Below are 57,671 nucleotides of genomic sequence, written 5' to 3' on the forward strand. Positions count from 1 at the left end.
TCCTTCCAGGGTCAGGGCGGCAACGACCTCATCACCGGCAACGGCAGCACGCAGCTGATGTTCGCCAACGCGACCTCTGGCGTGATCGTCAATCTCGCGAACGGCACTGTGGACGGCGACGGCTCGGTAGGCCACGACACCATTACGGGAGGCGTGACCAACGTTTCGGGCTCGAACTTCGACGACACCATCACCGGTTCCAACGGCAATGACCAACTGTTCGGCAACAGCGGCAACGACCTGCTCAGCGGCGGTGCCGGCAACGATAGCCTGAACGGCGGCACTGGCGCTGACACCTTCGTCTATGCCACCGGCGGCGGCGCCGACACCATCGTCGACTTCCTGCAGGCGGACGCCGACAAGATCGATCTCACGGGGGTTCCTGGTGTCTCGAGCCTTGCCGACATTCAGGCACTTGCGACCCAACAGGGGTCGAACACGGTCATCGACTTCGGCAATGGCGACACCCTCACGCTGCTGAACGTGACGTTGTCGAACCTCACGGCTGCCGACTTCGTCCTCGGGCAGGGCGTGCATCTCGTCGGCGACGCCAACGCAAATACGCTGGTCGGCACCGCTTACGCGGACAATCTGAGCGGCCTTGCGGGCAACGATCGCCTCAAGGGCCTCGACGGCAATGATCTGCTCGATGGCGGTCTCGGCTTCGACCGCGCCGACTATGTCGCGGCAACCGGAGGCATTACTGCAAATCTCGCGGCAGGCTCCGTGACTGGTCCGGGCGCCGGCACCGACACGCTGGTGAACATCGAAGCCATCGTCGGCAGCGACTATGCCGACACGTTCAACGCGACCGGCTTTACTGGCGATACCGGCATCGCCGGCACTAATGTGGGCTTCAACGAGTTCGAAGGCCGCGGCGGTAACGACAGCATCACGAGCGCGACCAACAGCCTGGGTGCGCTCCCGACGCGCATCTCCTACTCCAGCGCAACGGCCAGCGTGACCGTCGATCTGACGGCCCATTCGGCGGTCGGAGACGGCTCGGTCGGCACCGACACCCTGGTGGGTTCGGGCTTCGGAGGCGTTGTCGGCTCAGGGTTTGCCGACCAACTGCTCGGCAGCACCAACGGCCCCGGCACCGTGGAAATCTTCGAAGGTCGAGCCGGCGACGACTTCATCGACGGCCGAGGCGGCTTCGACCGGGCGGACTATGCGCTCGATCCGGCCGCGGTCGGCGGCATCAACGTTCAGCTGGCCGTGGGTACCGTAACGGGCGATGCCACGACGGTCGGCACAGACACGCTGAAATCGGTCGAATCCGTGCGCGGCTCGAACGCCGCAGACGTCTTCAATGCCGGCGGCTTCAGCCAACTCAGCCAAAATGCAGGTTCCAACGGGACCTTCAACGAATTCATCGGCATGGGAGGCAATGACAGCATCACCGGCAACGGCAACACCCGCGTTTCCTTCACCAACGCAACTGGCGCGGTGGTCGTTGATCTGCTGGCCGGCACCGCAAGCGGCGATGCATCCACGGGCAACGATACGTTCAGCGGCGTCAACGCCGTGATGGCGTCGATGTACAACGACATCATCCGCGGCAGCAATATCACCACGGCGACTGAGACGTTCACCGGCCTTGCCGGCGACGATTTCATCGACGGCCGCGGTGGCTTCGACGTCGTCAGCTACAACAACATCTACTTCTCCACCGGCCCTGTCACCATCGACTTCACGGCAGGCACCGCGACCGGAGACGCCTCGATCGGCAACGATACGCTCCGCGGGATCGAGGGGGCCCAGGGCACCACCTTCAACGACGTCTTCACGGCCACGAATTTCGGCGCCGTCGGCTTCCAGAACGGCGCGACCAACAACGTCGGCAACAACGGCAATTTCAACCAATTCGAAGGCCTGGCCGGCAACGATACGATCTCCGGCAACGGCAACACCCGAATCATCTATTCCAGCGCGACCGATGCCGTGACCGTCAACCTGCAGGCCGGCACAGCAACCGGCGGCAGCTCGATCGGGACCGACACCTATGTGGGCGTCAACAGTGCGACGGGCAGCAATCTGGACGACACTTACAATGCCACCGGCTTCACTGGTGTCACCTCGGCCGGATCGTTCGGCACCTTCAACCTGTTCGAAGGCCTGCTCGGCAACGACACCATCACAGGTAACGGCAATACAAGGGTCTCCTATTCGCAGGCGAGCGGGGGCGGTGTGTCCGTCGACCTTTCGACTGGACATGTGAGCGGGGCGGCGGGTGCCGACGTCATCACGGGCGGCGTCAACAGCGTCCAGGGTTCGAACCAGGTCGACCTCTTGGTCGGCAGCTCGAACAATGAGTTCTTCTTCGGCGGCGGCAGTGGCGACACCATCAACGCCGGCGGCGGCAATGACGGAATCACCGGCCAGGGCGGCGATGACGCCATCGACGGCGGCGCCGGTACCGACATGGCGATCTTCTCGGGTGCGCAAGCGCAATACAACGTCACGACGTCAGGGACAATTCAGGTTCAAGACACGGTCGCGAATCGCGACGGCACCGACACGCTGAGCAACGTCGAAGTTCTGCAGTTTAGCGATGGCATCCTGTTGCAATCGTCGGGGACGCTGGGGAGCCCGATCGATCTCTCGACGCAGCAATTCTCCAACTCGGCGCCCGTGTTCGGAACGGCCGGGGACGATTATCTTCGCGTCGGATCCAACATCTTCGGGCACGCGCTCAATCTGGGTGCGGGGACGGGCGATACCGTCCTGCTCAACGGCACCTTCGGCAACGGTTACACGCTCAATCTCACGGGTGTCGAAAACCTGATCGGTACCGGCAGCGACGAATTCGTCAACCTCGTCACGACCGCGAGCGGATTGGTCGTCGACCTCGGCGGCGGCAATGATCAGCTCAATCTCGCGGGCGGGGCCAACTCGCTCAGCCTGATTGGCGTCGAGTCAATCGCCGGATCCGATTTCGGTGCGACACCCGGCGTCAACGACGTTCTCACGTTGTCGACGACGGTCACGGGTCTGAACATCAGTCTCGGCAACGGCGACAACTCGATGTACCTCGCTGCCGGCGCGAACTCGTTCGTGAATATCTATGATGTCAACCACGTGCACGGAACCGCGAGCGACGATATCTTGACGGTCACCGGTGCGATCGCGGCTGCCAACGGCGTCGCGATCGACCTCGGCGATGGCGAGGACACGATCGCCCTCAACGGAAGCTACGCTGCGTTCGCCGCGATCGGCGTCGAGCACATCAGCGGCAATTCAGGGGACAATTCGCTCAGCCTGACGAATAACGTCAATGGTATCGCCATCGACATGGGCGGCGGAAACGATTTTGTGTCTCTCGCCAATGGCGTCAATTCACTCAGCATAAGCGGCGTGGAAAATCTCAACGGCAGCGACTTTACAGGGAATCTCAATCCGTCGGACGATACGGTCACGCTTCTCAATACCGTCTCCGGAGTGACGGTTAATCTCGGTGACGGTACCGCCAACGTGTTGAACCTTGCAGCAGGTAGCAATTCATTCGACAATCTCTTTAACGTGAACCTGATCCACGGTAGCGCATCTGACGACGTTCTGACGCTGAATGCCAACCCCGCCAATGTGATCGATCTCGGTGACGGAAACGACACGTTGAACTTCAACGCGAACGTTTACGACATCACGATAACCGACGTCGAAAACGTCAATCTGGCCGCGAATTTCGACAGGATCACGATCGGCAACACGTCAGGTAGCACGACCATCACTGCGGGCGCGGGCGCGGACGAGATCTTCGCCAGCGCGGGCCATGACAACTTCCGCTTCGTCAGCACCGCAGATTCAGCCGCCGGTGCTGCCGATACCATTCACAATTTCGACGCCGGCAATGACAGCTTCACGTTCTCGGGTATCAGCGTCGCGGGCGGTCACATCGAGTACGTGGATGGGGCAGCCTTGCTAGGCGGCAACCAGGCTTCGGCCCATCTTCAGAATTTCGGACCGGGCAACGATCTACTTCAGATCGATATCAATGGCGATGGAACGAGCGATATGGATGTGAGCCTGCAGAATGCGACGGGCACTCTGCACAACGGCAACTTCCTTCTGAGCTGAGGGGGCACCGGATTCGGGGCAAGCGTCGGCGGTCCCGCCGTTTGTCTCCGGAGCCGTCGTCCTGGCAATCGCCGCTGGGCTTTAAGACGTGCACCTTGACGGCTGGATCGCGTCTGGCTGGCTTCCAATCCGCGGGAAGCCATCGAAGCAATCTGCGTGCGCGCCCAAGCAAAAACCGCCGGCACCGGCTATCCGGCAAATCGGCGGTCCGTGATCGAAGTTGCCCGGGTCGAAGGCGGCTGGCTTCTCAGGAGGCTGCTAGCGAGGCGCTCCCGCGCTCACCGAGCGTACCAATAACCCCACCAGCGCTGGGACACCGGACGCGCCTGCGCCTTCATGGCGGCGACTTCCTCGACGGAACGAAGCTGCGGGCCGTAGATTGCGGGCGGATAGACGTCATCCCAAAGCACGACCCCGGTTTGCGCGTAGGCCGCGCGCTGATGTGCCGGAGCAAGCGCCAGCTCGGCGGCCGGGGCTACGGATGCTGTCAAGGCGAGTCCGAGAGCGGGCAGGGCAATGGATCGAATAAGAGCGCGAACGGTCATAGGATTGAATCCCTCGTAATATGAGATGCGAAATAATGCGACGGGCCCCGAATGGTTGCAAGGGATGGATTGGCCGGTCGGCCCGAAATTTCCTGTTCGTTGGGAGGCGCGCCAGGTCCATCCAATGGCAGCAGGTTTGGACGGACCGTGGTCGCGAGGGAATCTCTCTATATATAGAGTGACTCTCATAGACGGATGTTGATCGCCGCGGCCGATGAGGGGAAGGCTTTGCTGCATGCACGTGAGAAGTCAGGCATGAACAATCTTTCGGCGCCCGGAGTCGACAAGAACCATGATGTCGACACACTGCTCACTCTTGATGAAGCGACGACTATCCAGGGCTATCCCCATGACTTCTGCATTCTTCTCCGCTTTCATCTTCAGCGCCGGCCTCATCTTGGGCTACGTGCTGCGTGCTTGGCGCGTCCAACGAAGCGCTGCGAATTCATCCTGCGGCTCGCGCCGAATGGACGAGCCGACCTCGCCGTTCGGCCACGCTCGACGCGCCTTTTAGGCAACGCTCGACGAACTGGCGGATCTCATTGACACGAATGGGCATGACGAGATGAGTGAACCCAAGAAGGACGCGCCGCGACGCTACATCGTCGATGGCGCCGGACAACGCGTGCTTGTCGGGCTGACGATCTCGGAGACGGTCGAGTTCGAAGCGCTGGATAATCCAGGCTCCCGCCCTGGCGCCGACTTGCTTGTCGAGGCGCGCCGTGTCCGCCAGGACGGACATCAGGACGGACATGGGAAGCGTTGGCTGGAGCTTTACGTCAAGCACGAACGAGCCTGGAACGATTGGATGGCCGAAACCCGTGCGCGGCCGGAACAGCCGCACTTGTTCAACTAGATCCTGCCGAGGTCGATGCCATCCTGGTCGCGAGACGGCTTCGACCGGCCGATGGGCAAGCCGCCGCGACCAAGTCTCCACCTCACACCGCGAGCATACGGCTGCCCTGGATGCTCATCAAGGTGAGGTTGCCGGTCGCATAGGCGCCGGTGTCGATGTTGACGCGGTTCGCCATGAATTCGGCACTGCGGACCGGCGTGTGGCCATGCACGATATACTTGCCGAACTGCTCCTCGCTGCGCAGGAACTCGTCGCGAATCCAGAGCAGATCGCGCTCCGTCTGCTGGGCCAATGGAATGCCGGGGCGAACGCCGGCGTGGGCGAAGAAGAAGTCTCCGCAACTGAAGCTCAGCCGCAGATTGTCGAGGAATTCCAGGTGCTCGGTGGGCATCGCCCGAATCAAATTGCGCATGATCGATGCCGGCTCGTCGCGCCTCAGGTCCGGCGGCGCAAGCCCGTAGGACATCAGCGTCTGGGTCCCGCCGACGGCAATCCAATCCTCGAACAGTGAAGGGTCTTCGAACACATTCACCAGAAATGCCTCGTGATTCCCTTTGAGGAAAACCGCGTTGCCCCGGCGGCTTCGTTCGATCAGGACGTCGAGGGTGGATCGCGTATCCGGGCCGCGATCGATGTAATCGCCCATGAAGACCTCGATCGCGTAGCGCGGCCGGCTGCAGGCAACGTCGGCGTCGATCACGCGCAACATCGGCTGGAGCAGATGCGCGCATCCGTGAATGTCGGAGATCGCATAGATGCGAACCCCCTCCGGCAATTGCGGTTTGGGAACAGGCGGGCGGGGTCGGGCGAGAGACATCATGGTGCTCAATCGATCGGGTGGTCGAAAAATTTCCCCAAGTCGCCGGCACCGGAGAGCTTCCATCCAACACAGACAACGTGAGGTCGGTGGAGAGCGCCCTCGTTGTCCGGCTCGATCACGCCAAAAGAAGGGCGGCAGTTTTTGCCGACCTTGTCATACGATTGCGGTGCGAACGAATGGTCCTTAGGAATTGCATCGCTCAAGGCGAGAGCGCGGCAAAGATGCATGCCGGGGCGCGATTCTGCATTTCGCGCGCAAATAGAAGATCATCGGAATGCCCGCAAATGACTGGCCGTCGGCCGCCGAAGGACTGCATCGCCTGAAAGTTGAGCGATGAGTGGCTCACACGACGGCAAAGCATCGCGACGGGCGGCGGAACTTGAGTCAAAATAGGGCAGCGCGTTCGCTCGTGTGTCGGCACTGTGACGGCATTTTCAGCGCGCCCAATTTCGCTTCGCTATTCAACACGCAGCATCATTCGTGCGTCGCAAAAGTTTTGCGTGCAGCGCCACAATGTCGCTGCGATCACGCAACACGTTCTGCGCGGGGAAGTGACGAGTCTTCAGCATCACGATGAGCGTCAGACACTCTCTCTATAGGCAGAGGTTCGAATGGCTGTTGCAACTTATGGTTCTGAAAACGCTCACGCGCTGTCGTCGACGCGAGGTGGCGCTCTTCAGAGGCCATTTCAGATCGTCGTCATGGCTGCTGACTTTCTGCTGATCTTGTTGAGCTATGCCGCCGGGGCTTCGCTGTACGGCGCGGCCGTCGCTTCGCCCGCCGACGGCGCTCCGGTGGGAGCGGGATTATTCGTCGGCGTGGTGTTCGTCGCAGTCGCCTATTTCCGGGACGTCTATGCCACGCACAGGCTGCTCAATATCGTCTGGCAGCTTCGAAAGGCGGTGTTTATCTGGCTGACGTCGTTGACGATCCTTGCCGTTGCGGCCTTTTTGCTGAAATCAACCGACAACCTGTCCCGCGGCGCCGTCATCGTGTTCGCCGTGATCGGCGGACTTGGCTTGGTCAGCCTCCGCTTCGTCTGGCAGGCGGTGTTCGGCACGAGCTTTGCGAGGAGCCGGCTGGTCGATCGCAAGGTGATCCTGCTCAGCCTCAAGCCGCTCGACTTCACCTCCAGCCGCTTCAAGGACCTGCGGAGAAACGGCTTCGACGTCATGCGCCATTTCGTGCTCGGCGACGACCGGGATGGCGGCCATTGGGAGCGGCAAATTCGCGATGTGATCCGTCAGTCGCGCTCAGCCGACGTCGATGAATATTTGCTTGCGATCGACTGGGACGAATTGCCGATGCTCCGCAAGCTCGGGCCCTATCTGCGCGCGGTCCCACAGCCGATACGCCTGCTGCCGGACGATCCGGTCGCCGATCTGGTGGCTCGTCCCTTCCTGCCGGTCAGCGGAACCGTCGCGGTCGAGATCCAGAGGCCGCCTCTCACCATCCTCGAGCGATTGCAGAAGCGCTGCCTCGATGTCGGCGTGGCTCTGTTCGCGCTGGTGATCCTGACGCCGCTGCTGCTCACCGTTGCCGTGCTGATCAAGCTTGATTCCCCGGGGGCGGTCATATTTCGCCAGTCGCGCCGCGGCTTCAATGGCAGGCCGTTCGAGATCTGGAAGTTCCGCAGCATGACTGTTTGCGAGAACGGCGAGACGATTGCCCAGGCGACCAAGCAGGATGCCCGCGTCACCAAGATCGGGCGCTTCCTTCGCATGACGAGCATCGACGAATTGCCGCAGCTCTGGAACGTGCTGCGCGGGGACATGTCGCTGGTCGGGCCGCGTCCGCACGCGCTGGCCCACGACAATTATTACGATGAACTCATCAGCAAGTACGTTTACCGGCACCACATGAAGCCGGGCCTGACGGGCTGGGCCCAGGTGAACGGCTTCAGGGGGGAAACGCCGACGATCGATCTGATGGAGAAGCGGGTCGAGTATGATGTCTGGTACGTCAGCAACTGGAGCATCTGGCTCGACCTGAAGATCATGGTCCGGACAGCGTCCGCCGTGATGTTCCAGGAAGCTTACTAGTCGTTCAGCTCACGGATCGACGGATCAGGTTCCATCTCTCGACGACCTGCTGAAGAGCCGCATGATCGCATCGCGCAAGGCGAGCAGCGGCGGCACCAGCACGAAGAAAGCCCCCATCGCAACGGAAACGATGACATGGCGGATCGAGAAGGGTTCGTCCTGCTCGATTTCCCGTTGGCTCGGGTCGATGGGCGCGGGTGAGAGCGTCGTCACCATCGCCGGCGGACGCGGTTTCCGCGGGGGAACAACGATCAACACAAACAGGATGTTGAGCAGAACCCAAATAGTCAGAATTGTCAGGACAATCAGCATTCCGAGCCCACTGGCAAAGAACTACAAATATGGGTTGAGGTTAACCTCAGGAAACCCAGAAAGAAAGATGCCAAAAGTTCCGGCATTTTGAAGCATCGAGCACCCGGATTGTCCCGTCTTGCCGATGAAGGTGCCAATTGGGGCACTGTCCTAGCCAACGTCGTCTACGTCAATCCTTGCTTTTGGCTAGGGCAATGACCGTAGTTTGTGGATTCCGGACGAATACGGGGGCCTCAGCTGTCGCGGTGGGCTCGGCGCAATCTTCGGTCTCGTGCGCGTAAGAGCCCTCGATCGCCTTCAGACGACAGTTCCGCGAAACGCAAAGAGGCCCGCTGCCAAATGGCCGCGGACCCCGAGGTCGTTCCAGATCGGCGCGACGTCACGCCTCATCAGGCGATGCGATCAGGATGGATCGTTATCGCGCTTTCCGGATCATGCTTCAGGCATGCTCGACGTAGTAACTGTTGTGGTGCTTGCCCTTGTACGCCTCGATGCGCTTGAGCATCTTCGGGTTGGCGCGGTTGAGCACGGCGCCGAGCAATTTCTTCTGCAGGACTTCCGATCCGGAAATCGATTCCTGAAGAGCGCTTCGTGTCGTCTGCCCCCATTCGATCACGTAGACCATGGCGTCGATCAGGAAGCTGACGGCCTTTGCATCCGCCACCGGCATCACCGGCGCGAGGTCGATCACGATGTACTCATAGTGCTCTTTCAGCACCTTGAGCAGCTCGGCCATCGCCTTCGATCCAATGACGTCGGCCGAATTGACCATGCGGGAGGCCACGACGGACGGCAGGAAATCAAGCCCCGTCTCCTTGCTTCGCTGCACGTGGTAGCCCAGGCCGGCCGGATCGTTGAGCGCCTCCACCAGTCCGGTCGTGGCATTCGGCGCGAGCTCGCGCGTGAGCGAGCGCGTGTGCAGGTCGCCGTCGATCAGGACCGTGCGATGCCCGGTGAGGGCGATCAACTGGGCGAAGTTGGCCGCCACCGTCGTTTTTCCCTCCTTGGGGAGCGACGATACGATGCCGATCACCTTGATCTCGCGGGTCAGGCGCGCAACATCGATCGACACCTTGATGTTGCGCAACGTCTCGGCAAACCGCGAGAACGGATGATCGACGACGTAGCGGGACAGGTTGGGCGGACCGGTCTTCGCGGACGTCGACAACAACGCGCCTGCCTTGGTCGGCGGACGAATGTCGGGCAGGACCCCGAGGCACTTCACGCCGAGCTCATCTTCGACCTCGCCGGGCGTCCGCAAGACGTCGCTCAGCATTTCACGCCCGAATGCAACGCCAAAGCCGAGGCAGAGGCCGCCCACGAGGCCGCCGACCAGCGCCAGGACGGTACGCGGCGAGCTCTTGCGATCCGGCTTGTTGGCAGTGCTGATGAGGCGCGACTCGCTGAGCGGAAAGCTCTGATTCTGCGTCGCGCTTTGCAGCTTCTCGAGGAAGTTGTTGTAGAGATTGCGATAGGTGTCGGCGGCGCTCTCGAGGTCGCGCAACTGGACCTCGGCCTGGCCGGTGTGGCCGGCCTGGGCGACGAGATCCTTTAAGCTCTTGTCGAGAGAAGCTTCCCGGCTCTTGGCGATCTCGTAGTCGCTGCGATAAGCATCTCCGATCCGATGCAGTTCGTCCGCCATGTTCTTGCGGATTTCATCCATCTTGTTGGCCAGATTGACGGCGGCAAGATGGGTCTTGCCGTAACGCTTGGACCAATCGGCATACTGGGCCGCGAGATCGAGATATTGCGCGCGCAGGCGGGTGATGACCGAGTTGTTGAGAGCGTCGGTCACGGTGGATTGTGCGACATCCTGGTCCGATATCGCGTTGATTCGGTCGAGTTTGGCCTTGGCTTCGGCCGTCGCCGCCCGCGCTTGAACGAGCTGCGTGTTGAGGTCGGACAATTGCTGTTCGGACATCAGGCCGCGGCTGGTTCCGACGATGTTGTGTTCGGCCTTGAAGGTCTGCACGGCACGGTCGCTGGCGGTTGCCTGCTCGCTCAGCTCGACGCTGCGCTGCTGAAGCCATTCGGTGGCCCGCTTGGTGGACTGATATTTGGCTTCCAGCGCGCCGACCAGATAGGCATTGGCGATGGCGTTGACGATCTTGGCGGCCTTGTCGGGGCTCCGGGAGCGATAGTTCAGCGACAGAACATAGGTCGTCAGCACGCGCTCGGTTCTCAGGTTCTTCTGGACCGCCTCGACCACGGCATGTTCGAGGTGCTCCTGGGACGCCGGCTCGCCGGAGCTGAACAGCGACATGACCTTGCCGAGGACAATGGACAGAAGGCCCGGTTTGGAGCCGTTGAACTCCGGATCGTCAGTCAGCTTCAGGCGACGAACGACCGAAAGGATCAGGTCGTCCGAATTGATCACCTCGACCTGGCTGTCGACATAGCCTGTGTCGATCAGGGCGCTGTTGGCATTGCTGTCCTTGTCCAGCACCTGGGCCTGGCGCGTATCCATCATGATGCGGGCATTGGCCGTGTACATGGGCTGCGCCGTGACCAGATAGAGGATCACCAGAGCGAGCGCAGCACCAGTACAGGCAGCGATGATCGGCCATTGCCGGCGCAGGACGTCGGTCACGCGCTCGAAGCTGAGGACGGCACCGCCGAATTCGATGCCGAATCGGTGTCCCGACTGGAAATGTTCTCTAGGCTGATACATGTGCTAATTCGCTGCCTTTTGACGATCGCTGATCAATTCGGAAGGGGGACGGGCTTGAACGGGTTGGCCAGCTTGGTCTTCCACTCGCCTTCGAGCAGCGCCCCGCCTCGAGGCGGTTGCGCCGGCCCCTTGTCTTGCGATTGCGCCTGGGCGCCGGAGGCGTCGTCTCCCGCGGCGGCATAGCCTGCCTGCACGTTGAGATCGCCGATCCGCTGCACGAAATCCCTGATCTTGCGTGCGGCGTCCGGCTTCTTCGACGTGCATCGCCCTTCGGCAATCCTCAGTGCGGCGCCGATCGACGAGCGATCGGTCGAAGCCGAAGTCGAGATGAGTGTCTGCACGGAAGGCAACACCGACGGGCTCGTGGCGATATAGCTGGAGAGCCGATATCTCAGCTTCTCCTTGTCATTGCGCAGCCGCTCCAGGAGCGAGGAGGGCGATTTCACGAATGTGTCGAGTTCGAGCTGCGAGGCACGATCGGAAGATTCGACACACTGGGCGCGGCAAGCATCGATAGTTCCGCCCATCAAGGCTGAACCTGCCAAGACGATTGGCAGCCATCGCGATCTCGCAAGACGACGTGTTAGTCCGCAACCCATTCGTGTCCCTTCCTCCCTGTTGCAATAGGAGAACACGCGAAACCTGGCAGCTAACTGTGTCAATTTTTGTGCGACGCAAAAGCTGAATGCGTGTGCTCGACGACAACGCGCGCTTTGCCTGCATTCCTGCCCGGTTGTAAAATGAAGATATGCAATGCATGCGATATGGGCATGCTTGCGCCTATGAATGTTGCAAACTGAAAACATAAGAGGCGTGCACGCTGAAGTGTCGCGAGCACGCGTCGCAAAACCGACACAAGTCGTTGAGCGAGTCTTTGTTCCCGCCTGAAAAATTATCAGCGCGATATGCGGCGTATCGTGCATGCGAAAAGATCAAACGTCTTTGTGGTCGCGTTGATCGCAGCAGCGTCGAATTTCGCGCACACTTTGCACGTAAATGCTCGCAATCATCACGCCCGACTTGATTTGCGCGCCGGCGCACGCGATCTCAGGCAAAAAGTGGCGTGAACTTGGCGCTCGCATGTCCGAATGATCTGCAAGCGTTGAAATTATCGTCGACCCTCATGCGTCGAATGCGAGTCCGCGGTCGCAGAGATTGAACATGCGCAAGACCTGATACACACTGCTGCGATGCAATAGCTGGGAATGTTGATGTGACGGAGATGGTTCATCGTGAGAAGGCGCATGTGCTACCGCTCGACAGCATTCGGGGGATCGCCGCGACGTCGGTGGTGATTCACCATCTCCTGCTGATGCCGACCTTCCTCGCGGCGTTCCCGCACAATGCGTGGATCAACTGCTCGTTCTTCAGAAGCTCCTGGCTGCTGGTCGATCTGTTCTTCGTTCTCAGCGGAATCGTCATGTCGCTCAGCTACGTCGAGGGCGATTTCGGGCGCTTCTCGCTGCGCGAATTCATGGTGCGACGGCTGGCGCGGGTCTATCCGCTGCACATCGTCATGCTGATGGCAAATCTTCTGTTTCGACTTCTGCGGATCGGTTTGGTCACGGCTGGCGTCGTGGTGGCCGCGCCGGCGGCGTTCGAAGTGAACAACGCCTATTCCTTCGGTCTCAACGTCCTGCTGCTGCATTCAATGGGGTTCATCGACTATCTCAGCTGGAACGCGCCGAGCTGGAGCATCAGCGTCGAATTCTACACCTACCTGGTATTTGGCCTCATCGTGCTGCTGGCCCAGCGCATGCGGTCCCTGCTCTGGTTCTACATTCTCTGCGGGGCGCTAGCGATCTGCAGTCTGGTCGTCATCATCTTCGTACTGGACAAGAGGAGCCTCGGGCTTCAGACCGATTTCGGCATCCTGCGCTGCTTCGTGAGCTTCTTCCTGGGCGTGCTGACGGTGAGGATCGTCGACCGCCTGCCGGCCAAGCCGGGTCCTGCCGCGCAGGGCGCGCTGCAATTCGCCGCCATGATCGGGAGCATCGTGCTGGTGTCCCTGGCGGAGACCAATCCTGCGTCAACGTTCCTTGCGCCGGTGACGTTCGCGATCTTCCTCGGCAGCTTGCTGGCCTTTCCAGACGCGCTGCTGGTGCCGCGGATGCTGGTGGTGAAGCCGCTGGTCTGGCTCGGCAAACGTTCCTACTCGATCTACATGGTGCATGCGCTCGTGGTGTTGCTTGCCGAATATTTCGTGCGAGCCGTGGGAGCGGGGCGCATCACCGCGCTGGATTCGGTCTGGGCGGGCCTGCCGGCGACGCTGAACCTCGTGGTCTCGCTGGCCGCCGTTCTGGCGGTCTCGCACTTCACTTATCTCTACGTCGAAATCCCCGGTGGCAGGTTCATGCGAAATGTGCTCGGAAGCCGTCGGGATTTCGCGCGATCCACCGCGCAATCGGCGCGGCTGACGAACTGAGCCCGATATGACGATCCTCGCGCTGCACCGGCCGAAAATCACGTTGATCAGCCTCAACATCGAGGCGATCGCGCTCGGGGCCTATCTGGTCCGCGACGCCTTTGGCGGGGTGATCCGCTATTACACCAGCATCTATCACATGAACGCGCTCTGGTACGTGCCCGACGCCATTGCGCTTCTGTGCCTCATCCAGTTCTTCGTCCATTGCATCCTGCGCAATCGCAGTACCCTGGCGTTCCTGGTGTTGGTGCAGATCATGCTGTCGCTCGTGCTCGGCTATTTCATGCTGGGTACGGTCAACGCAGCAGTCTCATCGTTCAAGATGATGCTGCCGGTGTTTGTCGGATTCTGCTTTTGCGATTCGAACCTCGGCTCATACAGAAAGCTTCTGTCGGTCATCGCGGTTACCTTCTACCTGTCGGTGATCGGTGTTTTCCTGACCAAATTCTATCTGATGCCTTGGGTGGGCTACAAATACGAGTCCTTCGGCGCGGTGCGCGAGGCCGGTCGGTTGTGGTGGGCCTATGGCGGCGACGACCAGCGCCTGATGGGCTTTGCGGCCGACAACACCATGGCTGCCTTCTTCATTTTGGTGTCGTTCGCGATCACGTCGATTCGCATGAGCACCACATGGTGCTTGCTGCTGGGTTCCGTCGCGATCTATGCCACTAAGCTGACCACGAGCAAGACGACCATGATCGTTCTCGTGCTCTACTTGATTCTGCTGGTGTTGGTGCGGATGCTGCCGGAGAGGTCGCGCTTTCCCGCGATCCGGACCATCGCGCTGTGGTCCTATGCTTCGATCTTCGTACCGTTCTTCATGATCGTGGTTGCTTCCGGGACCGCCGCGGTGCCGCATTCGACCCTCTTCAGCATCCTCGATCGCATCAACAACAGCTGGCAAAAGCCGTTTATCTACCTCACTCAGCTCATGCCCATCGGCCTCGTGACCGGCTGTGGCGCGGGTTGCTTCAACTATCCGCAACAGCTGTTCTCACCGCTCGCGCCATTTTGGGTGCCCGTCGACAATTTCTACATCGGGACCTACCTGATGTTCGGTCTGCCGTTCGTCGCCTTTATGGTGATGGTGTTCAGGGCGACATTCGGCGCGACCGACGTGTACAAGCTGACGCTGATCTTCGTCGTCAACCTTTTCACGATCACGGTGCTGAACTACGGCCCGGCATCTGGCCTGCTGATTATCGCATTGAGCTTCAGTGACGTGTTCTCGCGCCGCGCGGCCTCCGCTCGGGCGGGCGACGCCGTGCCGATTGTGGTGCGGCGGCCGATGCCGTCATTGGAAGGCTTCCGCCCGGATATGCCGGCGGCGAGCGGAAGCAGGTGAGAACGAAAGATGCATAAACGACTCGCATTCATCGACACGCTGCGCGGCATTGCCGTTTTGTCGGTCCTGGTCCAGCATGTGTTCGAGGTGATCGTCGAGAAGCACCCGACGGGCGCCTATTACTGGCCGATCCACGATGTGTTCGGCTACTACATGAACTTCGGCCGGTTTGGCGTGGTGTTGTTCTTCTTCGTCAGCGGCTTCGTCATTCCGTTCAGCTTCCCGGACAGCGCCACGCCCGTGCGGGATTTCGCCATCAGCCGCTTCTTCCGGCTCTACCCGGCCTACTGGACCTCGCTCTTGGTCGGGCTCGTGACGATGCAGCTGCTGGACTCGAAAATCTATCCGCTCGGGCAGATCGCCGCGAACGTGACGATGTTGCAGACCTTCGTGAACGTTCCGAACCTCTGGGTGTTCTATTGGACGCTGGCGATCGAGCTGCTGTTCTATGCCGGATGCACTATTCTGTTCGCGATGGGGCTGCTGAACCGGCGCTTTACAGCGGTGACCATCGTCGTTTCGGCCGCGCTGGTCGGAACGACCGCTGCGCTCCTGGTGGAGAACAGGGCCGTTTCTTCGGTGATGGAGGTCGGGCTGAATCTGTCGGCGATGTTCCTGGGCAAGATCATCCGCGATACCGTCATCGGCGGAAAGCTGCGATGGTCCCACGTGGCGGTCTGCACGCTCCTGTATGCGATCTTCGCCATCGCCCTCGCCGACCGGCGGTTCGGGGGCGTGTACCACGAGAACTTCTTCCACAGCTATTCGATCGCAGCCGCCTATGTCTGCGCGGCGCTCGTCTTCATCGGTTTTGCCGTGTTCGGCGAGAGAATGGCGTGGCGGCCGATGGCATTCGTCGGCGTGATCAGTTATTCGGTCTACCTGATGTCGCCGTTCGCGATCGTCTTCATCCATCGCCTCGTATGGTTTGGCGACGGGCCGCTCGGATGGTCGATCTTCCTCGTCGTGATCATGACGTTGTCGATCCTGGTCAGCTGGATGACGTTTACATTCGTCGAGAAGCCCAGCATCGCCTTCGGGCAAAGGTTTCGCTCGGCACGGAGAAAGAAAGTCGTTCTCGAGCCTGCCCTCAGTACTCAGGGTGCTGCAGAATGAGTCACGCGCCGCACCAGCCGGGCGCCGCTTACGACGGATCGTTCGTTCCGTCGGTCCAGGGGCTGCGCGGCATTGCGGCGCTGAGCGTGCTGATGGATCATTTCTACGACATGCCGAAGGGCGGCATGTACGACATCCCGGATCCCGGCTTCCTGCCGCCGCTCTGGCTCTGGCTCCAATCGGTGATCAATGTCGGCGGGCATGGAGTCGAACTGTTCTTCATGATCAGCGGGTTCCTGATCCCGGCGAGCCTGGTGCGGCACGGCTCGCTGCCGCGGTTCTTTTTCGATCGCGTCCTGCGCATCATGCCGGTGTTCGTCGTCCTGCATCTTGCGCTGTTCGTGGTCGGTCCGATCGTCGGCTACAAGTTCTTTCGTGGAATCGATCTGACGAGCTATCTCGCGGTCTTCGCGGCCAATCTGTTCTTCGTGCAGGATGCGCTTGGTCTGCCCATCGCCCAGCAGAACGCCTGGACACTGACCTATGAATGGGCGTTCTACATCTGGTTTGCAGCGACGTTTTCGGTGTGGCGCGGCGGGGGGCGGCTCTTGGCCGCGCCGCTGATCCTGCTGGGTGTCGCATGCCTCCTGCACTGGCCGATCACGGCGTTCTTCTGCATCGGTATGCTCTACAGCGCCACCGGCTTTCGCATTCGCATTCCGGGACGTCTCGGCTTGGCCGTGGGCCTGGCTTGCGGAGCGGCCATGTATGCAAGCCTGGTGCTGTTTCATCCCTTCGTGGGGCTGCTTCCCGGCTTCGTGCTCTTCGGCATGGTGCTTGCCCCGGAGTCGGGCCTCGGCAAGGCACTGAGCGTCCCGGCCCTGCAATATGTCGGCAAGATCAGCTACAGCCTCTATCTCGTGCATCCGTTCGTGCTCTTCCCCTTGCAGGTGATCGGCCTGAAGCTGGTCGCAGCCGGCGTCGATCGCTGGCTGCTGTGGGCCGCTTTCATCGGGCTCGGGCTGGCGATGTCCTTGGTCGCAAGCGCGATCAGTTATGAGTTGATCGAGGTCAGGCTGAGGCGCCTGCTGGACGGCGCGATCCGCGGCATGGTCTTTCGGCCGTTGAAGGTCGGGCAATCGGTTTGAGCGGCCGCGTGCCCGTCGCGGTCAGCTCACGGTACGGCCGGCGAGCTTATGATAGGACCCCAGCAGCCGTTCGGCGATGTGATCCCAATTCAAGAGACCCTCCGCGGTTTGCCGTGCGCCGTCGGTCAATGTCGCGGCAAGCGGCTTCGAGGTCAGGACGCGTTCGAGTGCATCGGCCAATGCAGTGGCGTCGCCCGGAGGAACCAGCAGGCCGTTGACTCCGTCGGTGACGACGTCGGGAATGCCGCCGGTGGCGCTGGCAACGACGGGACGCGCATTGCCGTAAGCGGAGGCAAGCACGCCGCTCTGCGTTGCATCCTTGTAAGGCAGGGCGACCACGGTGGCGGATTGAAACAGCTGTCCGGTGTCGGCGGGCGAAATGTAGGCGTTGATGGTCTTGACCGTCGGCGTCGCTTCCATCCGCGCGCCGAGCCGGGTCATTTCCGGGCCGCGGCCGGCGACGATCGCCTCATGCGGCACGCCGCGCTTGGCCAACATGTCGATCGCATCGATGAAGACGTCGAGGCCCTTGTAGGCCCACATCCGTCCAAAAAACAGGATGCGTGCGGCTTCGGGCGCCGTGACTGCGCCTCGGGCCGGTGGAACCATGAGCACGCCGTGCATGCTGGAAACCGTTGCGCCGTTGAAGTCGGGCGAGGCGCGACGAAAATCGGCAATGCAACTCTCGCCATGAGTCGTGACGATCGAGGCTGCGGCGCGCATGCGTCCGCGCCAGCCGTCCTCACGTGGCGAGGTGCCGGAGCCGCCCTCCGAATGCGGGATGGCATCGTGAACCGTCAGAACCAGGGGAATGCCGAGCGGGCGAAGAAGCTGGATCAGCCTGGACGTGTAGATCTCCGGAACTTCATGACAATGAACGATGTCCGGACGAAACGAAATTATGTCGAGGAACGAGGCTGGGATGCCGATCACGCCGCCGCGTCGCAGGCTCAAATCGCGAACCCGGGTTTCGAAGGGAGCCGCAACCGCGATGTCGGCCAGTTCCCATTGCTGGTTGGCATCCTTGCGGTTGAGCACGAGCCGAACGTCGCAATGATGCGCGAGTCCAGATGCGAGCCGGTAGGAATATTCTGCGAAATGCGGCGCGTAGATCGCCACGCGCAAACGTTTTGAGCGGCGGAGAGAACGCGAGGCGGACGAATTCATCAAGGCATCCATTTTGCATCACATCGCAGAGAGCGATTGGAGTGTAGTCCACGATTTGAACTCACTTCCACTCTAAATCGGAATCGTGACGGCGCTCATCTGATTGCCATCACTCCGTCGTAATGTCGCGAGCAATCAGGCGCCGTCGTGAGCGGCGACAAGCGGTGGCGCGTCATCATCATTGTCGCGTCGTCTGGATCGGAATTGGGTCGAATTGTTGATGAACGTCTCGCAGGGCAAACAACATCAGGTCGTGGTGGCCCTGTTCTGGTCGCTTGCACAGAATTGGGGCGGCCGCGCTTTGTCGTTCGTGCTGTTCCTGGTGCTGGCACGGCTGCTCGATCCCGCCGATTTCGGTCTTGCGGCGCTGGTCGCCTTCGTCCTGCTGCTTTTGAGCTCCATTGCGGAATTCGGCTTCGGCGATGCGTTGATCCAGCGACGGACGCTCGAGCCCGCCGATGTGACGCTGCCGTTCTTCTGCTCCTTTGCAGCCTCGGTGCTGCTGGCCGTTCTGATTGCACTGCTTGCGACGCATATCGAGCGTTGGTTCAACGTGAAGGGGCTCGCGCCGCTGCTGACGGCCGCCAGTCTCTCGCTTCCGATCGGTACCGCGACCCTGTTCCAGGAGGCGCTCTACAAGCGCCAGATGGACTTTCGCGTGCTCGCGGTCAGGACCATGGTTGCGACAGCCGTCTCCGGCGTCGTGGGCATCGCCTGTGCCTATGCCGGGTTTGGCGCCCTCAGCCTCGTGATTCAGGTGGTCGTTCAGAGCGCGATCAGCGGCTTGTGGCTCTGGAGCCAGCCGCGATGGTTGCCGATGCGCGGCTACAATCTGAAGAGCTTCCGCGAGCTCTCCGGCTACAGCGTCCACGTCGTGCTGAACAGGCTGCTGGACTTCGCCATCGTTCGGACGATCGACATGATCATCCTGTCGCTCTATGGCGTCGCCGCGCTCGGCATCTACACGGTCGGGGCGAGGGTCTACCTGATCCTGATGCAACTTCTCACCCAGGCGGTCATGGATGTCGCGTTGAGCGCCTTGTCCAGGATCGCGCACGAGCGGGATCGGATCGCAGGCGCTTATCTGCGCAGCGTCAGTCTCGGCGCACTGATCGGATCTCCGGTCTTCGTGCTGCTTGCGGCGATCGCGCCGGAATTCTCCCTGCTGCTGTTTGGCGCGAAATGGGGCGGCAGCGAAGCCGTGATGCGGCCGCTGATGCTGATCGGCGCGGTCCAGACGGTGCAGTTCGTCAACAGCGCCTATTTCGGCGCGCTGGGCAAGCCGAACTATGTCTTTGCGCTCAACATCCTGAAATTCTGTACGGTCGTGCCGGCCATGTTCCTGCTTCCGTCGCGCGACATTGGTCAACTGGCCACGATCTTCGCGTTCTCGCAGCTGGTGGTGACCCCCGTCACGTTTGCGCTGGCGCTTCGGCTGCTTGGCTTGAGCTGGAGCCAGTTTCTGCGTCCCATCGCGGGCTGCCTTTGCGCCATCGTTCTGGCCTACGGCGCGGTCGTGCTGTGCCGGGAGGCGACGCTGGGCATGAACCCCTATTTGCGGATCGGGCTGCTGTCGTCCTGTTTCGGCGCGACCTATCTGACGGGCCTTCTGCTGTTCTGGCGGAAGCAGCTCCTGTCCCTGATTGATTTCGTCGTGAAGCGCGGTGCGACCGCTTGATGAAGACGAGGAGACTATCGTGAAGCAATTGATCCCGGTGCCCGTACGCAGGCAGCTCAGAGGCTGGCTCAACAGCGCCAAGAATACGCCCTTGGCGCTCGATTTGCTCGAGCTGCGCAGATGGCAGAACGCCCGGAGGGACGTCGGCGTCAACGCCGCGCCGCGCAACGATCCGCGCCGGCTCGTTGTGCTTCCTTCCGATCCCTGGAGCGTTCGTCAGTCGCGCGGCGATGAGGCCATGATCGAAGCGGCCACCGGGGAGGTGAGGCGGACTTATCCCAACCTCGAGGTCTACGTCGTCACCGCGACGGCAGCGGCCAGCGCGGACGTGCGTGCGATGGGTTTCAAGCCGCTCGAACTCTGGCGGCAGCCGTTTTCGTATGAGACGGTCGCCCAAGAGCTGTCGCTCACCAGGCCGGATTTCGGGCTGGTTCTCGGCGCCGACGTGCTCGACGGTTACTATTCGCCGGTGGATGCCGCGCGCATGCTGCTCGTGGCCGACCTGATGGCCGCGTTCGGCGCCAAGGTCAGCGTGCTCGGATTCAGCTTCAACTCCCGTCCGGCAAAGGCGCTGCGCGAGGTGTTCCGGCTGCTGGACCCGGGCGTGGTCCTGAACCTGCGCGATGCGATATCCCTTCAGCGTTTCGACGATTTCGCTCGGAAACGCGCCCATCTGGTCGCCGATGCGGCGTTCATGCTGACGCCGCGGGCGGACACGGCCGCAGTGAAGCAGATCGCGTCGACGATCGAGCGGCAGCGCGAGCAAGGTCGCAAGGTCTTCGTCTTCAACATCCATCCGATGCTGTTCAAGAAGCCGGAGCCGGCCAAGCTGCGGCACATGATAGAGCTTGCGGCGGTCGCCATGGAGCGGCTGTCGCGCGAGCACAAGGCGAGCTGGCTGTTGCTCGCACATGATTACCGCCCCGAGATCGCCGACGACAATTGCCTGCGGCCGCTGGCTGACCGCCTCAAGCCCACGCTCGGCGATCATGTGCACCATGTCGATCAGGCGCTGTCGGCGGGCGAGATCAAGGCCGTCGTCGGTTTGGTGGACGGCGTGATCACCGGGCGCATGCATCTGGCGATTGCGGCGCTGGGGCAGGGAACGCCCGTCGCAGCGATCACCTATCAGGACAAGTTCCAGGGCCTGTTCGCGCACTTCGGCGTCAGCGAATCGCTGCTGCTGTCGCCGGCCCAATTTCTGGTCGACGACAGCTTCGAGAAGTTTGCGCTGCAGTTCCTGGGCACCCACGAAGCCGTCGGCGGGAAGGTGCGTCAGATGCTGCCTGCTGTCATGGAGCTGTCCCGCGCCAACATCGCACCGCTCCTGGGCGAGGGCGCGATGCGGACGGTGCATGAGGCCGACGGCAAGGTCGCCTGAACGCCCTCAAGTCATCGGCAGGCGGTCAGTTGACCGCCCGTTCGGTGGTGTTGTCGAAGCGGACGGAGCTGTCGGTTGCGGTCGCCTTGCGCGTGGATGCGGCACCGATGTCGGCCCAGCGGTTGATGAAGCGCCGCGCCGGATTTTCGAAATAGGCGTAGGTGCGGTCCGCGATGACGGTCAGGACCAAACAGCAGGCCAGGGCGAACAGGCCGAACTGATCAGGCCGCAGTCCGAGCCAGGTCCACAACGGCCTGAACACGGCAATGAGAACCGCATCATGCAGCATGTAGATCGCATATGAGGTGTTGCCGAGCCGTCCGAGCAGGCGGGCACCCGGAATCTGCCTGAAGGCGCTTTCGCCGACCGCAGTGAGCAGGATCGCGCAGGAGAACAGGATAATGGCCAGATCCGGCTTGGCGAAGACGTTGAGGACGAGCACGGAGAGGCCGAACGTACCGATGCCGGCGAAGATCATAAGCTTGTGCCGATAGGGATGCGACATCCTGAAGAGAATGGCGAGCAGGATGCCATTCAGGAAGCTCGGCAGCGCACGGAGCATCCCGTAGTCGAAATTGGCGCCATACATCTGCGACCGTTCCTGCCAGATCGGCAGATGGCCGTGGGCCAGGATCAGATACAGAGCTGCCACGATCGCGCCGAGCACGACCGGCTGGACCTTGCGCGCAAGCAGCATCAGCAGCGGAAAGACCAGATAGCAGAAGAACTCCGCGCTGATCGACCAGGACGGCGAGTTGAAGCTGAGATGGTCGGTGACGCCCCAGGCCTGGAGCAGCAGCAGGTTGTACAGGAAGTCCAGCGGCGTCGAGCGGGCCGTACGCTCCAGGCCGACGCCGATCAGCACCACGAAGATGAGCAGGCTCAGCAGGTGCAACGGATAGATCCGCGCAATGCGACGGATCATGAACCGGGAGTAGGCCGCCAAGCCACGCGCGTCGGACGGGTAGGAATAGGAGATCACGAAGCCGGACAGGATGAAGAACATGTCCACGAACAGGCCGTAGGACCCGTTCCAGGCCGGCGAAACGCCCGTGTCGATCAGCTTCAGGTGGAAGATGAAGACCCCGAGCGCAGCGACGAAGCGGTAGAAGTCGAGAACGACGAAACGTCTTGATTCACTGGCTTCCATCGGGCCTCGGAGTCCTTGCGCGGTTCGTCTCTCTTCTAGAGTCGAATTGTGACGCAAGTTCGCTGGATGGAGCGGTGGAGGCGGCGTGATCGCGGATCAGTCAGTCTCGGGTCTCTCGAGATCATCGTGGCGGCAAGTGAATGTCCACATCGTTCTAACTCTGCCTCTTGATGAGGCAGGAGCGCGACGAGCGGTCCGGAATCCTGGCTGGTTCCGGCCCGCGTCGACGTCGATGCAGCGTCCCGCCGTGCTCAGACGAACACGAAGTCGTGGCTCGTCAGGCTGGAGACATAGACGTTCTTCAGCAGGATCGAATCGTGGTCCGAAAACGTGATCAACGCATTCGTGCCGGATTGCGTGATCTGCAGATGGCTGTAATCCGCGGCCAGCAGCTTCGAGATCTGGACGACGTCGTGCGTCGTGCCATCACCGGCCTGGAAGTTGAGGATCTGGTCCTGGCCGTGATCGTAGGCGATGGTGGTCGAGTTCGGCGCGGCCGAGAACACGTCGTTGCCGGCTCCGCCCTGGATCGTTACGCCGCCGGCGACGGCCGTGACGTTGTGGGTGCCGTCGGTCTTGGTCTGGTCGAAGAATTGCAGCGCGCTGGCGGAGTTGTAGTTCTCATGCTGCGTCGTGCCGGCCTGTCCATTGAAGTTGAACAGGAAGACGTCCTTGGAGCCGTCGCTGTTGTTGGCGATCTCCTGGGTCTTGGTGCCGGCGCTGTTGTAGATATCGGTCAGCTTGCTGCCGTCGTCGTGGATGATCTGGGTATAGTCCAGGGTGCCGTCGGCGTGGGTCCGGGTGAGCTCGACCATCTTGCCGGAGGCATCGAGGTGCTGATGCTGGGTGGTGTAGGACTGTCCGGTGACGTTGTAGTTCCAATTGTCGGACGTGCCGTCGGCGTTCTTGATGTAGGCAGCGGTCTTGACGCCGCCGGTGTAGACCGTCGTGGAGCTGTAACCATCGCTCTTGGTCGTCACTTCGCTGGTGATGACGCCGTGCGCGTCGTACCAGTCGGAGGTCTTGGTGCCGTCGGCGCTCTGAACCAGCGTAAAGGCCAGGCTGTCGTCGGCATGGGTGCGAACGATGTGGGTGAGGAAGCCCGTCGAATCGTAGCTGTCGTGCTCGTTCGTGTAGGTCTGGCCGACGACGTTGAACTGAAAGACGTCCTTCGAACCGTCGGCGTGGTAGTCGGTTTCCGTCTTCTTGATGCCTGATGCATCGTAGTTGGTGACCACGCTGCTGCCGTCGCTGGCGAGAACCTGGGTATAGTCGAGCGAGTTGTCGGCATGCCAGCGCGTCACCTCGGTGGTATGGCCGGACGGATCGAGGTGCTGGTACTGCGTGGTATAGCTCTGCCCGGTGATGTTGTAGCTGTAATTGTCGTGACTCATGTCGGCGTTGGTGATGTAAGCCGCGGTCTTGACGCCATTGGTGTAGACCGTGGTCGAGCTGTAGCCGCTCGGCTTCTCGAGCACCTCGCTGGTGAGGACGCCTTTGGCGTCGTACCAGTCCGTGGTCTTGGTCCCATCGGCGCTCTGCGAAAGCTTGAACGCCATGCTGCCGTCGGCGTGCTTGCGGATCAGCGTGGTGAGGAAGCCGGTCGCATCGTAGATGTCGTGCTCGGTCGTGTAGGTCTGGCCGGTGATGTTGAAGAGGAAGACGTCCTTGCTGCCGTCGGCATGGAAGTCGGCTTCCTTGGTTCGCGTTCCCGCTGCATCGTAATTGGTGACGACGCTGCTGCCGTCGCCGTTGATGACCTGGGTGTAGTCGAGCGTGCCGTCGGCATGCTTGCGGGTGACCTCGGTGACCTTGCCCGTGGGGTCGACGTGCTGGATCAGCGTGGTGTAGCTCTGGCCGGTGATGCCGTAGGCGGTATTGTCCTGGCTGCCGTCGGCATTCTTCACATAGGCGTTGGTCTTGACGCCGTTGCTATAAAGCGTGGTCGAGGTGTAGCCGTCCGCCTTCTGCACGACCTCGCTGGTGAGGCTGCCGGCGGCATTGTACCAATCGGTCGTCTTGGTGCCGCCGGTCGTCTGCGTGAGCTTGAAGGCGAGACTGCCGTCGGTGTGCAATCGCGTCAGGCTGGTGAGGAAGCCGGTGGCGTTGTAGACGTCGTGCTCGGTGGCGTAGGTCTGGCCGGTGATGTTGTAGGTCCACACGTCCTTGCTGTGATCGGCATGATAGGCCGTCTCGACCAGCTTGACGCCGGTGGCGCTGTAGGTGGTGATCACGCTGCTGCCGTCGCTATTGTAGACCTGCGTCGAATCCAGCGAGCCGTCGGCATGGCTGCGGGTTACCGAGGTGACCTTCCCGGAGGCATCGACGTGCTGAACCTGGGTCGTGAAGCTCTTGCCCGTGATGCCGTAGGTGTAATTGTCCTGCGAGTGGTCGGCGTTCTTGACATAGGCAGCCGTCTTCACGCCGTTCGCATAGAGCGTCGTGGAGTAATAGCCGTCGGACTTCTGGACCACTTCGCTCAGCAGGGTTCCGGCCGTGTTGTAGGTGTCGGTGGTCCTGGTTGCGTCGGTGCCGACATGAACGAATTTCGTCTTCACGCCGCCGGTGTAGCTGATCAGGTCCTGCGAGCCGTCGGTATAGGCGACGGTGGTCGAGGTCGGCTGTCCGTTCGAATTCAGGCCGGTGTCCGACTTCGACAGCAGCGTCCCGCTGGAATTGTAGGTCTTCGTGCTGCTCCAGGTCGCGGCCGTATTCGTCACCGAGAACGAGTATCCCCCGTCGATCTTGGAGAGAGCGCTTCCGTAATGGGCGATCATGTAGTCCATCGTCGCTTTGGAAGCGACCGGCAGGACGTGGGAGTCGGTCAGCGTGATCGTCTTCAGCGCCGTCGACTCGCTCAGGTCGGACAGCTGCGGCACGATCCCGGCGGCCGTCCCGCTCACAATGGTCCTCGTGTCCGGCGGAGTCGTCGTAGCCGGAGGCGCGTCGATCTCGATGATCAGCGGGTGATCGCTGAGCGGGATCGTGATCGTGCTGACGTCGGTATAGCTGGCGATCGCAGTGGTTCCCGTCAGCGTGTCGTACACCTTGACCGAATGATGCACGCCGCCGAGGTTCACGGTGACCGTCTGAGCCGGATTGGAGACCTCGGTATCGGTGGGATCGTTCCAGAGCTTCGGCTCCGCCCACACGACGAGCTCGTAGGCGCCGTTGCTCTTGCCGAGCACCATGCTGTTGCCGGTGGCCGGCATGTTGCTCAGGCTGTAGTTCAGCGGATCAGTCGGCTGCAGGCTGCCCTTGCCGTCGTCGGCCAGGATGGTCGTCAGATTGTGAATGGCCGTGGCGGCGAGCTTCGGCGTCCCGTCGGAATTGAATAGTCCGAAATTGGCCTCGGGATTGGTATTGCTGGCGGAGGAGTCGCGGTCGAACAGCTCGTAGAGATAAGTCGCGCTCACGCCGGCCTTGTAGGCATCGACCAGGGTGTTCAGGATCGATTTGGCCTGCACTGTCTCGTTGACGCCGAGATATTGGGTGTTGGCCTGCGTGGTGTAGCCGGTCTCGGTGATGACGACAGGCTTTCCCGGTGCCGCGGACATCACCGCGCTCAGCGTTGCGGCAATGGAGCTGCCGGTTGTCAGGCTGGTGCTGACATAGGCATGGGCGTTGGCGTAATCGACCGAGCCCGACATGTTGCCGAGCTGGCTATAGCCCTGCGGATCGTTGTAGGCCAGTGACAGATTGTACACGGGAATGCTGCCGAGCGCGGCGTTGGCGTTGACCGCCTGATAGAGCGCGCTCTGGAACTGAGCCGCGGCGGCAAGACTCGAACTGCCATTGTAGCTGAAGGGCTGATGATTGGCCTCGTTGAGCCCTTCGATGGCGCTGATGCTGCCCGGGTGGCTCGTCGCGAACTTCTGGAGCGAGGCGATGTAGTTCTGCAGCCCGGTTGCGCCGGTCTGGGGCAGCGCGGACGACACCAGGAAGTCGAACTTGTAGCCGGCGGCGGCCAGACCGTCGACGACGGGTTGCGCCGCCGGGCTGGTCCCCATGGCGTCGCGGAGATGGGTGACGCCGAGATACTTCAGATCATCGACCATCAGCGCGAGATTGTTGTAGCCGGTCCAGCCGAAGCCGGCGTGCGTATTGACGCCGATGGAGTTGATGAAGCCGCTGGCGGACAGGATGGTTTGATCGGACATTGCACACTCGATTTCAGCGCGAACAAGATTGCTCGCAGGGATTGCGTTCAAGCTTCTCTGTCGAGTGTGAATTTCAGATAAAAATCGAAGCTACAAATCGCGAGCGAACTTGGGTTCCTTGTGCAGGAACAGAATCGCTCTCCGTGCAGCAGAATATGAATGCGATGCCGGGGCAGGATGACGTGAGGAAGGCGCTTTCGTGATTTTCACGAACTGCGGTGCTGAATATGTGCGCATCGCTCGCGAGATGAACTCGGACAACGGTGCGATGCGGCTCGCTTTGTCGCGTGCCTTTCGAGCAATTCATGCGCTGACTTGCATGCGAAGCTCGCAGATGCCGCTTCGATTAGCGGTTAAATTCTCTAATCTACTCGCAATGGTTGTGGCTGCCCAGGAATGGTGCAGCCGCTCTTTGCTGAAGTTGATGCGGAACCCGATCTGTGTCGCAGACCCGGATGCGGCGAACTAGCCGCGGCGGGTCAGCAATAAAAAATCCCCGCGCCATCCGATGACCGCCGTCGCGATCGCGGCGATCACGATCTTGCCGGCGAGCCATGTCGCGGGCCCGGTCGGCATCGCAGCGAGCGATCCGATCAGGATGGCGGCCGCAAGGGCCTGCATGACCAGCGACCAGCGCGGGAATGCCTCGAACCGCAGGGTCGGACCAAGCGCGACCAGGATCGTGACGAGGGTGGCGAGCGCAGCGCAGCCGACGGCCTGGCGCGGCGACAGTCCGGCCCATACCGCCGCCAGCGCGACGGCTGCGACGATCGCGAACTGACCGGCCGCGACGACCACGAGCCGGGTCGCGAGCTTCTCCAGGTGTGGAACCACTGCGACGGTCGCCTGGAGATGTGTGTGCAGGAAATAGAAGGCGGCCACCGTGGGTGCCGTCGCCAGGAAGCCGTCGAGGCTCTCCCGCGGCACCAGGATGCGGGCGGCATCCGGGATGAAGCCGACCAGGCCGCCGAGCAGCACGAGGGTCGTGCAGATCATGAATTCGAACATCCGCCGGGCCGATTGAACCGACTTCGCGACGGTCCCGTGTTCGAAATCCTTGACGACCTCGGGATAGCTCACGGTGTGGATCGCGGCGTTGAGGACCCAGAACGGACGCTGCAGCAGGTCGAGCGCGATCGAAAATCCGGCGCCTGCCCCGGTCGCGCCCAGCCGGCCGATAATGATGACACGGAGCAGCACCGGCACCGACAAATGGATGACGGAGGCACCCGCCGCGAGCATGCCGTAGCCGGCGAAAGCCTTCCAGTCAGTCAGCATTGCCTGCAACGAGGCGCGCTCCAGCGGCGTGCGGTATGCAACGAGCCCGGCGACGAGGCCCAGCAGGTGACCCGACGTAATCCCGAGCAGCGCTGCTTCAGCCGTCCCTGAAATCACGCCTCCCGCCGCGGCCCCCACCAGAAGCGCGGTGGCACGCAGCGCAAGGAGAGAGGATGCAACGCCGAGTCGGTCGGACAGACGGATCGACAGGAAGTAGAGATCCGTCAGGCCCTGAAGCACGGATATGCAAAGACCCAACGCGATGATTCCTGCCGGGAGCGCACTCGCCAGGGAGGCGCAACTCCCGACCACGATCAGCGCGGCCGCGCTCGACAGGCCTGCCGCAAACAGCGACCACCTCAGCCGCGCCGCCTCGTTCTCCCTGGCTGCGGCGAGAAAACGCAGTCCGGCCAGCTGGAGCCACTCGAACATCAGAACGCAGAGCAATTGGCTCGAGGCCAGCGCGAGCGAAAAGCTGGTGTAGTCGGCGGCGGGCAGCAGATGGCTGATCGCGAAGATCAGGATGATCGCGGCGGCGCTTTGATAGACATAGCCCGCCATCGCCAAAAGGCGTGTCATGGTCGGCGTGTCATCTCGGAATGAGGCGTTCCTTGCCCACGACTGCCGCTCCCTGTGGCGCTTCTGTCGTTGCTGCGCGCATATGCGACATCCGCTGCTCGCGCAATTGTTCATACAGGTTCTTGTATGAAGACAGCACGTCGGCAAATATCCACTTGTTGGTATCGGCGATGAGGCGCCGGCTGATCTCGTCGATCTTGTGCGGATCGGCCGCGACCGCCAGCATGCTCCTGGCCAGGGATTGCGGATCGGCTTCGGTCAGCCAGCCTGTAACGCCGTGCTCGATGACCTCGGGCATGCCGCCGAAGCGGGTTCCCAGCAGCGGCCTGCCTGCCGCCTTGGCATCTGCGACGACCAGCGGACCCGGGTCGTGCCAGATCGACGGGGCGATCACCACGTCCACTTGCTTGTAGAAATCGTCCGGCACCACGAAGCCCATGAACTCGATCCGCGCATCCGGGGCGAGCGCTCTGAGGCGTCGTTGCTCCTCGTCGCTGACACGACCGGCGATCAACATGCGGATGCGATCCGGAGGCAGCAGCGCCAGCGCCCGCATCAGGTTGTCGATGCCCTTTTCCTCCGTGAGGCGGCCGATGAATCCGAACGTCACTTCCGTGGTGCAGACCGGACGCGGATAGGGCGCGCGGGGCGGCTCGGTGGAGGCGTTGCGGATCACGGTGCGGATCGGCGTCTCCGCGAACATGCCCATGTCGGTGTGAATGGACAGGACGCGCTCGCTCACGCCGACCACGGCGCTGAGCCAATGCGTGGCGCGCTTGCGATGAAAGGTTAGAAGTTTGCAGCTCGTGCAGGTGTGCTCACAGGAGCGCCCCTTGTCGAAGCGGGAGCAGCGCGGGCAGGTCAGATAATAGTCGTGAAGCGTATGGAGCACGGGAACGCCGAGCTGGGCCGCAACGCGCCAGATCGCGGTGGTGAGTCCCGACAAATTGTTCGAATGCAGCACGTCGGGCTTGAAGGCCCGAATGCGTTCCGCGATCAGGGGGGCCTGCATCTGCCAGTCATCGACCGCGTGCCAGATGCTGCGCAATGCGACGTTCTTCTGCTCCGTGAAGGGCAGATACACGTTCCGCACCGGCGCGGAATACACGTTGATGCCGTCGCAGGTTTCCGGAGCTTGCCCGGGCGTGGATGCGGCCCGGATCACTTCCACCTCGTCACCGCGCTGCGCCAGCCCTTCGGCGAAGCGTCGGGCGAAGATCTCGGCGCCGCCGACGATCTTTGGGGCCTGAGGCGTCGGATAAAGCGTGGATGTCAAAAGAACTTTCATCGCGTCAACCTCATGTCTCGCAAAATCGTCTCTACCGTGCCGGCCTGATCTCCAGGGCGGGAGCGGCACTGTCATTGGCTGCAATCAGAACAGGTGTGCTCGAGACGGGGATCCAGACCCCGGACGCAGGCCTCGCCGCCTGGTCGCATGGCATCGCAAAGCTCGCGCCTTGTTGATCGCCCTTGAGCCGAATTTCGTAACGTCGGTCCGGGGTCTCGGACCAGACTGCAATTCTGCCGCCGGAAGCCGTCGATGCATTGATCGACACGACGCCGCTGGCGAGCTCGCGCCGCTCGGCACTCAGGCTGGGGCGAATGAAGGCCCAGGCCCCCTGGGCCGCGCAGGCGACGGGCTTCGGCGAATTGTCGAAACGATAGAGCCCGAAATTGTCCTCCAGCTGCGACGGGTTCTGTCCACTGTCCTTGAGCTCGTAGAGCCACATGCCCTTGAGCCAGCGCGCCGCGGTCGACGCCCACAGGATCAGCTGCGCCGTATTGTCGGCCTGCGCCTGCTCGCTGACGCCGCATTTGTTGCTGGCCGTGGTCCAGCCCGTCTCGGTGACATAGATCGGAAAGTCGGTGTTTCCGCTGGCCTGGCCGACGAGACGGTGAAACGCCGTGAGCCGGTCGATGATTTCGGCCGAGGTGCGTTTGCTCGGGCCCATGCAGAAATTGTAGAGATGGATCGAAGCGCCATCCGCATATTCGAGGATGCCGGTCCGCAGCATCTTCTCGGTCCACGTCCAGCCCGGATCGTCGCCGAGCGCGCCGACCAGGAAAGGTGCATTCGGTGCAACCCGTTTCACCGCCGGTCGAGCGACTTGCGCGAGCGCCAGATAGTTCTCCGGCGAGAACGCCGGATCCTTCTTCGCCGCCAGATTCCATTCGTTCCAGAGTTCGAAGACCGGGTTCTGCGCCACCACCGATTGCGCGGCCGCCGCGGCATAGTCGGCGAACCGCTGCCGCGCTTCATCGGTGGTCGGCGGCGAGGAATTCGGAACCAGATGATGGCCGAAGGCGAGGATCAGGAGGGGACGCGCGACGCCGGACCTGACCTGTGCTTCGAGCCTGCCGAGCCTGGGCGTGAAGCCCATCCGGCGTCCCCCGACCTCGAAATCGGACCAGGGAAAATCATCGCGAAAGGCATTGAGGCCGAGTTGCTTGATCTGCGCGATGTTCTCCGAAGGCACGTATCCGCGCGCGCTCACCGGGCCACCCAGCCCCTGATGGGTGCCGACCCCCAGCAGGAATCGGGCATCGAGCGGTTGAGCCTGCTGTGCGCAGACGGAGACCGGCACGAGAATGAATGCAATGAGGCTCGCGAGGCGCAGGCCGTCGCGAACCAAGGTGCGTGGGAGCCCGGCCATCAGAAATTCTTGGAGAAGTCCGACTGCAGTCCTGCCTTCGCCTCGATCAGCGTCCGGTCGTCGTGGAGCAGCTCGGCATAGACCTGCTGCAATTGCCCATGCGTCTTCTGAACGTCGTAAAACTGCTTGAACCGGTCGTAGCCGCGCTGTCCCAGCACCTTGAGATCGAGATCGAGTGCCCGCCGGAAACCGTCGACGAGCGGCTGAACGGCGACGGGCTCGCACAACACGCCAGTGACACCGTCGACGACAATCTCGGGCAACGCGCCACTGCGGAATGCCAGGATGGGCTTTGCGGCGCGCATCGCTTCCAGGGCAACCAGGCCGAAAGCCTCCCATCGTGACGGGATCACGACGAGATCTGCGGCCTCGAGCTGGGTCTCGATGGTCGGGCGGTCGAGCCAGCCTAGCATGGACACGTTGGAGGGGACGCTCGGGCCTTCATATTTGTTGACGACGGAGGCCCCGATCATGCGGATGTCAACCACATCTTGGAGCGTGCGCGCCGCTTCGATCAGGAGATCGAATCCCTTCTGGCGGTCCAGGCGTCCGATGAAAAGAACCTTGACCTTCTTGGAGGTCCATTCCGCCGCGACGGGCTGCGGCGAGCGCGTCTTCGAGATGCCGTTATGCACGAGGGTGAGACGGTTGGCCGGAATTCCCGCGCGGACCGCTTCGTTGAACTCGTCGCCGGAGATGCAGATGATTCGATCCGACGTTCGCGCGAGAAGGTTTTCTGCCGCCTTTGTCACCAAATGGCTGAGGCGACCGGTCTCGCGTGAAAATGCCCAGCCGTGTGGGCAATAGACCACGCGCGGTCCGTCCGAGCGGGCCGCGAGCGCGGGGCGGAGCACGAGACCTGCAAACGAGGAATGCAGATGCACTACGTCCGGCCTGAAGGCGTCCAGGGCCTGCATGCTCGCGCGAAACATCTGGAATAGTCCGGCGACGCCGCGGCCGGATCGTTCGAACGTCGTAATCTGGTTGTCATCAACCGCGGGGAGATCGCGACGATGATCCGAAGGTACGACGTAGTGCAAATTGTCGGTGCCGAAGCTCGTCTGTTGCTGCGGATGCAACTCGTTCAAATAGCTCGCAATCCCGCCCCGAATCGTCTCGGCGATGTGCAGCACTTTCATTGTTTGCCTTGCATAAGGCTGCGTCGGAGAGCCGGACATCGTGTATCCCTGTTCTGTATTCGCTAGTGCGAAACACAGTTCCTCGAATACGTAGCGATAATGGGGCAGCGATGTGGTGATGTTGCGCCATGATCATTCGCGCGTCGCGATCGCCACAAAAAACAAAACGTCACGGAACCACGCGAAAGGCCGCGAGTTGCAAACCGTTTGTGCAGAAACCATTGCGCGCAACAGGCGAGTTGCGTCGAATTTCACGCAGCGCTGGCGACGGTTGCCGGCTCTGCGAGATGATCGAGCAGAGCCTTTGCCGATTTCTTCCACGAATAGAATGCAACGCGCTCCTGTTGCGTCATACGTTCCTGAACGGATAGGGCGCCGGTTGCCAATCTTTCGAGCATGAGCTGCTTCAATGCGTCAGCATCATTGGCGTCAAAATACGCAGCCGCATCGCCGCACGTCTCAACGACCGCATCGGCTCTTGAGGCGATAACCGGGCAGCCGAAGATCATGGCTTCGAGCGGCGGCACGCCGAAACCTTCATAGAGCGAGGGAAATACGAACGCCGATGCCTGCGCGTAGAGCGCTGCGATCTCGCTGTCCGTCAGACGCCCGGCCAGCAACAGGCCGGAAGCTCCGTCGCCGGAATTGTCCTGAAAGACCTTGCTGTTATCGCCGCCGACGATGACCAGTGGAACGTCAGGCCTGTCGAGCAGCTCGATGGCCCGGATCGCGACGGAAAGATTCTTGTTCTTGGTCCTGGAGCCGACATAGAGGAAAAAATGCTGCGGCTGAATCCCGAGACGGGCAATGATGCCGGGATCCGGCTTCGTCCTGGCGAAGTGTTCTGCGCTATTGGGAAAGACCGGGATCGCTGTTGCCGGCAGATTCAGCACTTCGGCAAGCTCTTTGCGCGAAAAGCCCGATACGGTTGCGATGCTTGCGTGCCGGGCGAGCAGCTGGCCCATGGTTCGGTGAACTGTAAGATAGCGCCAGTTGAAAAAGTCGGGCCTGCGAAAGACCTGTGCGTCGTGGATCACGACAATGTGGTCGCGATGGAACACCGGGCCGGAATTGGCGAGACTGATCAAGCGTCCTCCCGCGGCGGCGCGCGCCAGGTCGATTTGATCCCAGGCGTGCCCGCGCAAGCGGCCGACGGCGCGAATCTTGATTCGCTCCAGCTGAAGCTGTTCGCTTGCATCCATGGGCGTCAGCAACTGCCAGTCTGCATTTCGCAGCGAGGCGGGCGTTTGCTCCGACCCCAAAAGCACGTCGATCGCCTTGACGATCTCGGCGGCATAACGCTGAACGCCGGTGAGCTTTTGCGACAGAAAGCGGCCGTTGATGAAGAATTTCAATTGGCTACCACGATGGTTGATCGGAGTCCGGGCCGACACGCCGGGGACGAAACGCAAAGGAGCAACCGTTAGGTACAGAAATATGACGCAGCCCTGCACGGTGGAGGAGCGCTACCTGCATGGCTGGCGCCGCCTTGCTGCGTGTGGGGGCGCAGTGTAGATGTCGGCCATGAGTGACGATACCCACTCCCTTCGCTGCGGCTCCCTCAGCGCGACAGTCAAGGCGCACGGCGCCGAACTGTGCTCGCTGAAGGACGGCATCACCGAATTCGTTTGGCAGGCCGGGCCGGAATGGCCGCGCCATGCGCCGCTGCTGTTTCCGATCGTAGGGCGCCTCGCCGGGGACGAATTGCGGCACCGGGGCAAGACATACCGGATGACCCAGCACGGCTTTGCGCGCGACAGCCGCTTTGCATGGGCGGAGCGCGGCGAGAGCCGCTGCACGCTGGTGCTCGAAGACAGCGAGACGACCCGCGCGCTCTATCCGTTCGCGTTCCGTCTGACGGCCGCGTATGTCATCGATGAGTCCGGCCTCGATCTGACGCTCACGATCGCCAACACCGGTAAGGAGACGTTGCCGGCTTCGATCGGCGGCCATCCTGCGTTCAACTGGCCGCTCAAACCCGAAAGGGCGAAAGAGGATTACGCGCTAATCTTTGCGAAGGCGGAAGCCTCTCCCGTCCACCGTCTTGATGGCGGGCTGCTGCGCGCCACCGCGGAGCCCGGTCCCGTCAAGGGCACGCAGCTCCCCTTGTCCGAATCCCTGTTCGCCGATGACGCCATCATCTTCGACCGGATCGAGAGCGACGCGGTTCGCTATGCTGCGTCCACCGGCCCCTGGCTGAAAATGTCATGGCGCGGCTTTCGCGAGCTCGGGGTCTGGTCGAAGCCGTCGGGCGCGCCGTTCCTCTGTATCGAGCCCTGGCGCGGCTACGCCAGTCCCGCCGGCTTCGACGGGGAGTTCACGGACAAGCCGGGCTTGATGCATATCGCGCCGGGTGCGGAGGAGCGACTGGCGTTCCGGATCGAGGTCGGATCGTCCTGAGTCGCAGTTGGCCGATGGCGCTCAGGCTTTGATGCACTTCAACAAGCACTGATGCCACTTAGCCTCATCCTGAGGAGACCGCGAAGCGGTCGTCTCGAAGGACGAGGCGTGCGCTCGGGTCGTGCAGAGCGCCATAAGCGATAGCCCTGGGGTTGGTGGGGATAGGCGGCGTCGTTCAGCGCATACCGGCCGCAGTGGCGGCAATGGCCGGCCGGAGGCGCGCCCGATCCGATCCCCCGGACGTCAGGCGGTGCGCCAGGTCCTGTGCGCGCCGTTCGACCAGATGCCATGTCGCGCGTGCGATGAGATAGCTCAGCGCCGCAGTGACGACATAGGCGATGAGCAGCGAGACCAGTCCATCGGCGAGCGGCCAGAGCTGACGCAGGCCGTAGATCACCGCGAAATGGGACAGGTACATCGAATAGGAATTACGGCCGAGCGCTTCGAGCGGCTGGAAGCGGATTGCAAGCTTGATGCAACCGGCAACCAGCGCGCCGAGCACGAGGTTGATCATCAGATAGTTGAATTCGTGCGAGCCGGTGACGCGGTCGGCGACAAAGGACAGTGCGATGAAGACCGCATAGATCGCCGCGTCCAACTTGGCAAATCCGTCGCGCAGCGAGAAGAACAGCGCGCATCCGATCAGGAAGACCGGCAACTGGTTCAGGAAGCTGATGTGGAGCGTGGTCCAGACGAATGCCTCGTGGCCGGGGCCGTAATAGGCGGAGAACAGCGCGAAGGCCCACGGCTTGAACAGGCAGACATTGACGAGATGCAGCACGATCGCCAGCGCGACATAGAGATGGCGGCGCGATCCGAACGCGGTGACCAGAAGCGGAAAGATGAGATAGAAGGTCATCTCGGCCGCGATCGACCAGTCGCCGGGCACCACGCTGTTGACGCTGTCCGGCCAGAAGCCGTGCAGGAACGTCGCGGTCAGGATCACTTGAACGGGCCCGATGCCGTTGGGCGCGTTGTCGCTCGGTCCGGTGCCGTTGATGACGAGGTAAACCGGGATCGCGAGCCAGAACAGCGGCGCGATGCGCAAGGCACGGCGGATGTAGAACTTGCGCGTCGGACTGGTTTCGACACGCTGCGTCCACATCAGGCACATCGTCATGGCGCTGACGAAGTAGAACACGTTGACGCCGGTCCAGCCGCACATGAACGCGTAGTCGACGGCGTGGATATTCGACGGAAATGATTGCGAGACGTGGATCGCCATCACGCCGGCGATGGCGAGCCCGCGCAGGACATCGAGTGTGTGCGAACGGCCGAACGGCGCTGTGCCTTGCTCGGTTCGACCGGCGGCCAACCGGGCCTGCCCCTGCATCACGCCTGCTCCGTATTTCGCATTGTGCAGGCGGGACCATAGAGGCGCGGATGGGCTTTCCGAAGCCGGAGGCCTTTTTTACGTTAACCGCCGGTTGAGTCTGAAGGCGAATGTGCGGGATCGGCGGCCACGGGCCGACGCAAGGCCCTCTGGAGTGCAGTCCTGCGCTATGATGCGCAGAATGAGAATTGTGGGCGAATTCATACTTAATCCCTGGAGATCATGACCAATATTGTTTGCGCATCACAACGCGCCTAATATTCCATCAGGCAATTTCGGGGGCTCGAACAAGTCGTGAATGTCCGTTCACATGACAGCGCGTTGCGCGGTGACTTGAATCTCCAAGGCGGGCCGCAGGCCATCCAAGGCGGGTCCCAGGCACACAGGACACCCAAGACCGTGGCTGATTCCGCACTTAAGGAGTTGCGTCCCGCCGGCCGCGAACGGCTGATCGTCGTCGAGGACGATCCGGTGACGCGGACCATGCTGGTCGGCTATTTCAGCGAGAACAATTTCGACGTGATCGGCGCCAGCTCCTGCGCGGAGTGCCGCCAGGCATTGCGCGCGCGCACCGATCTCATCTTCCTCGACGTGCAGCTGCCTGACGGTGACGGCTTCGAGCTCGCCAAGGAGATCCAGGCGACCAGCAACGCGGGCATCATCTTCGTGACGCGCCGCGACACCGACGTCGATCGCATCCTCGGTCTCGAGATCGCCGGCGACCATTACGTCACCAAGCCGATCAATCTGCGCGACCTGCTCGCGCGCGCCCGCAGTGTGCTGCGGCGGCGTTCGCTCGACCGCAAGGCAGCCCGCAATCACAACTCGATCGCCTTTGGCGACTGGATCATCGACCTGACCCGGCGCGAATTGCTCGGCGGCGATGGCAAGCCGGTGTCGCTGACGCGCGCCGAATTCGATCTGCTCGCGGCGCTGGTCGGTGCCGACGGACGGCCGCTCAGCCGCGATTATCTGATCGAGGTCGTCAGCAACCGCCAGGCCGAAGTCGACATCCGCACCGTCGATGCGCTGGTGGCGCGGCTGCGCCGCAAGCTCGTCGGCAGCGGCACGCCCGTGATCGCGACCGTCACCGGCGTCGGCTACAAGCTCGCGCTCAGCGAGCGGCTGTAGAAATCAACGCGACGCCACGCGCTTCCATCGTGCTTCGATGCGCGCCTTGATCTGGCTGATCCTGGCCTCGTGCGCGGCCCAATAGGCACGGCTGGCGGCCGCGGTGCCCTGACGATAGCGGGCATAGACCGTTTTGGGCTGCGCCGACAGCTTCGGGCGGCTCGCCGGTTTGGTCGAAGGGGCTGCCACGGCAACAGCCGTAACCGGGGGCGCCGGTTCCGGAGCAGCCGCAGCTTCGGTCGACAACGCCTTCGAGTTCATGGCGACAAGACGGTTGCGCGCCCGGTTGCAATAGACCTGCGACCGCGCGGTCATCGCTTCCTCGCCATGGCCGGCCCGGTATTTCATGAGGGCACGGCAGATGTCCCCGCCGGCCAGGCGCCAGGCCCGGCTGAGATAAAGCACCCCATAATGAATGTTGATGTCGGGTTCGGCGAGTTCCGCATCACTGCCCCGGAATCCCAGCATCGCCGCCGTCTCGGGGCGCACCTGCATCAGGCCGATTTCGCCGACGCTGCCGATCACGGCCGAATTGTAGCCGCTTTCGACGAAGACGACCGCCTCGGCGATATCGGCCGGTAAATTGGTGCTTGCGGTTTCTCGCTCGATGATCTTCCGGATCGTGGCCCGGGATGACGGCGTTTCGCCGGCGCCGAGCTCCGTGTTGCCGTCTCCGGCGTGCGCGCAGAGCGGAGCCGACAACAGCAGGACCACCGCCACGTGTCGCCACGTCGCGCCGAGACAGAAGCATGCCCGATCCCACAGCATGGCTCCGTCATAGAGTGCCCGAGTTAACAAACGGCTCCGACGCACGGCGGCTAGCGCGCGCGGGCGCTCTGGTCGGTGGACGTCGCTGGCGCGGGTTCGGCCAGCCGGTCGTCGATCGCATAGAGCGTGCAGGTGGGCGACCATTTCATGCAGGCCGCCAGCGAGTCGCGCCGGGCCTCGTCGGCCGTGATGTGCCCCGAGCGCCAGCCATAGCCGCCATTCGGCGACACGGCGAACGCCTTGTGCGGCAGCATGCTGGCGAGATAGCGCGCGAACTCAGTCCGCGCGGCCTCGTTGAGCTGGCGCGGCGGCGGCAGCGGGTCGGGCGGGCTCAGGATGTCGCGGCCGAGCAGGCCGCGCTCGCGCAGGAACATATCGACATAGGGCGTCCATTGCGGACGGCTCGCCACCGAATAAAGGTAGTGGCCGTCGTCGCCGAACGGCGGCGCCGCGATGAACGTCGCGTTGCCGCCACCGGCGCGAAATCCGTCATGGAGGCGGCGCGCGAGGTCGGGGCCGAAATACGAATCGTTGGTGGCATAGACCCAGAGCATCGGCACGCGCGAGGTCTTGCCGAAGGCGGCGAAGGCCTGCACCAGCCCGTCGGGATTGCAGACGTCGTCGTCGTCGCGCGAGCCGCGGCCGCCGGCGAAGCTGATGGCGGCGGCAAGACCCGCCGGCGCCTGCGCGGTGAGCGCGACCGTTGCGAGCCCGCCGGCGGAATGGCCGGCCGCGATCATGCCCGTCGTCGTGACGTCGGCCCGGCGCGCCATCGCATCGATCGCGGCGCGCAGGTCGGCAACCGCGACCGCGGCTGCGGGCAGATAGGCGGCCTTCGCGCAGCCGCCGACGCTGTCGACGCGTCCGCCGGGCGAGGTGCCGTAGCCGCGCCGCATCAGGATCAGCGCCGCAAAGCCGCGCCGGGCATATTCGAGCGCGATGCCGTAATATCGGTGCGCGGACATCGTCGCGCGGTCGTCGAAGCTGCGCGGCGAGCCGTGGCTCAGCAGCGCCAGCGGATAGCGCTTCGTCCCCGCCGGGCGGACCAGAAAGGCCTCCAGCCCCTGCGGCCCGGCCTCTGCCATGGGGATGCGCAGATCCTCGGTGTAGAACTCCGCGGCTCGCGCCGGCGCATCGGCCACGACGAGGCCGGCGATCAGCAGCAGGAGCTTGCGCCAAGGGATCATGGGACGATTCGACAGGGTTACGCACGTGGAGCATAGCACGTCCCGTAGCCCGGATGAGCGAAGCGACATCCGGGGCGGATAGTCCCCGCACATCGCTTCGCTCACGCGGGCGACGGGCAATCCCCAAGGAACGCCTTCCCCACCGCGGGTGTTGTGCCCTTGGCGGGGGCTTGGCCGATGCTATGGTGTCGCGCGATCTCTGTAAGACAGGACGAGGATATTTTCAGTGGCTGATGTTCATCCCGGGGCGGGCAAGCAGGCTTCGCCGGACGCGCTCACCAACATTCCGCGGCTGGTGACGGCCTATTTCGCCGGCAAGCCCGATGTCGCGGATCCCGCGCAGCGCGTGGCGTTCGGCACCTCCGGTCATCGCGGCACGTCCTTCAAGAACACTTTCAACGAGGGCCACATCCTCGCGACCACGCAGGCGATCTGCGACCATCGCAAGGAAAAAGGCCTGAGCGGCCCGCTGTTCATCGGCATCGACACCCACGCGCTGGCCGAGCCGGCGCTGGTCAGTGCCGTCGAGGTGTTCGCCGCCAACGGCGTCGACATCATGATCGACAAGGACGGCGGCTACACGCCGACGCCCGTCATCTCTCATGCGATCCTCACCTACAACAAGGGCCGCACCAGCGGCCTTGCCGACGGCGTCGTCATCACGCCCTCGCACAATCCCCCGGAGGACGGCGGCTACAAGTACAATCCGCCGCATGGCGGCCCGGCCGACACCGATGTCACCGGCGTGGTCGAGAAGCGCGCCAACGCCTATCTCGCCGACGGCCTCAAGGGCGTAAAGCGTATCGACTATGCCAAGGCGCTGAAATCGTCGAACGTCCACGCCTATGATTTCGTCACGCCGTACGTCGCCGATCTCGGCAACGTCCTCGATCTCGACCTCATCAAATCCGCCGGCATCAATATCGGCATCGACCCGCTCGGCGGCGCCGCCGTGCATTACTGGCATCCGATCATCGAGCGCTACGGCCTGAAGGCCACCGTCGTGAACGAGGCGATCGACCCGACCTTCCGTTTCATGACACTGGACTGGGACGGCAAGATCCGCATGGACTGCTCCTCGCCCTACGCCATGGCGAGCCTGATCGCGATGCGCGACCGTTTCGACGTCGCCTTTGCCAACGACACCGACGCCGACCGCCACGGCATCGTCACCCGCACCGGCGGCCTGATGAATCCGAACCATTATCTGGCGACCGCGATCTCCTATTTGTTCGCGCACCGTCCCAATTGGGGCAAGGACGCCGCGATCGGCAAGACCGTGGTGTCGAGCTCGATCATCGATCGCGTCGCCAAGAAACTCGGTCGCAAGCTGGTGGAGACGCCGGTCGGCTTCAAATGGTTCGTCGACGGTCTCCTCACCGGCGGCTTCGGCTTCGGCGGCGAGGAGAGTGCAGGGGCCTCGTTCCTGCGCCGTGACGGCGGCGTGTGGACCACCGACAAGGACGGTGTCATCCTCGGCCTGCTCGCCGCCGAGATCATGGCGAAGACCGGCCGTGATCCCAGTCAGCTCTTCAATGATCTCACCGCCGAGTTCGGCGTGCCGCATTACGCCCGCATCGACGTCGCCGCGACCGGGCCGCAGAAGAACATCTTGAAGTCAGTCACGCCCGAGCAGCTCGGCCTGAAGGACCTCGCCGGCGATCCCGTCCGCGCCACGCTGAGCAAGGCGCCCGGCAACGGCCAGCCGTTCGGCGGCATCAAGGTCGAGACGGATTACGGCTGGTTCGCCGCGCGGCCGTCGGGGACGGAAGATGTGTACAAGATCTACGCGGAGAGTTTCCGCAGCACCGAGCACCTGATGCGGATTCAGGAAGAGGCCAAGGCGGGCCTGGCCAAGGTGTTCGGGGCGTAGTTGCCGAATCTGCTCCATCTCTTCCTCCCCAAAGAGAGAGCCCCACTCACACTGTCATTCCCCGCGAAGGCGGGGAAGCCAGTACGCGGTGGCCTTGATTTTGGTGCACGCGACGCCCGCCACGGCGTACTGGATCGCCCGCCTTCGCGGGCGATGAGATCAAGTAAGCCTGTATACACAAACTCAATAAGAGGTATTATAGTAAGCATTTCGAGTGCTTGAAACTCTTGGCAACCCGCTTTATTGTATACATAACGCATACAAAACACGTGGGAGTGAGACCGATGACAAAGCCCTTTCCCATGAACGCCTGGTACGCCGCGGCCTGGGACGCGGACGTGAAAGCTGCGCTGCTGCCGCGAACGATCTGCGGCAAGCATGTCGTGATGTACCGCAAGGCCGATGGCTCGGTCGCCGCGCTCGAGGACGCCTGCTGGCACCGCCTGGTGCCGCTGTCCAAGGGCCGGCTCGAAGGCGACACCGTCGTCTGCGGCTATCACGGCCTCAAATACAACGCGCAGGGCCGCTGCACCTTCATGCCCTCGCAGGAGACCATCAACCCGTCGGCCTGCGTGCGCGCCTATCCCGTGGTCGAGCGCCACCGCTACATCTGGCTCTGGATGGGCGATCCCGCGCTGGCCGATCCCGCGCTCGTCCCCGACATGCACTGGAACCACGATCCCGCCTGGGCCGGCGACGGCAAGACCATCCATGTCAAATGCGACTACCGCCTCGTGCTCGACAATCTCATGGACCTCACCCATGAGACCTTCGTGCACGGCTCCTCCATCGGAAACGAGGCGGTCGCCGAAGCGCCGTTCGACGTCACCCATGGCGAGAAGACGGTGACGGTGACGCGCTGGATGCGGAACATCGAGCCGCCGCCGTTCTGGGCCAGGCAACTCGGCAGGACCGGCCCCGTCGATCGCTGGCAGATCATCCGCTTCGAAGCCCCGTGCACCATCGCCATCGACGTCGGCGTGGCGCCAACGGGCACCGGCGCGCCGGAAGGCGACCGTTCGCAGGGCGTCAACGGCTTCGTGCTCAACACCATCACGCCCGAGACCGAGAAGACCTGCCACTATTTCTGGGCCTTCGTGCGCAACTACCAGCTCGGCGAGCAGCGCATCACCTCCGAGATCCGCGAAGGCGTCTCCGGCATCTTCCGCGAGGACGAATTGATCCTCGAAGCGCAGCAGCGCGCCATGGACGAGAACCCGGATCGCATCTTCTACAACCTCAATATCGACGCCGGTGCGATGTGGTCGCGCAAGCTGATCGACAGGATGGTGGCGAAGGAAACCGCGCCGCAGCGCCTCCAGGCGGCGGAGTAGACCATGGCCGAACGTGAGGTCGACCGCTCCGTCTCGCAGACCGTGAAGGCGCAGCTTGCGCTGCGCGACCAGATCCTGTCCGGCGCACTTCGGCCGGGCGAGCGCATCTCCGAGCTCCAGGCGGTGGAAACCACCGGGGCCTCGCGCACCCCGGTGCGCATGGCGCTGGTGCGGCTGGAGGAGGAGGGCCTGCTGGAGGCGATTCCCTCCGGTGGCTTCATGGTGAAAGCGTTCTCGGAGCGAGACATCTCGGATTCCATCGAGCTGCGCGGCACGCTCGAAGGGCTCGCTGCACGCTTCGCGGCCGAGCGCGGCGTCTCCGCGCGCGAGCTGGAGCCGCTGAAGGAGTGCCTGGCGGCGATCGACGAATTGTTGCGGCAGGTGCCGATCTCGATCGAAGCGTTCTCGTCCTATGTCGCGCTGAACGCGCGCTTCCACGCCCTGCTCACGGAATTGTCGCGCAGCCCGCCGCTGATCCGCCAGATCGATCGCGCCTCGGCGCTGCCGTTCGCATCCCCGAGCGGCTTCGTGATGGCGCAATCCGCGCTGCCCGAGGCGCAGCAGATCCTGATCATCGGCCAGGAGCACCACCGTGTCGTGATCGACGCGATCGAGAACCGTGAAGGCGCGCGCGCCGAAGCCATCATGCGCGAGCACGCGCGGCTCGCGGTCCGCAATTTGCGGCTGGCGCTGCGCAACCGCACCCATCTCGACCTCTTGCCGGCGCTCGCGCTGATCAAGACCGCAACCGATTGAGGACGCCATGCGCTTCATCGAAACCTGGATTCCGGCAACGCTCGTCTCGACGCGCGATCTTGCTCCCGGCATCCGCGAATTCCTGATCCGGCCCGATCAGTTCGACGCCACCGCCTATCCGGTCGGCAGCCACATCAATGTCAGCGTGACCATCGACGGCCTGCCGGAGACGCGGTCCTATTCGCTGGTTGGCGAAGCCATTTCGGCTGGCTTCAAGATCGCGGTGCGCCGCGCCGAGGATTCGCGCGGCGGCTCGCGCTACATGTGGCAGCTCGCGCCTGGCGCGCGGCTCGACATCACGCAGCCGGCCTCGCTGCTCGCGGTGGACTGGTCCCGCGAAAGTTATTGTTTGATCGCCGGCGGCATCGGCATCACGCCGATCCTCGGCGCCGCGCAGGCGCTGGCGCGGCGCGGGGTGGATGTCACGCTTCACTATGCGGTGCGCTCGCGCGCCGAGGCCGCCTATCTCGACGATCTCGCCACGCTGCTCGGCGATCGCCTGGTCGTTCATGCCGGCGATGAAGGCAAGCGGCTCGATCTCGACGCGGTGTGCGCGTCAATCCCCAAAGGCACGCTCGCGTTGTTCTGCGGTCCGATGCGCATGCTCGATGCCGCGCGCCACGCCTGGATCGGCGCGGGCCATCCGCTACCCGATCTCCGCTACGAGACCTTCGGCTCCAGCGGTACGCTCCCGACCGAGCCGTTTCGCCTGCGCCTGAAGGGCTCGAATGTCGAGCTCGAGGTGCCACGCGAACGCTCGATGCTGGATGTGCTCAATGCCAGCGGCCACGACGTGATGTATGACTGCAAGCGCGGCGAATGCGGCCTCTGCGCCATCGACGTGGTCGAGGTCGACGGCGAGATCGACCATCGCGATGTCTTCTTCAGCGATCATCAGAAAGAGAGCAACCAGAAGATCTGTGCTTGCGTCTCCCGCGCGCGGGGGACGATCACCGTGGATACGCTGCTGCGGGCGGACGCGGTCTGAGGCGACCTCCGGATCGAGCACGTTTCCGGGCTACGAACCGCGAAGGGGGGCCGCACGAAAAACCTACGCCGCGAACGTCCTCCGGAGCTTCTTCGTCTCCAGCAGTGCCAGCACGCCATCGGCCGAGACCGGACGGCTGATCAGATAGCCCTGCACCTCGTCGCAACTGATCTGCCTGAGATAGTCGAGCTGGCCGGCGGTCTCGACGCCTTCGGCGACGACAGCGATGCGCAGGTCGCGCGCGAGCGAGATCACCGACTTGACGATGGCGGCACAGTCGGGCTGCACCAGCATGTCGCGGATGAAGGATTGGTCGATCTTGATGCGGCTGAACGGCAGCTTGCGCAGGTAGGTCAGGGAAGAGAAGCCCGTCCCGAAATCGTCCAGCGCCACGGTGACGCCGAGCTCTAGAAGCGCGTTCAGGACCGGCTCGGCCGAGCCGTATTTCGACAGCAGCATCGATTCCGTGATCTCGATCTCGAGCCGGTGCGGGGCGAGCTTCGCTTCGCTGAGCGCCTGCACGATGATCTGGAGGATGCCGGAATTGTGAAATTGCGCCGCGGAGAAGTTCACGGCAACCCTGATCTCGTCGGGCCATTGGGCGACCGTTGCGCAGGCGCGGCGGATGACCCATTCGCCGATCTCGTGGATCAGCCCGGTCTCTTCCGCGATCGGAATGAATTCGCTCGGCGACACCAATCCGCGCTCGGGATGTTGCCAGCGCAGCAGCGCCTCGAAACCTGTGATCCGGTTTTCGTCGAGGTCGAGGAACGGCTGGAATACGAGGAAGAGTTCGTCTCGCGCGATCGCGCCCGCGAGGTCGGATTGCAGCGCCTTGCGATCGCGTGACACCCTGTCGTCGGCTTCCTCGAAGAAGCGGACCGTGCCGGGTCCGGCTTTCTTGGCGCGGTAGAGCGCGGCATCGACGTTCTTCATGACGTCGAGCGGCGTGGTGCCGTCGCGCGGCGCCAGCACGATGCCGACGCTGGTCGCGCCGACGATCTGGCGGCCCTCGATTCGGAACGGTTCGATGAAGGCCGCGACGAAGCGTTCGGCGACATCGAGTGCATCCTCGGGACGCGCCAGATTGGCCATCACCAGCGCGAACTCGTCGCCGCCGACGCGCGCGACGTGCTCGGCAGCGCGGGTGCAGCGTCGCAGGCGGTTGGCGACCTCCACCAGGAATTCGTCGCCGGCGGGATGGCCGAACTTGTCGTTGACCTCCTTGAAACGGTCGAGATCGAGCAGCAGCACCGCAAATTCCTCGCCGGACAGCGCCAGTCGCTTCAGCGCGGCCTCGAGCGTCTCGTTGAAGGCGACGCGGTTGGGCAGGTGGGTCAGCGGGTCCAGCCGTACCGTGCGCTCCGCCTCGATCTGCCGCATCACACGCCGGGTGAACGAGAACGAATTGACGAACACGCCGCGGATCAGCACGCTGCCGTAGACCACGACGAGGAAGGCGATCAGGGCAAAGGCCAGATCGCCGTTCCTGCCGAGGCAGATGGCGATCCCGACGAAGATCGGGGCCGTGAAGGCGATGGCTGCGATTGGAATGGTGGCGAAGGCGAGCGCGCCGCCGGCCAGCATGCCCGAGCACAGGCAGGTGATGACGAGTTGGCCGCCGGTCGAAGCATCGGTGAAGAAGGCGGCGGGGACGATGCCCCAGGCGGAGCCGAGGACGAAGGCGTTGCGCACCAGCCGGTGCATGGCGCGGCGCGAGACGAATTGCGGCTTGGTGATGCGGCGCGCCGCGCGTGACTGCAGACCGAACATGATCGCGCCGCTCGCGACGACGCCTGCCCAGATCAACGCAATGATCCTGTCCGGCGTCTGCCAAAGCGCGATGGCGAGGACGATGGCGTTGCAGGCATTGGCCAGCATGATGCCGACCGAATAGCCGAGCACCAGCGACATCTGTTCGGCGCGGATATGGCCTGCTACGCCCTCGTCGGTTGTGGGACCGCCAAAGGCCGACAAATCACCCGCGAACAGCCGCGCGACATAGCTGGTCGTTTGAGTCCGCATTCCAGAGCCTAGCAGCTTGGGCCGTCCGTCCGGCGCGGAAGCGAGAATTCGCTGCAAAACTTTGACGAACTATGAATTATCTCACCCGGTCGGCATCGCCGCGACCACTTCTGTGTGTTCGTGACCTGGTATCGATAACAAATCGATACGAAGGCGCTTTGGTCGCTTGCCGCTTTTTCCCGTGCAACCGCAGTTGAAACGAACTCAGCGCCCCAACTGTTTCGGATCGTAATAGAACCGCTCCTCGACGAGCTGATCGCCACGCCATGTCTGCCAAGCAATCTCTTCCAGTGTCCGCGTGAGGCCTTCGGCATTGGTGAAGCTGAACCGCCAACGCGTCGCGACGTTGTCGCCTTCGATCAAGCTCGGCCCGATCCGCACCGCCTTGACTTCCTTGAAGGCTGCGAGCACGCCGCGCTCCTTGGCCGCGAGCTTGTCGCGCCCGACCAAAGGCTCGGCCTGGTTTTCATGGGTGGCGGCGTCCGGAGTGTAGTAGTCGAGGATCGCGCCGACAAAGTCCCCGTTTTCCAGCCGCTGCGCAAAGGCTTCGACGATCTCACGGCTCGGCATGACGCACCCCATGATAAAAACAGACTGTTAGTCGGTAAATACCGACCGGTAGTCGAAAAGTCAACTGGCCGGCTGGGAAGAATTCGACTAGACGAGACAACATGGTGAAGCAGGCGGAGCGGCGCGCAGCGACGACCGAAGCGATCCTGACGGCGGCACGCCGCCTGTTCGGGACGCAGGGCTTTGCCGTCACCACGATGGACGCGATCGCGGAAGCAGCCCACGTCGCCAAGGGCGCGGTCTATCATCACTTCAAGACCAAGGAAGCGGTGTTCGAAGCCGTGTTCGACCAGGCCTCGCGCGACCTCGTCGTCGAGATCGACGGCACGGCGCGCGCTGAGAAGGACGTCCTCGCCGCGATGGTCGCCGGCACGCAGCACTATTTCGCGGCGACCGCGAAGGGGCCGACCGGCCAGATCATCCTGCGCGACGGCCCGGCCGTGCTCGGCTGGGAGCGCTGGCGCGAGATCGACGCGCAGCACTTCGGCGGCAAGCTGCCGCGCGCGCTTTCGGTGGCGATGGAGGCCGGCCTGATCGCAAGGCAGCCGGTCGAGCCGCTCGCCCGCCTGCTGCTCGGCGCGGTGACGGAGGCCGCGGTCGCCTGCGCCGGACGCGCTGATACCGCAAGGGCCGGCGCGGAATATGCCCGTGCGTTCAAGTCGCTGGTCGAGGCGCTGCGCGTAAGGCCATGACGTGCTAGTGACGGAGCGGAAACGCCCACACCAACAAGAAGAACAGTCACGCATGAACGCAACTTCCTCCCTCGCGCCGTCGGATCCCGAATTCGATTACATCATCGTCGGCGCCGGCTCGGCCGGCTGCGTGCTCGCCAACAGGCTCTCGGCGAACGGCAAGCACAGCGTGCTGCTGCTCGAGGCGGGACCCAAGGATTCCAACATCTGGATCCACGTGCCGCTCGGCTATGGCAAGCTGTTCAAGGAGAAGACCGTCAACTGGATGTACCAGACCGAGCCGGAGCCCGAGCTGAAGGGGCGCCAGGTGTTTCAGCCGCGCGGCAAGACGCTGGGCGGCTCGAGCTCGATCAACGGCCTGCTCTATGTCCGTGGCCAGCACGAGGATTATGATCGCTGGCGCCAGCTCGGCAACACCGGCTGGGGCTATGACGACGTGCTGCCCTATTTCAAGAAGGCCGAGAACCAATCGCGCGGCGCCGACCAATATCATGGCAGCGGCGGTCCTTTGCCGGTGTCCAACATGGTCGTGACCGACCCGCTGTCAAAGGCGTTCATCGACGCTGCGGTCGAAACCGGTCTGCCCTACAACCCCGATTTCAACGGCGCCACGCAGGAAGGTGTCGGCCTGTTCCAGACCACGACGCGCAACGGCCGTCGTGCCTCGACCTCGGTGGCCTATCTCGGCCCGGCCAAGGGCCGCGGCAATCTCAAGGTCGAGACGTCCGCGCTCGGCCAGCGCGTGCTGTTCGAGGGCCGCCGCGCCGTCGGCGTCGAATATCGCCAGGGCGCCAACGTGCGCCGCGCCCGCGCGCGCAGGGAGATCGTGCTGTCGAGCGGCGCCTACAACTCGCCGCAGCTGCTGCAGCTCTCCGGCGTCGGCCCCGGCGACCTCTTGCGCAAGCATGGCATCGACGTCGTGCTGGACGCGCCGGGCGTCGGTCACGACCTCCAGGATCACATGCAGGTCCGCATCGTGATGCGCTGCTCGCAGAAGATCACGCTCAACGACACCGTCAATCATCCGCTCCGCCGCACCATGGCTGGCGCGCGCTATGCGCTGTTCCGCAAGGGTTGGCTGACGATTGCGGCCGGCACGGCAGGCGCGTTCTTCAAGACCAGCCCGCGGCTGGCCTCGCCCGACATCCAGGTGCACTTCCTGCCGTTCTCGACCGACAAGATGGGCGAGAAGCTGCATGATTTCTCCGGCTTCACCGCCTCGGTGTGCCAGCTCCGTCCCGAAAGCCGCGGGACCTTGCGCATCCGGAGCGCCGATCCGACGGTGCCGCCGGAAATCCGCATCAACTACATGTCGACCGAGACCGACCGCAGCACCAACGTCGAGGGCCTGAAGATCCTGCGCAAGATATTGAATGCGCCGGCGCTGAAGCCGTTCGTGATCAATGAGTACGATCCCGGGGCGAAGGTATCTACGGACGCCGAATTGCTGGATTATTGCCGCGAGCGCGGCAGCACCATCTACCATCCGACCTCGACCTGTCGTATGGGCAATGATGCGCTCGCGGTGGTCGACCAGCGGCTGAAGGTACGGGGGCTCGAAGGCCTTCGAATCGTCGACGGCTCGGTGATGCCGGACCTCGTATCGGGGAACACCAACGCGCCGATCATCATGATCGCCGAAAAGGCCTCCGACATGATATTGGAGGATGCGCGGTAAACCCGCGCGAGAAGGAGCAGACGGTTTGGCTACGCGACTGAAGATCGGCACCCGCAAGAGCGCGATGGCGCTGGCACAGACGGAAGAGATCGCGCGCCGCCTGACCGCTGCGGTGCCCGGCCTCGACGTCGAGATCGTCAAGTTCGACACCACGGGCGATCTCGACCAGACTAGCAAGCTGCTGCCGCATGGCGGCAAGGGCGGCGCCTTCGTGGCGCAGATCCGCGCTGCCGTGCTGTCAGGCGAGTTGCAGGCGGCGATGCATTCGCTGAAGGACATGCCGGGCAACGAGGACACGCCGGGCCTCGTCATCGGCGCAACGCTGTCGCGCGATCCGCCCAACGACGCACTGGTGCTGCGCGACGGCGTGACGCTTGAGGCGTTGCGTCAGTCGCGCGGCAAGGGTTTCAAGATCGGCACCAATGCCGTCCGCCGCGCCGCCTATGCACGGCGCTTGTTTCCGGACGTGGAGGTGATCCATTTCCGCGGCGCCGCCGACACGCGCGTGCGAAAGCTCGACAATGGCGAGAAGCAGCGCCTGCCGGATGGCGGCACGGTGGGGCCGGCCGATGCGCTGATCATGGCACGTTCGGGCCTCGATCGCGTCGGCCTCGCCGGCCGCATCGCGTATGAATTCACGGCAGCGGAGATGTTGCCGGCGGCGGGGCAGGGCATCGTCGCCGTCGAATGCGCGGCGCAAGACTGGCAAACGCGGCAGATCCTGTCGTCGATCGACGATTCCGCCGCGCATGCCTCTGCGGATGCCGAGCGCGAGGTGTTGTGGGTGCTGAACGGCCACTGCAATTCGCCGGTGGCGGGCTTCTCGACCATCGCGGGCGATCAGATGTCGCTGACGGCGTCCGTGCTCGATCTCTCAGGCAACACCATCATCGAGGTCTCGCGCGCAGGCCCCGCCGACCGCCCGCGCGAGCTAGGCCGTGCCGTGGGTCTGGATCTGTTGGCGAAGGGCGCCGCCGGGATCATCGAGCGCAGCAGGCCGCGCTGAATGCGTTAATTCCGGCCTAATCCGACGCAATTTTACGCAAACTTGTCGTTATTTGGTCGCGAACCGTCCTGGTGACTTTCGCTTTTCCTGCCGCGGCGCCCGGCGCATAGCAGTCGCGGTCTGAACGGAAAAGGCGACGACGATGGCTGAGAACGAGATATTCATTCTCGAAGACGATCTGACGACGCGCGCGATGCTGAGGGTCGTTCTCGAGAAAGCGGGCTATCAGCCGGTTTTCTTCGCCGATGGCGAAGCGCTGGTTGCGAAATCCCGCCATGCCTCGCCAGCCTGCATTCTTCTCGATCTGTGCCTGCCGGGAATATCGGGACTGGACGTTCTTGGACAATTGACCGATCGAACCTGTCCGGCGCCGATACTCATGGTGTCGGGGCAGGGCGATATCCCAACCGCCGTGCGCGCGCTTCGGATCGGAGCGGCGGATTTCGTCGAGAAACCATTCAGTCCGGCAGACCTGGTTGCGCGGATCGAGTCGGCCGGTGCCGGCCAGCCTGCGCATTCAGCCAATCCATTGGACCATTTCAAGCAATCGCGAGGACTCACCAGGCGCGAATGCGAGGTTCTGGATCATCTGATCGCGGGTTCATCGAGCAAGGTGATTGCGCGGAAGCTTGGCATCAGCCCCCGAACGATCGAGGATCACCGCGCCCGGATCTTGCAGAAGGCCGGCGTCAAGACGACCGCGCAGCTTTCGATCATGGCCTTCAAAGGGCCACAGGCCTTGAAGGACCTGCCCGCCGCCTTTGGACGCCGCACCGTTCACTGACGACGCAGGTGGTTATGCCGGCGTGATCCCGTTTTGCCCGACGTGTCAAACCTGCGTCTGAGCAGGGGTCATGTCGGCCCAGCGTTTTCAATGACTTGTCTACTGTGCATGGGGTTGTTTTCGCGTTTTTGCTTTCGGCTCCGTTGGGGCGGGCGAACTAGCCCCTTACGCGCCTGATCATCTGCTCGACATGGACGATCGGCGTCTCCGGCTGGATGCCGTGGCCGAGATTGAAGATGAAGCGCCCTTGCGCAAAATTCGCCAGCACGTCGTCCACCGCGCGGTCGAGCGCGGCGCCGCCCGTGATCAGCACCAGCGGATCGAGATTGCCCTGCACGGCCACCTTGCTTTGCACGCGCTCGCGAATGAAGCCCGGCTCCGCAGTCCAGTCGATGCTGACCGCATTGACGCCGGTCGCCTCGACATAGGCCGGCAATTGCGCACCGGCGCCGCGGGGGAAGCCGATGATTTTCGCATCCGGCACCTTGGCCCGCACGCCCTCCACGATGCGCCGGGTCGGCTCGACCGACCAGCGCGCGAACTCGGCCGGCGGCAGCACGCCCGCCCAGGTGTCGAAGATCTGCAGGGCATTGGCGCCCGCTTCGAGCTGCAGCAGCAAATATTGGATCGAGCTCTCCACCAGCACGTCGACGATTTTCGAGAACGCCTCCGGATGCCGGTAGGCCATCATCCGGGCCGGCGCCTGGTCCGGCGTGCCCTGGCCCGCGACCATGTAGGTCGCAACCGTCCACGGTGCGCCGCAGAAGCCGATCAGCGCCGTCTTTGGATCGAGCGCGGCGCGCACGAGCTTGAGCGCTTCGAACACCGGCTTGAGCTTGACGAAGTCGGCGCGCGCGGCGAGCGTTGCCACCTTGGCGGGGTCATCCAGCGGATCCAGCCGCGGGCCCTCGCCGACCTCGAACCGCACCGAGCGACCGAGCGCATGGGGGATCACCAGGATGTCCGAGAAGATGATCGCGGCATCGAAGCCGAACCTGCGGATCGGTTGCAGCGTTACCTCGGCGGCAAGCTCCGGGTTGAAGCAGAGGTCGAGGAAGCCGCCGGCCTTGGCGCGGACCTCGCGATATTCCGGCAGATAGCGGCCGGCCTGCCGCATCATCCACATGGGCGGGATGCTCTGGCGCTGGCCGGAGAGCACGTCGATGAAAGGTTTCGTCGCAGATTGGGGCACGAATGGTCCTGAGCAAGGGTAAGGCTCCTGATACACCGCTACGGCCCTCAGCGGAACAGGGGAACCAGCGCTATCGGGCCGCGTTGACCTGCCGATGGAGGACACCATGGCTGAGACGTTCAATCCCGCGCCGCACGACAAGCACGCCGACGATCTGCACGAAGCGCTCGCTGCCGACCGCCACAGCAAGCTCGAAGCCGGGCTGAAGGATAGCTTCCCGGCGTCCGATCCCGTCAGCGCCGCCCAGCCGACGCCCTCGAAGGCGGATGCGGATGCCGACAATCCCTCGCTCTGGGACAAGGTTAAGGCCATCTTCAGCTAGCGGAGAGCGAGGCCGGATTCCGATCGGTTTGCTAATGTCCTGTTAGCGATGCGCTGATCCTTGCGTCCGTAGGACTACGGAAAACCGGGATATCGCGGCGCATTCCAGCGGTTGTTTCAGGGTTCAATAACAGAAGCGGCAGAGTTTCCGGAACATCGGAGAATTCTGCCGCATGAGCGCTACTGCCCAACGAGCTGGAGGGAGCCGTCTGCCGTTGCGCGCGGCGGCGTTCGTCGTGCTGACCTGCGCAACCATCCTCGGCGTCAGCGGCTGGCGCGAATGGGCCGCCCGCGACGCGGTGCTCAGGGGTGCCGAGACCGAGATGGCGAACGTCGCCCGTTCGCTGACCCAACATGCCGAGGACAGTTTCGATCTACTGGATTCCGGCGTCGTCGGCGTCGTCAGCCGGCTGGAGATGGACGGCACCGGCCCTGCGACCATTGCCAAGCTCGGCAACGTCCTGGAGGTGCGCCGGAAGGCCGTCCCGCGCATCCATGGCATCGCCGTCATCGACGACCGGGGCAATTGGCTGACCTCGCCCGGCACGGTCGGCTCGACGCTCAGCGACGACGCGTTCTTCCGTTATCATCAGCTGTCCCCGAAACGGGAGGCCTATGTCGGCCGTCCCGTGAAGAGCCTGCTCGAAGGTGAATGGGTGGTCACCCTGTCGCGCCGCTTCGACAAGCCGGACGGCAGCTTTGGCGGCGTGGTGCTCGCGACCATCAGCTCCAATTATCTCGCGCACTTTTACGAGCAATTCGAGATCGGCCGCAACAACTCCGCGACGCTGGTGCACGGCGACGGATTGATCATCGCGCGCAATCCCAGCAACGACAAGTTCGTCGGCCGCAGCGTCGCCGACACCGCGCTATTCCGCGACGCCAGCCTGCAACGGCCGAGCGGCGTCTACCATTTCAAATCGCCTCTCGACGGTGCCGAACGTCTCAGCTTCTTCAAGCGCAGCAGCCGCTATCCGCTGGTCTTGCTGGCCACGCTTGACGAGGAGGAATTGCTCGCACCCTGGCGAGCCGCGGCAATCTCCCGCATGCTCTACGTCTTCGCGTTGGTGATGCTGATTGCGGTCATCGGCGCCGTGCTGGTGCGGCAGCTGCAGCGCGGCCAGCGCATGGCCGCGGCGCTGGTGGAGAAGGAGGCGCATTTCCGCCTGCTCGCGGAAGGCTCCAGCGATATGGTGACAAGCATCGCGCTCGACGACCGCTTGCGTTACGTCTCGCCCTCGTCCGTGCGCGTCGTCGGCTGGCGCGCAAACCAACTGATCGGCACACCCGCGCTTGCGGGTATCAATCCGGAGGATCTGCCGGAGGTCCAGGCGACCATCGATGCCATGAAGCGTGGCGACCGGGAGGAGGCGCGGTTCACCTATCGCCACTCGCACCGGCAAAACGGCGAGGTCTGGCTTGAATCGACCATGCGGGTGACGCGCAAGGACAACGGCCGTGTCGACGGCGTGGTCGCGATCACACGCGACATCACCGAGCAGAAGAAGCTGGAAACCAGGCTCGAGACGCTTGCGATCGAAGACAGCCTCACCGGCCTTGCCAATCGCCGCCGTTTCGACGAGCGGCTGAAAGAGGAATGGGCGCGCGCCTATCGCGACCGCTCCAGCCTTGCTCTGCTGATGATCGATGTGGATCACTTCAAGGCCTATAACGACGAATACGGCCATCCCGCAGGCGATGCCTGCCTGCGTCTGGTCGCAAAGATCATCGCGGCCGAGACGCAGCGCACCGGGGATCTGGCAGCGCGCTATGGCGGCGAGGAATTCGCCATGCTGCTGCCGAACACCGACGCCGCCGGCTGCACCCTGGTCGGCGAGCGGATCCGCAGCGCCATCCATGAAGCCGGCCTCGTCCATGCCACCAATCCGGAGTCCGGGTGCGTCACCGCCTCGGTCGGCGGTGCGACCTGCCGGCCGGCGCTGGAGCGTACGGCGGGCGTGTCCTCGCTCGTCGAAGCTGCCGACCGGGCGCTCTATGCCGCCAAGGACGCAGGCCGCGACCGGCTGATGATGTCCGGCGAGCTCATGAACCTGCTGCCCAGGGCATCCGGCCAGTAGGACGGCTCAATAATGCGGCGGGCGCTCGTTGGCTGGCCCGGGCGCATTGGCCTCGGCGTCCTGCAGCCGCTCGCCGAGCTCTGTGATCTTCCGCGTCAGCAGGTCGATCTGCTTCCACTGCGCGGTGATGGTCTGGTTCAACGTCTCGATCGTGTCGTCCTGATAGGCGAGGCGTGTTTCCAGCGTGTCGATTCGCTCGGCGAGCGTCCTGATCTCATTCGTCACGGCCGTGTCCCATATCCTGTTCGAGCAAGCTGCGTTCGCGCAAATCGTGGCCGAGCGCGACGCGCTCGTCGAACACGAAGCACTCGCCGCGCCAGCGGCTCTGCGCCTCCGGCACCTGTTCCAGGTATTTGAGAATGCCGCCCTTGAGGTGATAGACCTCGGCAAAGCCGCGCGCGAGCAGATGGGAGCTCGCCTTCTCGCAGCGGATGCCGCCGGTACAGAACATCGCGATCCTGCGGTGCTTGGCGGGATCGAGCCCGACTGCGGCAAAATCCTTGAACTGGCCAAAGCTCCTGATGCCGGGATCGATGGCGCCTTCGAACGTTCCCATCGCCACCTCGAAGGCGTTGCGGGTGTCGAGCAGCAATATGTCGGGCGCTGAGATCAGCGCGTTCCAGTCGCTCGCATCGACATAGGTGCCGACCTGGCTGGTCGGATCGGCAGTCGTATCGCCGAGCGTGACGATCTCCTTCTTCAGCCGCACCTTCAGCCGCCCGAACGGCATCGCTTCGGCGGCCGAGAATTTCAATTCGAGATTGTTCAGCCTGCCACCGAACATGTCGCCGTGCGCCAGCTCATGGGCGAGGATGTCGATCGCCTCCGGCGCACCGGCGAGCGTGCCGTTGATGCCTTCCTGCGCCAGCAGCACGCTGCCTTTCAGCTGAAGCCCGGCACAGAACGCACGTAGCGGCTCGCGCAGCCCGCGGTAATCGGGGAGGGCCGCGAATTGGTAGAAGGCGGCGACCTTGATGATCGAATCCGGATCAGACATGGCCGCTCGTTTAGCAGGCGGCCGGCGCCCGGAAAACCCGCATGGCCGTCGGCCCTGAAAGGTCTATACGCCCAGCGGATGGCAGCCATTTCCCTGGTATGCCAGCATTGCCGAAGGCGGCCGGAATGTGTCATGTAACCCCGGTTTTCCGAGATGGCGCGCCTTCCGCGCCACGGGCCAAGAGAGCAAGAATTCGATGAGAAACTTTCATTTCCCAGGCAGGTCGACGGTCCACGCCACCAACGCGATGGTCGCGACCTCGCATCCGCAGGCCTCGCTCGCAGCGATCGAGGTGCTGCGCGAAGGGGGCACCGCGGTGGATGCGGCGGTGGCGGGCTCGGCCCTGCTCGGCGTGATCGAGCCGCAATCGACCGGCATCGGCGGCGACTGTTTCGCGCTGGTCCAGCCGCGCGGCGAGGGCAAGATCATCGCCTATAACGGCTCGGGTCGCGCGCCGAAGGCGGCGAATGCCGACTGGTATCTCGAGCGCAAGATCAACTCGGTGCCGCTGACCTCGGCGCATGCGGTCTCGATCCCCGGCGTGATCGACGCCTTCGCGACCGTCTTGCGCGACCACGGCAAGTTCGGCTTCGACCGGCTGCTCCAACCCGCGATCAAGGCGGCTGAGGAAGGCTACGTGGTCGCCCCCCGCATCGCCTTCGACTGGAAGAACCAGTTCGAGAAGCTGAAGGGCGGCACCAACACCGTGCGTTACCTGTTGCCGGGCGGCAAGCCGCCGGTGGCCGGCGACGTCATCCGACAGGCTGAGCTCGGCAAGACGCTGCGTGCGATCGCCAAGGACGGCCGCGACGCCTTCTACAAGGGCGCGATCGCGGAAGACATGGTCGAGACCCTCAGGGGCATCGGCGGCCTGCACACGCTCGACGATTTCGCCGCGCACGCCACCGAGACGACGACGCCGATCGGCACCGTGTACAAGGGCTACGACGTCTGGCAGTGCCCGCCGAACGGACCCGGCCTCACCATGCTGCTGATGCTGAACATCCTGTCGCGGTTCGACCTGACGAAATACGCCCCTCTCAGCGTCGAGCGTTTCCATCTCGAAGCCGAGGCCGCGCGCATCGCCTACATGCACCGCGAGCTGCACGTTGCCGATCCCGACCACATGCAGGTCGAGGTCGCCAAGATCCTCGCCAAGGAATTCTGCGACGAGCACATCGCCAAGATCCGCATGGACGGCATGCTCGACCTGCCGAACGTCGCACCGCCGATGAATCCGTCGACGATCTACATCACCGTTGTGGACAAGGACCGCAACGTCTGCTCGTTCATCAACTCGATCGCGCATTCCTTCGGCTCGGCGATCGTCTCGAACAAGACCGGCGTCCTGTTCCAGAACCGTGCCGGCGGCTTCCGCATCCAGCCGGGCCACCCCAACTGCATCGCCGGCGGCAAGCGGCCGCTGCACACGATCATGCCGAGCCTGCTCACCAAGGGCGGCCGCTCCGTGATGCCGTTCGCGGTGATGGGCGGACAATACCAGCCGGTCGGCCAGACCCGCGTCGTGACCAACATCCTCGACTATGGCTGCGACGTGCAGGAGGCGATCGACATGCCGCGCGGCCTGCACTACGAGGGCCAGTATCAGCTCGAGGACAGCGTGCCGGCTGCGATCGTCGAGGGGTTGAAGAAGCTCGGCCACAAGACCACCAGCGTGGTCGGCCCGCTCGGCGGCGCGCAGGCGATCTGGATCGACTGGGACAAGGGCACGCTCACCGGCGGCTCCGATCCGCGCAAGGACGGCTGCGCGCTCGGCTATTGAGCGGGGTCTCCAGCGGGGCTGGAAACGACCACCGCATTGCGCTAGACACCTTCCGCCTCAAACGGAAGGTGCCTTATGCAGCGTTTCCAGCGCGCACTCCTCACCCTGATGTCGGCACTCGCGATCACGGTGATCGCAGGTGTGTCGCATTTCGTTTCCACAACGGCCTCGGCCCAGACCGCAGGAAAGACCATGACCACAGCTTCAGGCTTGCAGATCATCGACTCCACCGTCGGCACCGGTGCCTCGCCGCAGCCCGGCCAGACCTGCGTGATGCACTATACCGGCTGGC

44 protein-coding genes (2 of these 44 cut by a window edge) are annotated in these 57,671 nt (G+C 63.2%); 23 read left to right on the top strand and 21 right to left on the bottom strand.

The genetic code is table 11. The features are described from left to right. Nucleotides 1-4,077, top strand: the end of a protein-coding gene (locus tag CIT40_RS08105; RefSeq protein WP_155525990.1) for a beta strand repeat-containing protein. The gene continues 9,009 nt to the left of window position 1, outside the view; 4,077 of the gene's 13,086 nt are visible here — the last part of the coding sequence; the start codon falls outside the window, past its left edge; its stop codon occupies nucleotides 4,075-4,077. Between the two features lie 278 nt (nucleotides 4,078-4,355). Here CIT40_RS08105 and CIT40_RS08110 read toward each other — a convergent pair whose 3' ends face one another. Next, nucleotides 4,356-4,568 (bottom strand): hypothetical protein, encoded by a 213-nt coding sequence (locus tag CIT40_RS08110; RefSeq protein ID WP_244611939.1) that lies wholly within the window; start codon nucleotides 4,566-4,568, stop codon nucleotides 4,356-4,358. Between the two features lie 619 nt (nucleotides 4,569-5,187). Here CIT40_RS08110 and CIT40_RS08115 point away from each other — a divergent pair. Further along, nucleotides 5,188-5,478: a hypothetical protein gene (locus CIT40_RS08115; protein WP_094892782.1), complete on the top strand. Its 291-nt coding sequence runs from the start codon at nucleotides 5,188-5,190 to the stop codon at nucleotides 5,476-5,478. An 82-nt stretch (nucleotides 5,479-5,560) separates the two neighbouring features. On the opposite strand, the gene CIT40_RS08120 is transcribed toward CIT40_RS08115, so the two are convergent. After that, nucleotides 5,561-6,298, bottom strand: a complete 738-nt coding sequence (locus tag CIT40_RS08120; protein ID WP_094892781.1) for a metallophosphoesterase family protein — start codon at nucleotides 6,296-6,298, stop codon at nucleotides 5,561-5,563. 611 nt (nucleotides 6,299-6,909) lie between these two features. Between CIT40_RS08120 and CIT40_RS08125 the strand changes: the two genes are divergently transcribed. Next, complete coding sequence (locus CIT40_RS08125) at nucleotides 6,910-8,340, top strand: undecaprenyl-phosphate glucose phosphotransferase (protein ID WP_094892780.1); 1,431 nt, start codon at nucleotides 6,910-6,912, stop codon at nucleotides 8,338-8,340. A 24-nt stretch (nucleotides 8,341-8,364) separates the two neighbouring features. On the opposite strand, the gene CIT40_RS08130 is transcribed toward CIT40_RS08125, so the two are convergent. The 3 genes from CIT40_RS08130 to CIT40_RS08140 form a co-directional block, all read right to left on the bottom strand. Then, on the bottom strand, nucleotides 8,365-8,652 hold the full coding sequence (locus CIT40_RS08130) for a hypothetical protein (RefSeq protein ID WP_094892779.1): 288 nt from the start codon (nucleotides 8,650-8,652) through the stop codon (nucleotides 8,365-8,367). Nucleotides 8,653-9,091: 439 nt separating this feature from the next. Further along, entirely contained in the window at nucleotides 9,092-11,323 is a 2,232-nt protein-coding gene (locus tag CIT40_RS08135) for a Wzz/FepE/Etk N-terminal domain-containing protein (RefSeq protein WP_094892778.1), read from the bottom strand. A gap of 32 nt (nucleotides 11,324-11,355) precedes the next feature. After that, the gene (locus tag CIT40_RS08140) at nucleotides 11,356-11,769 is read right to left on the bottom strand and encodes a hypothetical protein (protein ID WP_244611941.1); all 414 of its coding nucleotides are present in this window, start codon (nucleotides 11,767-11,769) and stop codon (nucleotides 11,356-11,358) included. Nucleotides 11,770-12,545: 776 nt separating this feature from the next. Here CIT40_RS08140 and CIT40_RS08145 point away from each other — a divergent pair. The 4 genes from CIT40_RS08145 to CIT40_RS08160 are packed head-to-tail and all read left to right on the top strand — an operon-like array spanning nucleotide 12,546 to nucleotide 17,297. Continuing rightward, nucleotides 12,546-13,748 carry an acyltransferase family protein gene (locus tag CIT40_RS08145; protein ID WP_094892776.1) on the top strand — a complete coding sequence of 401 codons (1,203 nt, stop codon included), beginning with the start codon at nucleotides 12,546-12,548 and terminating at the stop codon, nucleotides 13,746-13,748. Between the two features lie 7 nt (nucleotides 13,749-13,755). Then, nucleotides 13,756-15,093, top strand: a complete 1,338-nt coding sequence (locus tag CIT40_RS08150; protein ID WP_094892775.1) for a hypothetical protein — start codon at nucleotides 13,756-13,758, stop codon at nucleotides 15,091-15,093. Nucleotides 15,094-15,102: 9 nt separating this feature from the next. Then, a complete protein-coding gene (locus CIT40_RS08155; protein ID WP_094892774.1) occupies nucleotides 15,103-16,209 on the top strand; it encodes an acyltransferase family protein in 1,107 nt (368 codons plus the stop codon). Beyond that, complete coding sequence (locus CIT40_RS08160; protein ID WP_094892773.1) at nucleotides 16,206-17,297, top strand: acyltransferase family protein; 1,092 nt, start codon at nucleotides 16,206-16,208, stop codon at nucleotides 17,295-17,297. Before CIT40_RS08155 ends, CIT40_RS08160 begins: the two co-directional genes overlap by 4 nt. A gap of 21 nt (nucleotides 17,298-17,318) precedes the next feature. Here the strand turns inward: CIT40_RS08160 and CIT40_RS08165 are convergent, their stop codons facing one another. Further along, a complete protein-coding gene (locus CIT40_RS08165; RefSeq protein ID WP_094892807.1) occupies nucleotides 17,319-18,464 on the bottom strand; it encodes a glycosyltransferase family 4 protein in 1,146 nt (381 codons plus the stop codon). Between the two features lie 220 nt (nucleotides 18,465-18,684). Here CIT40_RS08165 and CIT40_RS08170 point away from each other — a divergent pair, with 220 nt between their 5' ends. Together CIT40_RS08170 and CIT40_RS08175 are read left to right on the top strand one after the other, a co-directional pair. Then, a complete protein-coding gene (locus CIT40_RS08170; protein WP_094892772.1) occupies nucleotides 18,685-20,142 on the top strand; it encodes a lipopolysaccharide biosynthesis protein in 1,458 nt (485 codons plus the stop codon). Nucleotides 20,143-20,161: 19 nt separating this feature from the next. After that, the gene (locus CIT40_RS08175; protein ID WP_244611942.1) at nucleotides 20,162-21,523 is read left to right on the top strand and encodes a polysaccharide pyruvyl transferase family protein; all 1,362 of its coding nucleotides are present in this window, start codon (nucleotides 20,162-20,164) and stop codon (nucleotides 21,521-21,523) included. A gap of 25 nt (nucleotides 21,524-21,548) precedes the next feature. On the opposite strand, the gene CIT40_RS08180 is transcribed toward CIT40_RS08175, so the two are convergent. From CIT40_RS08180 to CIT40_RS08210, 7 genes are all read right to left on the bottom strand, one after another. Then, a complete protein-coding gene (locus CIT40_RS08180; RefSeq protein WP_094892770.1) occupies nucleotides 21,549-22,673 on the bottom strand; it encodes an acyltransferase family protein in 1,125 nt (374 codons plus the stop codon). Between the two features lie 251 nt (nucleotides 22,674-22,924). Beyond that, on the bottom strand, nucleotides 22,925-26,833 hold the full coding sequence (locus CIT40_RS08185) for an RHS repeat domain-containing protein (protein ID WP_094892769.1): 3,909 nt from the start codon (nucleotides 26,831-26,833) through the stop codon (nucleotides 22,925-22,927). 465 nt (nucleotides 26,834-27,298) lie between these two features. Next, on the bottom strand, nucleotides 27,299-28,690 hold the full coding sequence (locus CIT40_RS08190) for a hypothetical protein (protein ID WP_094892768.1): 1,392 nt from the start codon (nucleotides 28,688-28,690) through the stop codon (nucleotides 27,299-27,301). Between the two features lie 10 nt (nucleotides 28,691-28,700). Then, the gene (locus tag CIT40_RS08195) at nucleotides 28,701-29,978 is read right to left on the bottom strand and encodes a glycosyltransferase family 4 protein (protein ID WP_094892767.1); all 1,278 of its coding nucleotides are present in this window, start codon (nucleotides 29,976-29,978) and stop codon (nucleotides 28,701-28,703) included. Nucleotides 29,979-30,009: 31 nt separating this feature from the next. Continuing rightward, a complete protein-coding gene (locus CIT40_RS08200) occupies nucleotides 30,010-31,344 on the bottom strand; it encodes a hypothetical protein (RefSeq protein ID WP_094892766.1) in 1,335 nt (444 codons plus the stop codon). Continuing rightward, complete coding sequence (locus CIT40_RS08205) at nucleotides 31,344-32,483, bottom strand: glycosyltransferase (protein ID WP_094892765.1); 1,140 nt, start codon at nucleotides 32,481-32,483, stop codon at nucleotides 31,344-31,346. The genes CIT40_RS08200 and CIT40_RS08205 overlap by 1 nt, the downstream gene beginning before the upstream one ends. 251 nt (nucleotides 32,484-32,734) lie before the next feature. Then, the gene (locus CIT40_RS08210; protein ID WP_094892764.1) at nucleotides 32,735-33,838 is read right to left on the bottom strand and encodes a glycosyltransferase family 4 protein; all 1,104 of its coding nucleotides are present in this window, start codon (nucleotides 33,836-33,838) and stop codon (nucleotides 32,735-32,737) included. Between the two features lie 169 nt (nucleotides 33,839-34,007). Between CIT40_RS08210 and CIT40_RS08215 the strand changes: the two genes are divergently transcribed. After that, a complete protein-coding gene (locus CIT40_RS08215; RefSeq protein WP_094892806.1) occupies nucleotides 34,008-34,883 on the top strand; it encodes an aldose 1-epimerase family protein in 876 nt (291 codons plus the stop codon). Between the two features lie 175 nt (nucleotides 34,884-35,058). Here CIT40_RS08215 and CIT40_RS08220 read toward each other — a convergent pair whose 3' ends face one another. After that, complete coding sequence (locus CIT40_RS08220) at nucleotides 35,059-36,216, bottom strand: acyltransferase family protein (protein ID WP_094892763.1); 1,158 nt, start codon at nucleotides 36,214-36,216, stop codon at nucleotides 35,059-35,061. 294 nt (nucleotides 36,217-36,510) lie between these two features. Here CIT40_RS08220 and CIT40_RS08225 point away from each other — a divergent pair, with 294 nt between their 5' ends. Beyond that, a complete protein-coding gene (locus tag CIT40_RS08225) occupies nucleotides 36,511-37,347 on the top strand; it encodes a response regulator transcription factor (RefSeq protein ID WP_094892762.1) in 837 nt (278 codons plus the stop codon). 3 nt (nucleotides 37,348-37,350) lie between these two features. Here the strand turns inward: CIT40_RS08225 and CIT40_RS08230 are convergent, their stop codons facing one another. Further along, a complete protein-coding gene (locus CIT40_RS08230; protein ID WP_094892761.1) occupies nucleotides 37,351-38,115 on the bottom strand; it encodes a transglycosylase SLT domain-containing protein in 765 nt (254 codons plus the stop codon). Between the two features lie 50 nt (nucleotides 38,116-38,165). Further along, nucleotides 38,166-39,302, bottom strand: a complete 1,137-nt coding sequence (locus CIT40_RS08235; RefSeq protein WP_094892760.1) for an alpha/beta hydrolase family protein — start codon at nucleotides 39,300-39,302, stop codon at nucleotides 38,166-38,168. A gap of 226 nt (nucleotides 39,303-39,528) precedes the next feature. Between CIT40_RS08235 and pgm the strand changes: the two genes are divergently transcribed. From pgm to CIT40_RS08255, 4 genes are all read left to right on the top strand, one after another. Next, nucleotides 39,529-41,175 carry a phosphoglucomutase (alpha-D-glucose-1,6-bisphosphate-dependent) gene (gene pgm, locus CIT40_RS08240; protein ID WP_094892759.1) on the top strand — a complete coding sequence of 549 codons (1,647 nt, stop codon included), beginning with the start codon at nucleotides 39,529-39,531 and terminating at the stop codon, nucleotides 41,173-41,175. Between the two features lie 284 nt (nucleotides 41,176-41,459). Then, nucleotides 41,460-42,509 (top strand): aromatic ring-hydroxylating dioxygenase subunit alpha, encoded by a 1,050-nt coding sequence (locus CIT40_RS08245; protein ID WP_094892758.1) that lies wholly within the window; start codon nucleotides 41,460-41,462, stop codon nucleotides 42,507-42,509. 3 nt (nucleotides 42,510-42,512) lie between these two features. Next, on the top strand, nucleotides 42,513-43,265 hold the full coding sequence (locus tag CIT40_RS08250) for a GntR family transcriptional regulator (protein WP_094892757.1): 753 nt from the start codon (nucleotides 42,513-42,515) through the stop codon (nucleotides 43,263-43,265). A gap of 7 nt (nucleotides 43,266-43,272) precedes the next feature. Continuing rightward, nucleotides 43,273-44,253, top strand: a complete 981-nt coding sequence (locus tag CIT40_RS08255) for a PDR/VanB family oxidoreductase (RefSeq protein WP_094892756.1) — start codon at nucleotides 43,273-43,275, stop codon at nucleotides 44,251-44,253. Between the two features lie 63 nt (nucleotides 44,254-44,316). Here the strand turns inward: CIT40_RS08255 and CIT40_RS08260 are convergent, their stop codons facing one another. Both CIT40_RS08260 and CIT40_RS08265 read right to left on the bottom strand, forming a co-directional pair. Further along, on the bottom strand, nucleotides 44,317-46,278 hold the full coding sequence (locus CIT40_RS08260) for a putative bifunctional diguanylate cyclase/phosphodiesterase (RefSeq protein WP_094892755.1): 1,962 nt from the start codon (nucleotides 46,276-46,278) through the stop codon (nucleotides 44,317-44,319). Between the two features lie 204 nt (nucleotides 46,279-46,482). Then, a complete protein-coding gene (locus CIT40_RS08265; protein WP_094892754.1) occupies nucleotides 46,483-46,848 on the bottom strand; it encodes a nuclear transport factor 2 family protein in 366 nt (121 codons plus the stop codon). A 101-nt stretch (nucleotides 46,849-46,949) separates the two neighbouring features. Here CIT40_RS08265 and CIT40_RS08270 point away from each other — a divergent pair, with 101 nt between their 5' ends. The 4 genes from CIT40_RS08270 (at nucleotide 46,950) to CIT40_RS08285 (ending at nucleotide 51,008) form a co-directional block, all read left to right on the top strand. Beyond that, nucleotides 46,950-47,540, top strand: coding sequence for a TetR/AcrR family transcriptional regulator (locus CIT40_RS08270; RefSeq protein WP_094892753.1), 591 nt, complete (start codon nucleotides 46,950-46,952; stop codon nucleotides 47,538-47,540). 52 nt (nucleotides 47,541-47,592) lie between these two features. Then, nucleotides 47,593-49,218, top strand: a complete 1,626-nt coding sequence (locus tag CIT40_RS08275) for a GMC family oxidoreductase (protein ID WP_094892752.1) — start codon at nucleotides 47,593-47,595, stop codon at nucleotides 49,216-49,218. 25 nt (nucleotides 49,219-49,243) lie between these two features. After that, the gene (hemC, locus tag CIT40_RS08280) at nucleotides 49,244-50,224 is read left to right on the top strand and encodes a hydroxymethylbilane synthase (RefSeq protein WP_094892751.1); all 981 of its coding nucleotides are present in this window, start codon (nucleotides 49,244-49,246) and stop codon (nucleotides 50,222-50,224) included. 142 nt (nucleotides 50,225-50,366) lie between these two features. Next, nucleotides 50,367-51,008 (top strand): response regulator transcription factor, encoded by a 642-nt coding sequence (locus CIT40_RS08285; RefSeq protein ID WP_094892750.1) that lies wholly within the window; start codon nucleotides 50,367-50,369, stop codon nucleotides 51,006-51,008. A 157-nt stretch (nucleotides 51,009-51,165) separates the two neighbouring features. On the opposite strand, the gene hemE is transcribed toward CIT40_RS08285, so the two are convergent. Continuing rightward, nucleotides 51,166-52,200: a uroporphyrinogen decarboxylase gene (gene hemE / locus CIT40_RS08290; RefSeq protein ID WP_094892749.1), complete on the bottom strand. Its 1,035-nt coding sequence runs from the start codon at nucleotides 52,198-52,200 to the stop codon at nucleotides 51,166-51,168. 106 nt (nucleotides 52,201-52,306) lie between these two features. Between hemE and CIT40_RS08295 the strand changes: the two genes are divergently transcribed. Further along, nucleotides 52,307-52,522 (top strand): hypothetical protein, encoded by a 216-nt coding sequence (locus CIT40_RS08295; RefSeq protein ID WP_162307401.1) that lies wholly within the window; start codon nucleotides 52,307-52,309, stop codon nucleotides 52,520-52,522. Between the two features lie 172 nt (nucleotides 52,523-52,694). Further along, nucleotides 52,695-54,599 (top strand): sensor domain-containing diguanylate cyclase, encoded by a 1,905-nt coding sequence (locus tag CIT40_RS08300; protein ID WP_094892747.1) that lies wholly within the window; start codon nucleotides 52,695-52,697, stop codon nucleotides 54,597-54,599. Between the two features lie 6 nt (nucleotides 54,600-54,605). Here CIT40_RS08300 and CIT40_RS08305 read toward each other — a convergent pair whose 3' ends face one another. Both CIT40_RS08305 and trhO read right to left on the bottom strand, forming a co-directional pair. Next, complete coding sequence (locus CIT40_RS08305) at nucleotides 54,606-54,824, bottom strand: SlyX family protein (RefSeq protein ID WP_094892746.1); 219 nt, start codon at nucleotides 54,822-54,824, stop codon at nucleotides 54,606-54,608. Continuing rightward, on the bottom strand, nucleotides 54,814-55,596 hold the full coding sequence (gene trhO / locus CIT40_RS08310; RefSeq protein WP_094892745.1) for an oxygen-dependent tRNA uridine(34) hydroxylase TrhO: 783 nt from the start codon (nucleotides 55,594-55,596) through the stop codon (nucleotides 54,814-54,816). Before trhO ends, CIT40_RS08305 begins: the two co-directional genes overlap by 11 nt. Nucleotides 55,597-55,792: 196 nt before the next feature. Between trhO and ggt the strand changes: the two genes are divergently transcribed. Together ggt and CIT40_RS08320 are read left to right on the top strand one after the other, a co-directional pair. Continuing rightward, nucleotides 55,793-57,379, top strand: coding sequence for a gamma-glutamyltransferase (gene ggt, locus CIT40_RS08315; RefSeq protein ID WP_162307402.1), 1,587 nt, complete (start codon nucleotides 55,793-55,795; stop codon nucleotides 57,377-57,379). Between the two features lie 75 nt (nucleotides 57,380-57,454). Further along, nucleotides 57,455-57,671, top strand: the 5' end (the start) of a protein-coding gene (locus CIT40_RS08320; RefSeq protein WP_094892743.1) for an FKBP-type peptidyl-prolyl cis-trans isomerase. 248 nt of this gene lie beyond the right edge of the window; only the first 217 of its 465 coding nucleotides appear in the window; its start codon is at nucleotides 57,455-57,457; its stop codon lies beyond the right edge, outside the window.

This window comes from Bradyrhizobium amphicarpaeae, assembly GCF_002266435.3.
Classification (GTDB): Bacteria; Pseudomonadota; Alphaproteobacteria; order Rhizobiales; family Xanthobacteraceae; genus Bradyrhizobium; species Bradyrhizobium amphicarpaeae.

What these genes read in the sequence shown, in the direction of transcription:
- CIT40_RS08115 (WP_094892782.1), top strand. Translation starts at nt 5,188, where the DNA reads ATGAGTGAACCCAAGAAGGACGCGCCGCGACGCTACATCGTCGATGGC.
- CIT40_RS08120 (WP_094892781.1), bottom strand. Translation starts at nt 6,298, where the DNA reads ATGATGTCTCTCGCCCGACCCCGCCCGCCTGTTCCCAAACCGCAATTG.
- CIT40_RS08125 (WP_094892780.1), top strand. Translation starts at nt 6,910, where the DNA reads ATGGCTGTTGCAACTTATGGTTCTGAAAACGCTCACGCGCTGTCGTCG.
- CIT40_RS08130 (WP_094892779.1), bottom strand. Translation starts at nt 8,652, where the DNA reads ATGCTGATTGTCCTGACAATTCTGACTATTTGGGTTCTGCTCAACATC.
- CIT40_RS08135 (WP_094892778.1), bottom strand. Translation starts at nt 11,323, where the DNA reads ATGTATCAGCCTAGAGAACATTTCCAGTCGGGACACCGATTCGGCATC.
- CIT40_RS08145 (WP_094892776.1), top strand. Translation starts at nt 12,546, where the DNA reads ATGGTTCATCGTGAGAAGGCGCATGTGCTACCGCTCGACAGCATTCGG.
- CIT40_RS08150 (WP_094892775.1), top strand. Translation starts at nt 13,756, where the DNA reads ATGACGATCCTCGCGCTGCACCGGCCGAAAATCACGTTGATCAGCCTC.
- CIT40_RS08155 (WP_094892774.1), top strand. Translation starts at nt 15,103, where the DNA reads ATGCATAAACGACTCGCATTCATCGACACGCTGCGCGGCATTGCCGTT.
- CIT40_RS08160 (WP_094892773.1), top strand. Translation starts at nt 16,206, where the DNA reads ATGAGTCACGCGCCGCACCAGCCGGGCGCCGCTTACGACGGATCGTTC.
- CIT40_RS08165 (WP_094892807.1), bottom strand. Translation starts at nt 18,464, where the DNA reads ATGAATTCGTCCGCCTCGCGTTCTCTCCGCCGCTCAAAACGTTTGCGC.
- CIT40_RS08170 (WP_094892772.1), top strand. Translation starts at nt 18,685, where the DNA reads ATGAACGTCTCGCAGGGCAAACAACATCAGGTCGTGGTGGCCCTGTTC.
- CIT40_RS08180 (WP_094892770.1), bottom strand. Translation starts at nt 22,673, where the DNA reads ATGGAAGCCAGTGAATCAAGACGTTTCGTCGTTCTCGACTTCTACCGC.
- CIT40_RS08185 (WP_094892769.1), bottom strand. Translation starts at nt 26,833, where the DNA reads ATGTCCGATCAAACCATCCTGTCCGCCAGCGGCTTCATCAACTCCATC.
- CIT40_RS08190 (WP_094892768.1), bottom strand. Translation starts at nt 28,690, where the DNA reads ATGACACGCCTTTTGGCGATGGCGGGCTATGTCTATCAAAGCGCCGCC.
- CIT40_RS08195 (WP_094892767.1), bottom strand. Translation starts at nt 29,978, where the DNA reads ATGAAAGTTCTTTTGACATCCACGCTTTATCCGACGCCTCAGGCCCCA.
- CIT40_RS08200 (WP_094892766.1), bottom strand. Translation starts at nt 31,344, where the DNA reads ATGGCCGGGCTCCCACGCACCTTGGTTCGCGACGGCCTGCGCCTCGCG.
- CIT40_RS08205 (WP_094892765.1), bottom strand. Translation starts at nt 32,483, where the DNA reads ATGAAAGTGCTGCACATCGCCGAGACGATTCGGGGCGGGATTGCGAGC.
- CIT40_RS08215 (WP_094892806.1), top strand. Translation starts at nt 34,008, where the DNA reads ATGAGTGACGATACCCACTCCCTTCGCTGCGGCTCCCTCAGCGCGACA.
- CIT40_RS08220 (WP_094892763.1), bottom strand. Translation starts at nt 36,216, where the DNA reads ATGCAGGGGCAGGCCCGGTTGGCCGCCGGTCGAACCGAGCAAGGCACA.
- CIT40_RS08230 (WP_094892761.1), bottom strand. Translation starts at nt 38,115, where the DNA reads ATGCTGTGGGATCGGGCATGCTTCTGTCTCGGCGCGACGTGGCGACAC.
- CIT40_RS08235 (WP_094892760.1), bottom strand. Translation starts at nt 39,302, where the DNA reads ATGATCCCTTGGCGCAAGCTCCTGCTGCTGATCGCCGGCCTCGTCGTG.
- CIT40_RS08245 (WP_094892758.1), top strand. Translation starts at nt 41,460, where the DNA reads ATGACAAAGCCCTTTCCCATGAACGCCTGGTACGCCGCGGCCTGGGAC.
- CIT40_RS08250 (WP_094892757.1), top strand. Translation starts at nt 42,513, where the DNA reads ATGGCCGAACGTGAGGTCGACCGCTCCGTCTCGCAGACCGTGAAGGCG.
- CIT40_RS08255 (WP_094892756.1), top strand. Translation starts at nt 43,273, where the DNA reads ATGCGCTTCATCGAAACCTGGATTCCGGCAACGCTCGTCTCGACGCGC.
- CIT40_RS08260 (WP_094892755.1), bottom strand. Translation starts at nt 46,278, where the DNA reads ATGCGGACTCAAACGACCAGCTATGTCGCGCGGCTGTTCGCGGGTGAT.
- CIT40_RS08265 (WP_094892754.1), bottom strand. Translation starts at nt 46,848, where the DNA reads ATGCCGAGCCGTGAGATCGTCGAAGCCTTTGCGCAGCGGCTGGAAAAC.
- CIT40_RS08270 (WP_094892753.1), top strand. Translation starts at nt 46,950, where the DNA reads ATGGTGAAGCAGGCGGAGCGGCGCGCAGCGACGACCGAAGCGATCCTG.
- CIT40_RS08275 (WP_094892752.1), top strand. Translation starts at nt 47,593, where the DNA reads ATGAACGCAACTTCCTCCCTCGCGCCGTCGGATCCCGAATTCGATTAC.
- CIT40_RS08285 (WP_094892750.1), top strand. Translation starts at nt 50,367, where the DNA reads ATGGCTGAGAACGAGATATTCATTCTCGAAGACGATCTGACGACGCGC.
- CIT40_RS08295 (WP_162307401.1), top strand. Translation starts at nt 52,307, where the DNA reads ATGGCTGAGACGTTCAATCCCGCGCCGCACGACAAGCACGCCGACGAT.
- CIT40_RS08300 (WP_094892747.1), top strand. Translation starts at nt 52,695, where the DNA reads ATGAGCGCTACTGCCCAACGAGCTGGAGGGAGCCGTCTGCCGTTGCGC.
- trhO (WP_094892745.1), bottom strand. Translation starts at nt 55,596, where the DNA reads ATGTCTGATCCGGATTCGATCATCAAGGTCGCCGCCTTCTACCAATTC.
- ggt (WP_162307402.1), top strand. Translation starts at nt 55,793, where the DNA reads ATGAGAAACTTTCATTTCCCAGGCAGGTCGACGGTCCACGCCACCAAC.